Annotated in this window: 49 protein-coding genes and 1 riboswitch (1 of these 50 running past the window's edge); of the genes, 29 read left to right on the plus strand and 20 right to left on the minus strand. The window is 65.3% G+C overall.

Features of this window, described 5'->3' with window-relative positions:
- The 4 genes from RTH46_RS06250 to RTH46_RS06265 form a co-directional block, all read right to left on the minus strand.
- Positions 1-95, minus strand: partial view of a homoserine O-succinyltransferase MetX gene (locus RTH46_RS06250; RefSeq protein ID WP_110996008.1) — the start only. Its footprint begins 1045 nt before the window's first position; the window shows 95 of its 1140 coding nt (coding positions 1-95); it begins with the start codon at positions 93-95; the stop codon falls past the left edge of the window.
- Positions 96-183: 88 nt separating this feature from the next.
- Positions 184-774, minus strand: coding sequence for a YggT family protein (locus RTH46_RS06255; protein ID WP_110996007.1), 591 nt, complete (start codon positions 772-774; stop codon positions 184-186).
- A 13-nt stretch (positions 775-787) separates the two neighbouring features.
- Entirely contained in the window at positions 788-1606 is an 819-nt protein-coding gene (gene proC / locus RTH46_RS06260; protein ID WP_279846381.1) for a pyrroline-5-carboxylate reductase, read from the minus strand.
- A gap of 39 nt (positions 1607-1645) precedes the next feature.
- Positions 1646-2332: a YggS family pyridoxal phosphate-dependent enzyme gene (locus RTH46_RS06265; RefSeq protein WP_316905246.1), complete on the minus strand. Its 687-nt coding sequence runs from the start codon at positions 2330-2332 to the stop codon at positions 1646-1648.
- A gap of 65 nt (positions 2333-2397) precedes the next feature.
- Here RTH46_RS06265 and RTH46_RS06270 point away from each other — a divergent pair, with 65 nt between their 5' ends.
- Positions 2398-3390 (plus strand): type IV pilus twitching motility protein PilT, encoded by a 993-nt coding sequence (locus tag RTH46_RS06270; RefSeq protein WP_153785533.1) that lies wholly within the window; start codon positions 2398-2400, stop codon positions 3388-3390.
- Positions 3391-3485: 95 nt separating this feature from the next.
- Here the strand turns inward: RTH46_RS06270 and RTH46_RS06275 are convergent, their stop codons facing one another.
- On the minus strand, positions 3486-4127 hold the full coding sequence (locus RTH46_RS06275) for a C40 family peptidase (RefSeq protein ID WP_153787925.1): 642 nt from the start codon (positions 4125-4127) through the stop codon (positions 3486-3488).
- Between the two features lie 158 nt (positions 4128-4285).
- On the opposite strand from RTH46_RS06275, the gene RTH46_RS06280 reads away from it, so the two are divergent.
- The gene (locus tag RTH46_RS06280) at positions 4286-4711 is read left to right on the plus strand and encodes a TM2 domain-containing protein (protein WP_279846377.1); all 426 of its coding nucleotides are present in this window, start codon (positions 4286-4288) and stop codon (positions 4709-4711) included.
- 39 nt (positions 4712-4750) lie between these two features.
- Here the strand turns inward: RTH46_RS06280 and RTH46_RS06285 are convergent, their stop codons facing one another.
- The 3 genes from RTH46_RS06285 to putA all read right to left on the minus strand — a co-directional run bounded on the left by RTH46_RS06285 (position 4751) and on the right by putA (position 11294).
- Entirely contained in the window at positions 4751-5446 is a 696-nt protein-coding gene (locus tag RTH46_RS06285) for an SPOR domain-containing protein (protein WP_153787927.1), read from the minus strand.
- 1 nt (position 5447) lies between these two features.
- Positions 5448-7184 carry an arginine--tRNA ligase gene (argS, locus tag RTH46_RS06290; RefSeq protein ID WP_316905247.1) on the minus strand — a complete coding sequence of 579 codons (1737 nt, stop codon included), beginning with the start codon at positions 7182-7184 and terminating at the stop codon, positions 5448-5450.
- Positions 7185-7340: 156 nt separating this feature from the next.
- On the minus strand, positions 7341-11294 hold the full coding sequence (gene putA, locus RTH46_RS06295; RefSeq protein WP_316905248.1) for a trifunctional transcriptional regulator/proline dehydrogenase/L-glutamate gamma-semialdehyde dehydrogenase: 3954 nt from the start codon (positions 11292-11294) through the stop codon (positions 7341-7343).
- Between the two features lie 361 nt (positions 11295-11655).
- Between putA and putP the strand changes: the two genes are divergently transcribed.
- The 8 genes from putP (at position 11656) to RTH46_RS06335 (ending at position 21613) form a co-directional block, all read left to right on the plus strand.
- Positions 11656-13134, plus strand: coding sequence for a sodium/proline symporter PutP (gene putP, locus RTH46_RS06300; RefSeq protein WP_153786132.1), 1479 nt, complete (start codon positions 11656-11658; stop codon positions 13132-13134).
- Between the two features lie 142 nt (positions 13135-13276).
- Positions 13277-14113: a 23S rRNA (adenine(2030)-N(6))-methyltransferase RlmJ gene (locus RTH46_RS06305; RefSeq protein ID WP_316905249.1), complete on the plus strand. Its 837-nt coding sequence runs from the start codon at positions 13277-13279 to the stop codon at positions 14111-14113.
- Between the two features lie 194 nt (positions 14114-14307).
- Entirely contained in the window at positions 14308-16065 is a 1758-nt protein-coding gene (locus RTH46_RS06310; protein ID WP_110995804.1) for a carbamoyltransferase, read from the plus strand.
- Positions 16049-17179 (plus strand): glycosyltransferase, encoded by a 1131-nt coding sequence (locus RTH46_RS06315; RefSeq protein ID WP_279846526.1) that lies wholly within the window; start codon positions 16049-16051, stop codon positions 17177-17179. Before RTH46_RS06310 ends, RTH46_RS06315 begins: the two co-directional genes overlap by 17 nt.
- Positions 17179-18075, plus strand: a complete 897-nt coding sequence (locus RTH46_RS06320; RefSeq protein ID WP_316905250.1) for an antimicrobial resistance protein Mig-14 — start codon at positions 17179-17181, stop codon at positions 18073-18075. The genes RTH46_RS06315 and RTH46_RS06320 overlap by 1 nt, the downstream gene beginning before the upstream one ends.
- Positions 18072-19475: a PIG-L deacetylase family protein gene (locus tag RTH46_RS06325; protein WP_316905251.1), complete on the plus strand. Its 1404-nt coding sequence runs from the start codon at positions 18072-18074 to the stop codon at positions 19473-19475. Before RTH46_RS06320 ends, RTH46_RS06325 begins: the two co-directional genes overlap by 4 nt.
- A gap of 47 nt (positions 19476-19522) precedes the next feature.
- Positions 19523-20476, plus strand: coding sequence for a glycosyltransferase (locus RTH46_RS06330; protein ID WP_316905252.1), 954 nt, complete (start codon positions 19523-19525; stop codon positions 20474-20476).
- Between the two features lie 48 nt (positions 20477-20524).
- On the plus strand, positions 20525-21613 hold the full coding sequence (locus RTH46_RS06335; protein ID WP_316905253.1) for a glycosyltransferase: 1089 nt from the start codon (positions 20525-20527) through the stop codon (positions 21611-21613).
- Between the two features lie 3 nt (positions 21614-21616).
- Here the strand turns inward: RTH46_RS06335 and RTH46_RS06340 are convergent, their stop codons facing one another.
- Positions 21617-22222, minus strand: a complete 606-nt coding sequence (locus RTH46_RS06340; protein WP_153786140.1) for a toluene tolerance protein — start codon at positions 22220-22222, stop codon at positions 21617-21619.
- Positions 22223-22327: 105 nt separating this feature from the next.
- On the opposite strand from RTH46_RS06340, the gene RTH46_RS06345 reads away from it, so the two are divergent.
- From RTH46_RS06345 to hldE, 3 genes are all read left to right on the plus strand, one after another.
- Positions 22328-23503, plus strand: a complete 1176-nt coding sequence (locus RTH46_RS06345; protein WP_316905254.1) for an O-antigen ligase family protein — start codon at positions 22328-22330, stop codon at positions 23501-23503.
- 15 nt (positions 23504-23518) lie between these two features.
- Positions 23519-25327, plus strand: a complete 1809-nt coding sequence (gene msbA, locus RTH46_RS06350) for a lipid A export permease/ATP-binding protein MsbA (protein WP_110995820.1) — start codon at positions 23519-23521, stop codon at positions 25325-25327.
- 129 nt (positions 25328-25456) lie between these two features.
- Positions 25457-26878 (plus strand): bifunctional D-glycero-beta-D-manno-heptose-7-phosphate kinase/D-glycero-beta-D-manno-heptose 1-phosphate adenylyltransferase HldE, encoded by a 1422-nt coding sequence (gene hldE / locus RTH46_RS06355; protein ID WP_110995812.1) that lies wholly within the window; start codon positions 25457-25459, stop codon positions 26876-26878.
- Between the two features lie 86 nt (positions 26879-26964).
- Here the strand turns inward: hldE and RTH46_RS06360 are convergent, their stop codons facing one another.
- The 4 genes from RTH46_RS06360 to RTH46_RS06375 all read right to left on the minus strand — a co-directional run bounded on the left by RTH46_RS06360 (position 26965) and on the right by RTH46_RS06375 (position 30436).
- On the minus strand, positions 26965-27930 hold the full coding sequence (locus RTH46_RS06360; protein ID WP_316905255.1) for a metal ABC transporter ATPase: 966 nt from the start codon (positions 27928-27930) through the stop codon (positions 26965-26967).
- A gap of 37 nt (positions 27931-27967) precedes the next feature.
- Positions 27968-28780, minus strand: a complete 813-nt coding sequence (locus tag RTH46_RS06365; protein ID WP_316905256.1) for an aldo/keto reductase — start codon at positions 28778-28780, stop codon at positions 27968-27970.
- Complete coding sequence (locus RTH46_RS06370) at positions 28777-29952, minus strand: NAD(P)/FAD-dependent oxidoreductase (RefSeq protein WP_279846534.1); 1176 nt, start codon at positions 29950-29952, stop codon at positions 28777-28779. The genes RTH46_RS06365 and RTH46_RS06370 overlap by 4 nt, the downstream gene beginning before the upstream one ends.
- A gap of 151 nt (positions 29953-30103) precedes the next feature.
- Positions 30104-30436: a DMT family transporter gene (locus RTH46_RS06375; RefSeq protein WP_011535981.1), complete on the minus strand. Its 333-nt coding sequence runs from the start codon at positions 30434-30436 to the stop codon at positions 30104-30106.
- Positions 30437-30526: 90 nt separating this feature from the next.
- Here RTH46_RS06375 and RTH46_RS06380 point away from each other — a divergent pair, with 90 nt between their 5' ends.
- Both RTH46_RS06380 and waaA read left to right on the plus strand, forming a co-directional pair.
- Positions 30527-31417 (plus strand): LysR family transcriptional regulator, encoded by an 891-nt coding sequence (locus RTH46_RS06380; protein WP_153786145.1) that lies wholly within the window; start codon positions 30527-30529, stop codon positions 31415-31417.
- A gap of 11 nt (positions 31418-31428) precedes the next feature.
- A complete protein-coding gene (gene waaA, locus RTH46_RS06385; RefSeq protein ID WP_316905257.1) occupies positions 31429-32700 on the plus strand; it encodes a lipid IV(A) 3-deoxy-D-manno-octulosonic acid transferase in 1272 nt (423 codons plus the stop codon).
- 114 nt (positions 32701-32814) lie between these two features.
- On the opposite strand, the gene RTH46_RS06390 is transcribed toward waaA, so the two are convergent.
- Positions 32815-34248, minus strand: coding sequence for a TolC family outer membrane protein (locus tag RTH46_RS06390; protein ID WP_153786147.1), 1434 nt, complete (start codon positions 34246-34248; stop codon positions 32815-32817).
- 161 nt (positions 34249-34409) lie between these two features.
- Positions 34410-34516: riboswitch (TPP riboswitch) on the plus strand.
- A gap of 157 nt (positions 34517-34673) precedes the next feature.
- Between RTH46_RS06390 and thiC the strand changes: the two genes are divergently transcribed.
- A complete protein-coding gene (gene thiC, locus RTH46_RS06395) occupies positions 34674-36554 on the plus strand; it encodes a phosphomethylpyrimidine synthase ThiC (protein WP_153786148.1) in 1881 nt (626 codons plus the stop codon).
- A 128-nt stretch (positions 36555-36682) separates the two neighbouring features.
- Complete coding sequence (cytX, locus tag RTH46_RS06400; protein WP_316905258.1) at positions 36683-37966, plus strand: putative hydroxymethylpyrimidine transporter CytX; 1284 nt, start codon at positions 36683-36685, stop codon at positions 37964-37966.
- Here the strand turns inward: cytX and RTH46_RS06405 are convergent.
- Positions 37935-38681, minus strand: a complete 747-nt coding sequence (locus RTH46_RS06405) for an RsiV family protein (RefSeq protein ID WP_316905259.1) — start codon at positions 38679-38681, stop codon at positions 37935-37937. The genes cytX and RTH46_RS06405 overlap by 32 nt on opposite strands.
- Before the next feature lie 185 nt (positions 38682-38866).
- On the opposite strand from RTH46_RS06405, the gene RTH46_RS06410 reads away from it, so the two are divergent.
- The 9 genes from RTH46_RS06410 (at position 38867) to RTH46_RS06450 (ending at position 48215) form a co-directional block, all read left to right on the plus strand.
- Positions 38867-39487 carry an NUDIX domain-containing protein gene (locus tag RTH46_RS06410; RefSeq protein WP_316905260.1) on the plus strand — a complete coding sequence of 207 codons (621 nt, stop codon included), beginning with the start codon at positions 38867-38869 and terminating at the stop codon, positions 39485-39487.
- Positions 39478-39930, plus strand: a complete 453-nt coding sequence (locus RTH46_RS06415; protein WP_153786152.1) for a DUF1249 domain-containing protein — start codon at positions 39478-39480, stop codon at positions 39928-39930. Before RTH46_RS06410 ends, RTH46_RS06415 begins: the two co-directional genes overlap by 10 nt.
- 85 nt (positions 39931-40015) lie before the next feature.
- Entirely contained in the window at positions 40016-40819 is an 804-nt protein-coding gene (cpdA, locus tag RTH46_RS06420) for a 3',5'-cyclic-AMP phosphodiesterase (protein WP_316905261.1), read from the plus strand.
- A gap of 194 nt (positions 40820-41013) precedes the next feature.
- Positions 41014-41622 carry a YqiA/YcfP family alpha/beta fold hydrolase gene (locus tag RTH46_RS06425; protein ID WP_316905262.1) on the plus strand — a complete coding sequence of 203 codons (609 nt, stop codon included), beginning with the start codon at positions 41014-41016 and terminating at the stop codon, positions 41620-41622.
- Positions 41623-41657: 35 nt separating this feature from the next.
- Positions 41658-43562 carry a DNA topoisomerase IV subunit B gene (gene parE / locus RTH46_RS06430; protein WP_110996466.1) on the plus strand — a complete coding sequence of 635 codons (1905 nt, stop codon included), beginning with the start codon at positions 41658-41660 and terminating at the stop codon, positions 43560-43562.
- A complete protein-coding gene (locus RTH46_RS06435; protein WP_316905263.1) occupies positions 43559-44545 on the plus strand; it encodes an esterase-like activity of phytase family protein in 987 nt (328 codons plus the stop codon). Before parE ends, RTH46_RS06435 begins: the two co-directional genes overlap by 4 nt.
- Positions 44542-45060: a TIGR02281 family clan AA aspartic protease gene (locus tag RTH46_RS06440; RefSeq protein ID WP_316905264.1), complete on the plus strand. Its 519-nt coding sequence runs from the start codon at positions 44542-44544 to the stop codon at positions 45058-45060. The genes RTH46_RS06435 and RTH46_RS06440 overlap by 4 nt, the downstream gene beginning before the upstream one ends.
- Before the next feature lie 10 nt (positions 45061-45070).
- Positions 45071-47329: a DNA topoisomerase IV subunit A gene (gene parC / locus RTH46_RS06445; RefSeq protein ID WP_316905265.1), complete on the plus strand. Its 2259-nt coding sequence runs from the start codon at positions 45071-45073 to the stop codon at positions 47327-47329.
- Positions 47330-47504: 175 nt separating this feature from the next.
- Entirely contained in the window at positions 47505-48215 is a 711-nt protein-coding gene (locus RTH46_RS06450; protein ID WP_153786158.1) for a membrane integrity-associated transporter subunit PqiC, read from the plus strand.
- A gap of 89 nt (positions 48216-48304) precedes the next feature.
- On the opposite strand, the gene serB is transcribed toward RTH46_RS06450, so the two are convergent.
- Entirely contained in the window at positions 48305-49519 is a 1215-nt protein-coding gene (serB, locus tag RTH46_RS06455; RefSeq protein ID WP_316905266.1) for a phosphoserine phosphatase SerB, read from the minus strand.
- Positions 49520-49654: 135 nt separating this feature from the next.
- Here serB and RTH46_RS06460 point away from each other — a divergent pair, with 135 nt between their 5' ends.
- A complete protein-coding gene (locus tag RTH46_RS06460; protein ID WP_153786160.1) occupies positions 49655-51100 on the plus strand; it encodes a histidine kinase in 1446 nt (481 codons plus the stop codon).
- 62 nt (positions 51101-51162) lie between these two features.
- On the opposite strand, the gene asd is transcribed toward RTH46_RS06460, so the two are convergent.
- From asd to RTH46_RS06475, 3 genes are read right to left on the minus strand one after another with little or no spacing between them, the layout of a single operon-like run.
- Positions 51163-52026, minus strand: a complete 864-nt coding sequence (gene asd / locus RTH46_RS06465; protein WP_153786161.1) for an archaetidylserine decarboxylase — start codon at positions 52024-52026, stop codon at positions 51163-51165.
- Between the two features lie 9 nt (positions 52027-52035).
- Complete coding sequence (locus RTH46_RS06470) at positions 52036-52845, minus strand: rhodanese-like domain-containing protein (RefSeq protein WP_279846547.1); 810 nt, start codon at positions 52843-52845, stop codon at positions 52036-52038.
- 44 nt (positions 52846-52889) lie between these two features.
- Complete coding sequence (locus tag RTH46_RS06475; RefSeq protein WP_316905267.1) at positions 52890-54425, minus strand: HDOD domain-containing protein; 1536 nt, start codon at positions 54423-54425, stop codon at positions 52890-52892.
- 130 nt (positions 54426-54555) lie between these two features.
- Here RTH46_RS06475 and motA point away from each other — a divergent pair, with 130 nt between their 5' ends.
- The gene (motA, locus tag RTH46_RS06480; RefSeq protein WP_110996144.1) at positions 54556-55407 is read left to right on the plus strand and encodes a flagellar motor stator protein MotA; all 852 of its coding nucleotides are present in this window, start codon (positions 54556-54558) and stop codon (positions 55405-55407) included.
- A gap of 3 nt (positions 55408-55410) precedes the next feature.
- Positions 55411-56421, plus strand: coding sequence for a flagellar motor protein MotB (motB, locus tag RTH46_RS06485; RefSeq protein WP_153786164.1), 1011 nt, complete (start codon positions 55411-55413; stop codon positions 56419-56421).
- A gap of 215 nt (positions 56422-56636) precedes the next feature.
- On the opposite strand, the gene rsgA is transcribed toward motB, so the two are convergent.
- Positions 56637-57668, minus strand: a complete 1032-nt coding sequence (rsgA, locus tag RTH46_RS06490) for a small ribosomal subunit biogenesis GTPase RsgA (protein ID WP_153786165.1) — start codon at positions 57666-57668, stop codon at positions 56637-56639.
- Positions 57669-57671 lie beyond the last annotated feature (3 nt).

A 57671-nucleotide genomic window follows, 5' to 3' on the forward strand; every position in this document is an offset into this window, starting at 1 on the left:
AGGGCGCGGCCACAGGCCAGGGCCAACGGTTCATCGAACCGGGCGATCTGCGGTGTTACCAGACCGACGGAATCTTCGGGAAAGACAGTGGACATCGACCCTGCTCACGCTTGACGGAGGCGTAAGTCTAAAGAGCGCTACCCCCAGCGGCAAGCAATGGCTTGCCGCAGGAGATATCGTGGGTCAGATCATCCGCCACAGCTCTTGTGGCATGCCGGCGTAGGCCGCCAGTTGAGGCATGAGGAACGACTGGATCACCTGGATGGCGATGAAGGCGAAGATCGGCGAGATGTCCATGCCGCCCAGGTTCGGCACCAGGCGACGGAACGGCGCCAGCACCGGCTCGCTGATCTGGTAGGCCAGCTCGGCGGCAGGGTTGTGGCTGTTGGGCGCGACCCACGAGACGATCACCATGACGATCATCGCCACCCAGAAAATCTTCAGGAACAGCGAGGTGATGCCGATGATCGCCCACATCAGCAGATGCAGGACGTCGCCGAAGGTACCGTAGGTGACCATCAGCACGAAGGCCATCAGCAGCGCCTGGATCAGCACCGACAGCAGCAGTGACGAGGTATCCAGGCCCGCGATGCTCGGAATTACCCGGCGCAGCGGCTTGAGCAGCGGCTGGGTGGCGCGCACGGCGAACTGGCTGAGCGGGTTGTAGAAGTCGGCCTTGACCAGTTGCAGCACGAAGCGCAGCAGAACGATCGCCAGGTACAGGCTGACCAGGGTTTGCACCACGAAGATCGCGGCGCCGGACAGTGCATTCATTGAAAATGGCTCCTTATTTGCCCAGTTGTTCGGCCAGCTCCGCGGAGCGCTTGGCCGCAGCTTCCAGTGCCTGCTCGACGATGGCCTCGAAGCCGTTGGCCTGGAACGACTTGATCGCCGCTTCCGTGGTGCCGGCGGGCGAGGTGACCCGACGGCGCAGCTCGGCGGCATCGACGTCGCTGGCCACGGCCATGCGTGCGGCGCCCAGGGCGGTTTGCAGGGTCAGTTGCGAGGCGGTTTCACGCGGCAGGCCGAGCTTTTCGCCCGCGGCGGTCATGGCTTCGATCAGCAGGAAGAAGTACGCCGGGCCGCTGCCGGAAACGGCGGTGACGGCATCCAGTTGCTGCTCCTGATCCAGCCACAGGGCGGTGCCCACGGCGGACAGCAACTGTTCGGCCTGCTCGCGCTGTGCGGCGGACACTTGCTCGGTGGCGTACAGGCCACTGACGCCCTGGCGCAGCAGTGCCGGGGTGTTGGGCATGCAGCGCACCACCGGGATCGCGCCCAGCCAGGCCTGCAGGCTGGCACAGGTGATGCCGGCGGCGATGGAGACGACCAGTTGGCCAGGCTTGAGGTTAGGCTTCAGGGTTTCGCAGACGGCTTTCATCACCTGCGGCTTGACCGCCAGGACGATCACGTCCACCCCGTCGATGGCCTGGGCGTTGTCGGCGAATGCTTCGATGCCGTGCTCGGCCTGGATGCGCGCGCGGGTGTCGGCACCCGGGTCGCTGGCGCGGATCTGCGAGGCGTCCAGGCCCTGGGCGCGCAGGCCGCCGATCAGGCTGGCGGCCATGTTGCCGGCGCCGATAAAGGCAATACGAGTCTTGCTCATGTCAGGTCCTTGAGAGGGAAAGTGAGTTAAGCATGAATGTCAGGGCTGGCCGTAGTCGCGTGCACCGAACAGGGCGGTGCCGATACGGACCCAGGTCGCACCTTGGGCAATGGCGGCCTCCAGGTCGTGGCTCATACCCATTGAAAGTGTGTCCAGGCCCAGGCCGAGCTGCTCCTGCAACTGGCGCAGGGTGGCAAAGGCAGCTTCCTGTTCGGCGCGATCTTCGGTGGGCTCCGGGATCGCCATCAGCCCGCGCAGGCGCAGGCCGGGGAGGGCGCTGACGGCCTGGGCCAGCGTCGGCAGCTCGGCGGGCGCGCAGCCGGACTTGCTGTCTTCGCCGCTGACGTTCACCTGCAGGCAGATGTTCAGCGGCGGCAGATGGCCCGGGCGTTGCTCGGACAGGCGTTGGGCGATCTTCAGGCGGTCCACGGAATGTACCCAGTCGAAGTGCTCGGCGATGGCTTTGGTCTTGTTCGACTGAATGGGGCCGATGAAGTGCCAGATCAAGGGCAGGTCGGAAAGAGCCTGTTGTTTTGTCAGGGCTTCCTGAAGGTAGTTTTCGCCCACATCGCGCAGCCCGGCCGCAAAGGCCTCGCGCACGGCGCTGGCGGGCTTGGTCTTGCTGACCGCCAGCAACTGGACGCTGGCCGGATCGCGCCCGGCGGCCCTGGCCGCGCTGTCGATGCGGCTGGCAATGACGGAAATGTTGTCTGCTAGGGTGGACATGGATCGTCGCCGGCGGCTGTGAGGTCTGCGGCATTCTACCTGCTTGATGGCCGTTGGGGAGTCTCATGGATGTGACCGAGCTGCTGGCCCGGGCTGTGGCTGCGGGCGCCAGTGACCTGCACCTGGCCGCGGGCGAGCCACCGTTGTTGCGCCTGGATGGCGTGCTGCAGCGCATGGCGCTGCCGGTGCTGACGTGCACGGCGCTGGAACAGGGAATGGCCGGCCTGCTCGATGACGGGCAGCGGCGGCAATGGGTGAGCGGTGATGAACTGGACCTGGCGCTGAGCCTGCCCGGCGTGGGGCGCCTGCGCTTGAACCTGTTCCGTCAGCGCAATGGCTTGGGCGCAAGCGTGCGGCTGATCCCGGCGCAGGTCCCCAGCCTCGACGAACTTGACCTGAACGATGTGTATCAAACCGTTGCGCAATGCCGGGATGGCCTGGTGCTGGTGGGTGGGCCGACGGGCAGCGGCAAGTCCAGCACCCTGGCGGCGCTGCTTGATCGGCTCAATCGCGAACGCGCGCTGCAGGTCATCACCCTGGAAGACCCCATCGAATTTATCCACAGCGGCCAGGGTTGCCTGGTCAATCAGCGGGAGATCGGTGTGCACAGCCGCGACTTCGCCCAGGGGCTGCGCAGTGCCTTGCGCCAGGATCCGGATGTGATCATGGTCGGTGAGTTACGTGATCTGGAGAGCGTCCGCCTGGCATTGCGCGCGGCGGAAACCGGGCATCTGGTGCTGGCAACGGTGCACACCCGCTCGGCGGTGAACAGCATCGACCGGCTGGTGGAGGTGTTCGCGGCCGAGGAGAAACCGCTGGTGCGCATGATGCTGGCCGAATCGCTGCGCCTGGTAGTGGCTCAGGTGCTGGTCAGGCTGAAAGGTGGCGGCAGGGTGGCTGCAAGGGAGGTGCTGGTGGCGACGCCAGCGGTGCGCAGCTTGATTCGCGAGGGGCGCATGGCGCAGGTGACGTCGGTGATGCAGGCGGGGGCGGCGTTGGGTATGCGGACGATGGAGGGGGCGTTGCAGGCGCTCAGGCAGAAAGGGCTGGTTGATTAGCGTTGTTGCCTGTTCGAGCGACATCGCGGGGCAAGCCCGCTCCCACGTCTAACAGCAAAGCTGTCGTGGGAGCGGGCTTGCCCCGCGATGTTGGCTTAGCGCTTGGCCAGGGCCAGCGCCTGCTGGTTCTTGGGCAGGACGCGCTTGGCCACGACGTAATGCTTCTGCCAGTAAGGCTTCTCCAGGCTGTCGATGCTCACCCGTTTGCCGGTGCGCGGCGCGTGGATGAAGCGGTCGTTACCCAGGTAGATGGCCACATGATTGACCCGGCGGCTCTTGATGTTGAAGAAAATCAGGTCGCCTGGCTTGAGGTCGCTCTTGGCCACCTTCACACCTTGGCCCTGGGCCATGGCGTTGGAGGTGCGCGGCAGGTCGACGTCTGCCACGTCGTTGAAGGCGTACTTGACCAGGCCGCTGCAGTCGAAGCCCTTCTTCGGGCTGCTGCCGCCCCAGCGGTACGGGGTGCCGAGCACGTTCACGGCGCGGCTGAGCACTTCGCTGCTCTGCTTGGGCGACATGGCCACGGCCTGCAGCGCCTGGCGCTGGGTGGCGCTGCTCGGGCGGGCACTGAGAGTGGTGGCCTTGCGGTACTGCACAGGTGCGCGTTTCACCGAGCTGTCGGCATTGCTCGTGTAACCGGTGAAACCGTTTGGAAGACGTTGCTCACGATTGGTGGCGTGGGCGGCCAGGGGTAATAAAAGGCAGAGGGTCAGCCATGTCTTGATGAAAGGCGGCATAGTTGATGCTCTTATAGGGTGTTGGCGCGCAACTTTATAACAGCTTTTTGATCAAATTCTGATCCGTTGGTCGATTGGCCACGTACCATATGTCGGGTCAACACGGAAAAGTCACATTTTCCGTTAGAAAATTTTCAGCTAACCCACGAGGGCTTCGAATGAATGGTTATCAACAGGGCGTGCCCGCGCACGACACCCACAGCAAGGTCCTCGGCTACCTGTTGTGGATTTTCGGCTTCACCGGCGCGCACCGTTTCTACTACGGCAAGCCGATCACCGGGACGATCTGGTTCTTCACCCTGGGGCTGCTGGGGATTGGCTGGCTGATCGACCTGTTCCTGATCCCGTCGATGGATCGCGAGGCGGATGTGCGGTTCGAGTCCGGCGGTGTGGACTACAACCTGGCGTGGATCTTCCTGACCTTTCTTGGGGTGTTCGGTGTACACCGCCTGTATCAGGGCAAATGGATCAGTGCACTGATCTACCTGTTTACCGGCGGCCTGTTCCTGCTGGGTGTGCTGTACGACTTCTGGACACTCAACAGCCAGGTTTCCCAGGTAAACGCCGAGCGTCGCCGGGTATGAAAAAAGGCCTTGTCGCGGTGAGCGGCAAGGCCTTTTTCGTTACTGACGGCGTTGCTGCAACAGCAGGTTGCTGAAGCCTGCCCCGGCCAGTTGCTTCTGCGCCACGGTGAGCTGTTCGCGGTTGCTGAACGGGCCGACCATCACGCGGTACCAGGTTTCTTCTTTCACCGTCCCTGATTCCACCTTGACCGCCTGGCCCAGCAGAATGATCTGCGCGCGGACCTTGTCGGCATCCGCCTGCTTGCGGAACGAGCCGGCCTGCAGGAAGAACTGGGTGGTCGGTGCCGGCTTGATCACAGGTGGTGCCGGTGGAGGCGTTTGCCCCATCAGCGCGGCCTGCGCACGGGCGGTGTCGATCTTCGCCGCTTCCGCCGGGGTGACCGGCGTGGTTGGCACGGCCGGCACCGGCGGCGTCTTCTCGGGCACCGCTTCCGGCGGCACGATCACTTCCGACTCCGGCAGCAGGGTGTAGAAGTCGTACTTCGGCTTCACCGGTTGCTGCGGTGTAGGTGCGGTCGTTTTGCTCGCCTCGGCGACCTTCTCCGGCTTCTGCTGTTCGGGTTTGGTGCGCTTGATGTCGCCGCCACCCGGTTCGAGTTTCATCAGGAACACGATGAAGGCGCCGACGGTCAGGCCGACCGCCAGCCACACCCAACCCGGGATCGGCTGCTTGGCGGCGGGCTGGTGGCGGCTGGCGCCGCGCTTGGGCGCGGGCTTTTTCTTTGCAGCAGCCAAGTTACATACGCTCCAGGGTTTCCAGGCCGAGCAGCTCCAGGCCCTGCTTGAGGGTGCGGCCGGTCAGGGCTGCCAGGCGCAGACGGCTCTGTTGCTGCTCCGGGGTCTCGGCGGCGAGGATCGGGCAGTTCTCGTAGAAGCTGGAGAACAGGCCGGCGAGGTCGTACAGGTAGCTGCACAGTACGTGCGGGGTGCCTTTGTCGGCGACGTTGTTGAGAATCTCGCCGAACTGCGCCAGGCGCGCGGCCAGGTCCTGCTCATGGGCGGCCTGCAGCACGATCTTGCCGTCCACCTCGTCGAAGCCCTTGCCGAGCTTGCGGAACACGCCGGCCACACGGGTGTAGGCGTACAGCAGGTAGGGCGCGGTGTTGCCTTCGAAGTTGAGCATCAGCTCGAAGTTGAAGCTGTAGTCGCTGGTGCGGTGCTTGGACAGGTCGGCGTATTTCACGGCGCCGATACCCACCACTTCACCGATCTTGCGCAGCTCGTCCTCGGCCAGGCTCGGGTTTTTCTCCTTGACCAGCGCGTAGGCGCGCTCCTTGGCCTCGTTGAGCAGGTCGATCAGCTTCACGGTGCCGCCGTCACGGGTCTTGAACGGACGGCCGTCGGCGCCGTTCATGGTGCCGAAGCCCATGTGCTCCATCTGCATCGGGTGGCCGACGAAGCCTGCGCGGCGGGCCACTTCGAACACCTGGTTGAAGTGCAGGGCCTGGCGCTGGTCGACGAAGTACAGGGCGCGGTCAGCCTGAAGCTTGTTGCTGCGGTAGCGTACGGCGGCCAGGTCGGTGGTGGCGTACAGGTACCCGCCGTCGGCCTTCTGCACGATCACTGGCAGCGGGTCGCCCTCGGCGTTCTTGAATTCGTCGATGAACACGCACTGGGCGCCCTGGTTCTCCACCAGCAGGCCCTTGGCCTTGAGGTCGGCGACCACATTCGCCAGGTCGTCGTTGTAGGCGCTCTCGCCCATCACGTCGGCCATGGTCAGCTTGACGTTGAGCAGTTCGTAGGTTTTCTGGCAGTGGGACAGCGAGATGTCCTTGAAGCGCGTCCACAGCGCCAGGCACTCGGGGTCGCCGGCCTGCAGCTTGACCACCAGGCCGCGGGCGCGGGTGGCGAACTCCTCGGACTCGTCGAAGTGCTTCTTGGCCGCGCGGTAGAAGTTCTCCAGGTCCGACAGCTCGTCGCTGGTGATCGGGTTTTCCTGCAGGTAGGCCATCAGCATGCCGAACTGGGTGCCCCAGTCGCCGACGTGGTTCTGGCGGATGACGTTGTCGCCGAGGAACTCCAGCACGCGGGCGACGCTGTCGCCGATGATGGTCGAGCGCAGGTGGCCGACGTGCATCTCCTTGGCCAGGTTCGGCGCCGACATGTCGATCACCACTTTCTCCAGCGGGCCGGCCTTGCGCACGCCCAGGTGGTCGTCGGCCAGGGCGGCGTCGAGGCGGTTGGCCAGGGCGTCGGTGTTCTGGAAGAAGTTCAGGAAGCCGGGGCCGGCAATCTCGGCCTTGCTGATGTCGGCGCTGGCCGGCAGGGCTGCAATGATTTTCTCAGCCAGGTCGCGCGGTTTCATGCCGGCCGGTTTGGCCAGCATCATGGCGATGTTGCTGGCGAAGTCGCCGTGGGTCTTGTCCCGGGCGTTTTCCACCTGGATCGCCGGCGTCAGCCCTTCAGGCAGCACACCGTCGGTGACGAGTTGGGTGAGGGCTTGCTGGATCAGCTGGCGAATGGTGTCTTTCATGGGGATCTCTTTTCGACCGCAAGCGCGGTGGGGCGCTTCGATGCGCAGGTGGAAAAACTGGGCATTATCCGTTGCCGGGGGCGGGTTGCCAACCTTTTGGCCGGTATCGTTGGTCAGGCGTGGGAGCGGGCTTGCCCCGCGATGGCGTCAGTTGGTTTAACCGATGGTCATCAGGCTGGCGTTACCCCCCGCCGCAGCGGTGTTAACACTCACCGCCCGCTCGATCACCAGGCGCTCCAGGGCAATCTGATGATCGCCGCTCGACAGCCCATGCACACCAACGATCGCACCGGCACGCTTGGCCACCTGCTCGCAGATACCACGCAGCTGGTCCGAGTCGCCGTGGTGGATCACCGCGTCGAACGCCACCTCATCCTGGTTCCAGTCGGCCACCAGCTTGATCTTGCCTTGCAGCTCCTTCGGCAGACGACCGCGCAAGCCTTTAGCCGGCTCGCCGTCCTGGAACACCGCCGAGCTACCCACCGCCAGCACCGCCGCGAACTGCGCCAGCAGGTCGGCTTCGTTGTCGGCCAGGCACAGCACGTGCTCGCGTGGCAGCACGCTGTAGCTGTTGCGCTCGCCGGTCGGGCCAGGCAATACGCGGGTAATGCCGCTCTGCGACTGTTCGGCGAACTGCTCGCACAGCGCGGCCAGGTCGCTCAGCTGGCTGCCGGCCGCCCAGGTCTTGAGCGTGTTCAGCGGCTTGATCTGCTGGTCGCGCAGGGTGGTATCGGCCGGGCTGCGCGCATCGTCGGCCTGGAAGTGGCGGGCGATGGCGTCGGCCGGGCGGGTCGACAGCAGGCGGTACAGGTACAGCGGGCCGCCGGCTTTCGGGCCGGTGCCGGACAGGCCTTCACCGCCGAATGGCTGCACGCCGACCACGGCACCGACGATGTTGCGGTTGACGTACATGTTGCCGGCATTGACGTTGCCCACTACCTTGGCGATGGTCTCGTCGATGCGAGTGTGCACGCCCAGGGTCAGGCCGTAGCCGGAGGCGTTGATCTGCTCGATCAGCTGGTCCAGGTCCTTGCGGTTGTAGCGCACCACGTGCAGCACCGGGCCGAAGATCTCGCGCTGCAGCTCGTCGAAGCTTTCCAGCTCGATCAGGGTCGGCATCACGAAGGTACCGCGCTTGATCTCTTCACCTTCGGCGATGGCCACCTGGTACACGGCGCGGCCTTTGTCGCGCATGCCCTGGATGTGCTTCTCGATACCGGCCTTGGCTTCGGCGTCGATCACCGGGCCGATGTCCACGGACAGTCGCTCGGGGTTGCCCAGGCGGCTTTCGGCCATGGCGCCCTTGAGCATCTCGATCACGCGGTCGGCGGAGTCTTCCTGCAGGCACAGCACGCGCAGGGCCGAGCAACGCTGGCCGGCGCTGTCGAACGCCGAGGACACCACATCGATCACCACCTGCTCGGTGAGGGCCGAGGAGTCGACGATCATGGCGTTCTGGCCGCCGGTTTCGGCGATCAGCGGGATCGGGCGGCCCTGGTTGTCGAGGCGGCCGGCGATGTTGCGTTGCAGCAGGCGGGCGACTTCGGTGGAGCCGGTGAACATCACGCCCTTGACGCGTTCGTCACCGACCAGGCCGGCACCGACGGTTTCGCCTTGGCCTGGCAGCAGTTGCAGCACGCCTTCGGGGATGCCGGCTTCCAGCAGCAGGCGCACGGCCTGGGCGGCGATCAGCGGGGTCTGTTCGGCGGGCTTGGCCAGTACCGGGTTGCCGGCGGCCAGCGCTGCGGCCACCTGGCCGGAGAAGATCGCCAGCGGGAAGTTCCACGGGCTGATGCACACCACCGGGCCCAGTGGGCGGCAGTTGTCGTTGCGCAGGTCGTTGCGCGCCTGCACCGCGTAGTAGCGCAGGAAGTCCACGGCTTCACGCACTTCGGCGATGGCGTTGGCGAAGGTCTTGCCGGCTTCGCGCACCAGCAGGCCCATCAGCGGCTGGATGTCGGCTTCCATCAGGTCGGCGGCACGTTCCAGGATCGCGGCGCGCTCGGCCGGCGGGGTGGCCTGCCAGATCGGTGCGGCGTTCAGCGCGCACTGGATGGCGTTGTCGACGTCGGCAACGGTGGCTTCCTGCACGTGGCCGACCACATCGCGGTGGTCCGATGGGTTGAGCACCGCAACGGCGGCTTGCTCGCTGGCGGCGCAGGCCAGCAGCGGGGCGGCTTTCCAGTCGTTGTGGGCGGTGGCCAGCAGGGCGCAGGACAGCGACGCCAGGCGGTGTTCGTTGGCCATGTCGATACCGGCCGAGTTGGCCCGCTCGTTGCCGTACAGTTCACGCGGCATCGGGATGCGTGGGTGCGGCAGGCCGATGCTGCCTTCCTGGGTGCCCATGCGCTCGATGCTGGCGACCGGGTCGGCGACCAGTTCCTGGATCGAGATCGAGTGGTCGGCGATGCGGTTGACGAACGAGGTGTTGGCGCCGTTCTCCAGCAGGCGGCGGACCAGGTAGGCCAGCAGGGTTTCGTGGGTGCCGACCGGTGCGTACACGCGGCACGGACGGTTCAGCTTGCCTTCGGAGACCTTGCCTACAACCTGCTCGTACAGTGGCTCGCCCATGCCGTGCAGGCACTGGAACTCGTACTGGCCCGGGTAGTAGTTCTGCCCGGCGATGGTGTAGATGGCCGACAGGGTGTGGGCGTTGTGGGTGGCGAACTGCGGGTAGATGGCTTCCGGCACGGCCAGCAGCTTGCGGGCGCAGGCGACGTAGGACACGTCGGTGTACACCTTGCGGGTGTAGACCGGGTAGCCTTCCAGGCCTTCGACCTGGGCGCGCTTGATCTCGCTGTCCCAGTACGCGCCTTTTACCAGGCGGATCATCAGGCGGTGGCGGCTGCGCTTGGCCAGGTCGATGACGTAGTCGATCACGTACGGGCAGCGCTTCTGGTAGGCCTGGATAACGAAGCCGATGCCGTTCCAGCCGGCCAGCGATGGTTCGAAGCACAGGCGCTCGAGCAGGTCCAGCGACAGCTCCAGGCGGTCGGCCTCTTCGGCGTCGATGTTCAGGCCGATGTCGTACTGCTTGGCCAGCAGGGTCAGCGACAGCAGGCGCGGGTACAGCTCGTTCATCACGCGCTCGTACTGGGCGCGGCTGTAGCGCGGGTGCAGGGCCGACAGCTTGATCGAGATGCCCGGGCCTTCATAGATGCCGCGGCCATGGGAGGCCTTGCCGATCGAGTGGATCGCCTGTTCGTAGGAAGCCAGGTACTTCTGTGCGTCGTGCTCGGTCAGCGCGGCTTCGCCGAGCATGTCGTAGCTGTAGCGGAAGCCCTTGGCTTCGAACTTACTGGCGTTGGCCAGGGCTTCGGCGATGGTTTCGCCGGTGACGAACTGCTCGCCCATCAGGCGCATGGCCATGTCGACGCCCTTGCGGATCATCGGCTCGCCGCTCTTGCCGATGATGCGGGTGAGCGAGGAGGTCAGGCCGGATTCGTTATGGGTGCTGACCAGCTTGCCGGTGAGCAGCAGGCCCCAGGTGGCGGCGTTGACGAACAGCGACGGGCTGTTGCCCAGGTGCGGCTGCCAGTTGCCGGTGCTGATCTTGTCGCGGATCAGGGCGTCACGGGTGCCTTTGTCGGGGATGCGCAGCAGGGCTTCGGCCAGGCACATCAGCGCCACGCCTTCCTGCGACGACAGCGAGAACTCCTGCAGCAGGCCCTGGACGATGCCGGCGCGGCCGCCGGCGCTCTTTTGGTTGCGCAGCTTGTCGGCCAGGCTCGCGGCCAGCTTGTTGGTGGCTTCGGCCTGGGCGGCCGGCAGGCGCGCCTGCTCCAGCAGCATCGGCACCACTTCCTGCTCGGGGCGGCGGTACGCGGCGGTGATCGCCGAGCGCAGCACCGACTGCGGCAGGATGCTTTCGGCGAACTCCAGGAAGCACTGGTGGGCGTGGTCGGCGGCGACTTCACCGGCGTCGTCGCCGAGGCTGGCGACGTGGCCGTTGAGTTCGTTCAGGGTGGCGCCACCCTCGAGCTTCTCGAGATAGTTGAAGATCGCTTGCTTGATCAACCAGTGCGGCGTGCGGTCGATGGACTGCGCAGCTGCTTTGAGTCGCTCACGGGTAGGGTCGTCGAGTTTGACCCCAAGGGTGGTAGTCGCCATTTCTTATCCTCGTTATTGCCACGGGTGTGGCCTAAGCTGAAGGCAAGATTAGCCTGTAGGACAATCCGGGTGCAACCGGGTGCAACCCGAAATTTCCGTGGCGAAGGTGCAACTCGTCTGAAGGGCGTTTCCGTACAGCGGAAAAGGTCTTTCTCGGTATTTTTTGTTATGGAAAACGCTGTGTTTGCTCCGAAATGGAGCAAAAACACGCTTTTATCGGAAAATGCAGGATTGGGTGCAACTTGCAAATGAAAAGTGGTTGCACCTCGTTCACGTTGTTGCATAGGATTCGCCGCCTGGGTGCAACCGCCGTCGTGCACGGCGGGTCGCAAGAGATAAAAACAACGCCAGGGCACAACTCATGGGCAATCCACTAACGATCACCTTCGTGATCTACATCGCGGCAATGGTGCTGATCGGCTTCGCCGCCTATCGCTCCACCAAGAACCTTTCCGACTACATTCTCGGCGGCCGTAGCCTCGGCAGCGTGGTAACCGCGCTTTCCGCCGGCGCATCGGACATGAGCGGCTGGCTGTTGATGGGCCTGCCGGGCGCCATCTACTTCGCCGGCCTTTCCGAGGCCTGGATCGCCATCGGCCTGACCGTCGGTGCCTACCTGAACTGGCTGTTCGTCGCCGGCCGTCTGCGCGTGCAGACCGAGCACAACGGTGACGCCCTGACGCTGCCGGACTACTTCTCCAGCCGCTTCGAAGACCAGACCGGCCTGCTGCGGATCATCTCCGCCATCGTCATCCTGGTGTTCTTCACCATCTATTGCGCCTCCGGCATCGTCGCCGGTGCCCGTCTGTTCGAAAGCACCTTCGGCATGTCCTACGAGACCGCCCTGTGGGCCGGTGCCGCCGCGACCATCGCCTATACCTTCATCGGTGGTTTCCTGGCAGTGAGCTGGACCGACACCGTGCAGGCCTCGCTGATGATCTTCGCGCTGATCCTGACCCCGATCATCGTGCTGATCTCCACCGGTGGCTTCGACACCACCTTCCTCGCCATCGAGGCGGTGAACCCGGCGCACTTCGACATGTTCAAGGGCGCGACCTTCATCGGCATCATCTCGCTGATGGGCTGGGGCCTGGGCTACTTCGGCCAGCCGCACATCCTGGCGCGCTTCATGGCTGCTGACTCGGTGAAGTCGATCGCCAAGGCCCGCCGCATCTCCATGACCTGGATGATCCTGTGCCTGGCCGGTACCTGTGCCGTGGGCTTCTTCGGCATCGCCTACTTCTCGGCGCACCCGGACCTCGCCGGCCCGGTCACCGAGAACCATGAGCGCGTGTTCATCGAGCTGGCCAAGATCCTGTTCAACCCATGGATCGCCGGTGTGCTGCTGTCGGCCATCCTGGCGGCGGTGATGAGCACCCTGAGCTGCCAGCTGTTGGTGTGCTCCAGCGCCCTGACCGAAGACTTCTACAAGAGCTTCCTGCGCAAGAACGCTTCGCAGCAGGAGCTGGTGTGGGTCGGCCGTCTGATGGTCCTGGCCGTTGCGCTGATCGCCATCGCCATGGCCTCCAACCCTGAAAACCGCGTGCTGGGCCTGGTGGCCTACGCCTGGGCTGGCTTCGGTGCCGCCTTCGGTCCGGTGGTGCTGATTTCGGTACTGTGGAAGGGCATGACTCGCAACGGCGCCTTGGCCGGTATCGTGGTCGGTGCGCTGACCGTGATCCTGTGGAAGAACTACGTCGGCCTGGGCCTGTACGAGATCATCCCTGGCTTCCTGTTCGCCAGCATCGCCATCTTCCTGGTGAGCAAGCTGGGCAGCCCGACGAACAGCATGGTTTCGCGTTTTGAAACCGCTGATGCGCAGTATCACGCCGACAAGTAACGCCTGCTGAATCGGCGTTATCCCTATCGCGGGGCAAGCCCGCTCCCACGTGTCTTCGGGCATTTGTGGGAGCGGGCTTGCCCCGCGATGCTTTTTGCCACCCGCAAGGCAGGGTAAACTTGCTGCCTTCGCAGGAGCCGCCATGAACTATCGTCACGCCTTCCACGCCGGCAACCACGCCGACGTCCTCAAACACATCGTGCTCACCCGCCTCATCGCCCTGATGTCGCGCAAGGAGCAGCCGTTCGCCTATATCGACACCCACGCAGGCCTTGGTCTGTACGACCTGCAGGGCGACCAGGCAAGCCGCACCGGTGAATACCTCGAAGGCGTTGCCCGCCTGTGGAATCGCGATGACCTGCCGGCCATCACCGCCGACTATATGGGCGTCATCAAGCGCCTGAACAAGAACGGCGAGCTGCGTTACTACCCGGGCTCGCCCGAGCTGGCCCGGCGCCTGATGCGCGAGCAGGACCGTGCGCAGTTGAACGAAAAGCACCCCGAAGACGGCGTGCTGCTCAAAGAGAACATGAAGAAGGACCCGCGCGTCACCGTGCACCTGGGCGAGGGTTGGCACATTCCGCGGGCCCTGCTGCCGGTACAGGAAAAGCGCGCAATCATGCTGATCGACCCGCCGTTCGAGCAGGCCGACGAGCTCAAGCGCTGCACCGTAGCGATGAAAGAGGCGATCGGCCGCATGCGCCAGACCGTCGCGGCGATCTGGTACCCGATCAAGGACCAGCGCTCGCTGACCCGCTTCTACCAGGACCTGACCAGCACCGGCGCGCCCAAGCTGCTGCGGGTGGAACTGTACGTACATCACCAGGACAGCCCGCAGGGCCTGAACGGTTCGGGCCTGGCCATCGCCAACCCGCCGTGGGGGCTTGAAGATGAACTCAAGGCGCTGCTGCCGTGGCTGGCCAAAGAGCTGGCGCAGACCGCTGGCAGCTACCGCATGGACTGGTTGATTGCCGAATAACCGGCCAATTCGAGCTTCGTGGGAGCGGGCTTGCCCCGCGATGGCGTCGCTGCAGGCACCGTCATCGCGGGGCAAGCCCGCTCCCACGTCCAGCTCATCGCGTTGGCTGCGCTTTGCGTTATAATCCCGCCCTTTAGCCGCCATCCGCCCATCGGGCCGCTGGCGCACTTCTACCGATTTGAGAGGCTAACCCCTTGGCACTGACGATTCTTGGCCTGTCCGGCGCCCTTAGCCATGACCCTTCCGCGGCCCTGTACATCGACGGCAAGCTGATTGCCGCCGCCGAAGAAGAGCGCTTCGTGCGTGACAAGCATGCGAAGAACCGCATGCCCTACGAGTCGGCGAAGTTCTGCCTGGAACAGGCCGGCATCAAGCCGTCGGACGTCGACGTGGTGGCCATTCCCTTCGCCCCGATCAGCCTGTTCGGCAAGGCCCGCTGGCACTACGCCAAGCGCTACTGGTACGCCCCGGACCGCGCCCTCGACGCGCTGCTGATGGGCAACCGCCGCTACAAGCGCTACCGCAAGAAGATCGTCTGGTGCCTGGAGCAGCTGGGCTTCGACCCGAAGAAGATCAAGATCGAGCCGGTCGAGCACCACCTGGCCCACGCTTCCAGTGCCTACCACTGCTCGGGCTTCAAGGAGAAGACCGCGATCCTCGGCATCGACGGCAAGGGCGAGTACGCCACCACCTTCTTCGGCTATGGCGAAAACGGCAAGATCCACAAGATCAAGGAATTCTTCGACCCGGATTCGCTGGGCGGCCTGTATGGCGCGATCACCGAGTTCCTCGGCTTCGAGATGCTCGACGGCGAGTTCAAGGTCATGGGCATGGCGCCGTACGGCGACGCCAGCAAATACGACTTCTCGCGCCTGGCCAGCTTTGAAAACGGCGAACTGGTGATCAACACCGAGTACGCCAACGTCATCGGCCTGCGCCGCTATAAAGAGAAGGGCAAGGGCTTCTACTTCTCGCCCAAGCTGATCGAGTGGCTGGGCCCGAAACGCGAAGGCGACATCGCCGACGAGCCTTACATCCACTACGCGGCGAGCATGCAGGCGCTGTTCGAGAAGCTGGCCCTGCAGATGATCGACCACTACCTGGGCGACACGCTGAAAGAAACCGGCAAGCTGGCCTTCGCCGGCGGCTGCGCGCTGAACGTCAAGCTGAACCAGAAGATCATCGCCCGCCCGGACGTCAAGGAGCTGTTCGTGCAGCCGGCCTCCGGCGACGCCGGTACCGCTGTCGGCGCGGCGGCCTATGTGTCCCACGCCCGTGGCGTGCCGGTCGAGAAGATGGAGCACGTCTACCTCGGCCCTGCGTACTCCAACGAAGACGTGATCGCCGCCTGCGCCCGCCACCCGAGCAAACCGGTATGGCGCAAGCTCGAGAACATGCCCGAGCAGATCGCCAAGATCATGGTCGACGGCAACCCGGTGGCCTGGTTCCAGGGCCGCATGGAGTTCGGCCCGCGTGCCCTGGGTGGTCGTTCGATCATCGGCTGCCCGAGCGTGCCGGGCGTGGCCGACCGCATCAACCACCAGATCAAGTTCCGCGAGCGCTGGAGGCCTTTCTGCCCGTCGATGCTCGACACCGTCGCACCACAGATGATCAAGATCGATCACCCGGCGCCGTTCATGACCTTCACCTTCGAAGTGGCTGAAGAGTGGAAGACCCGCGTGCCGGAAGTGGTCCACGAGGACGGTACCTCCCGTGCCCAGGTGCTCAAGCGCGAGTACAACCCGCGCTACTACGACATGATGAAGGCGCTGGAAAACCTCACCGGCAACGGCGTGTCGCTGAACACCTCGCTCAACCGCCGTGGCGAACCGATGATCTGCTCGCCGACCGATGCCCTGAACATGTTCTTCGGTTCGGACCTGCAGTACCTGATCATGGAAGACATCCTGGTGGTCAAGGACGGCGCGGCGCCTTATGACCAGCCGCTCTGAACCGCGGATCCTGCAGTTCTGCCATGGCTATGACGGGCCGTTCCTCGATTGCGCCCGTCAGTACGCCAGCCTGTTCCAGGGCAGCGGCTACAAGGTCACCACCGTGTTCCTCACCGGGGCAGCCGACGCGAAAGTAGCGGCGGGCTGCGCCTCGGACGAGGTGCTGTTCCTGGAGTTCAGCTCCAAGGCCGTGCGCGGCCTGAAGCTGGGCGCCATCGCTGCGCTGCGCAAGATCGCCGCGCAGCGCAACTTCAGTTTCTGCATTGCCCACCGCTTCAAGCCGATCTACGTAGCGCTGCTGGGCACCGGCTTGCCGGTGATCGGTGTGCACCATGCCTTCGGCGACTACGAGCGCAAGGGCCGGCGGCTGTTCGCCAACCTGTTCCGCCAGCGCCTGAGCCTGCTCGGTGTGTCGGACGCCGTGCGCGATGACATGCGCCGTTGCCTGGCGCAGTGGCCCGCCGAGCGCATCCAGACCCTCTACAACCGCATCGATGTCGAGGCGCTGCAGGCCAGCCTGGTGCCGCGCAGCGAGGCACGCCGGGCCCTGGGGCTCGACGAGCAGGCCTGGGTGGTCGGCAATGTCGGCCGCCTGCATCCGGACAAGGACCAGGCCACCCTGCTGCGCGGCTTTGCCGAAGCACTGCCGGGGCTGCCGGCCGGTGCGCGCCTGGTGATCCTGGGCAAGGGCCGCCTGGAGTCGAAGCTCAAGGCGCTGGCCGCTGAGCTGGGGATTGCCGCGCAGGTCGACTTCCTCGGCCAGGTGCCGGATGCCCGTCGTTATTTCAAGGCGTTCGATGTCTTTGCGTTGAGTTCCGACCACGAGCCGTTCGGCATGGTCCTGCTCGAAGCCATGGTCGCCGGCGTACCGCTGCTGGCCACGGCCTGCGGCGGTGCGCGCGAGGTGGTCGAAGGTGTAGGCGTGTTGTTCCCGCTGGGTGATACCGCGCAGCTGGCCCAGGGCCTGAAGCACTTGGCCGGGCTGGACCCGCAGCAGCAGGCAGCCTGTGCGCAGCACATGCTGCAGCGCCTGGGTGAGCGGTTCAGCGATCGGGCGGTACGCGAAACCTTCTGGCAACTGCCGCAAGTCCGTGCACTGGTTGCGGAGGCCTGATGCTCAACTTTATCCAGGGCTGGCGCGAGCGCGGCTGGCAGGTCATCGATGCGGCTGCCTACAACGAGGCCTGGCAGCGTTTTGGCGGCAGTGTCGCCACCCATCCGCAGGTGATCGAGCAACTGGCCGACCTGGCGCAGATCCCGGTGCGTTACCTCGGTTATCCACAGGCTGGTGAAATCAAGGCCGCCGTGCCGGTGTGGGGGCGCCACCTGGCGCTGTCCAAGGACGTGCTCAAGCGCCATGGCAAGAAGGGCCTGTTCGACCTGGGCAACGCCGAGATCATCCTGCCGGCCGCCGCCGATGCGGCCGCGCCGCTGCGCCATGCCGGGCGCTACCTGTCGCAGCTCAACCAGGGCCGCTTCAGCGGCCTGAAGGCGCAGCCCGAGCAGCTGGCCATGGCCCGTGCCCATGAGGACCTGTCGAAGAAGTTCCGCTACAACCAGCGCCGCGAGCTGCGCCTGCTGGAAGAGGCGGGCGGGCAGGTGCGGCCGATCGGTGACTTCACCTCGGCGCAGATCGCCGCCATGTACTGCGACCTGTTCCAGCGCCGCTGGGGCTTCCCGGCTACCGGTGCGACGCACATGGCCGAGGTGGTCGAGCGCCTGCGCGAGCTGCTGGTCGGTTCGGTGCTGTTCCTCAACGACGCCCCCATCGCCATCCAGCTGGTGTACCGCGTCGAGGCGCCGCAGTGGATCAGCGTGGAGTACGTCAATGGTGGCGTCGACCCCGAGACCAAGGCGTTCAGCCCCGGCAGCGTGCTGAGTTTCCTCAACACCCAGGCCGCCTGGGAGGATGCCAACAGCCGTGGCAAGGCGCTGCGGTTCTCCTTTGGCCGTGCCGACCGTGAATACAAGGACCGTTGGTGCAACCCTGTGCCGGTGTTCCAGTCGTGAGCCGCAAGCAGCAACTGCTCAAGCGCCATCGGCGCAACAAACGCCTGGGATTGCTGGCCGGGCTGGTGCTGCTGGTCGCGCTGGGCCTGTTCAGCTGGTGGTGGCTGCCGCTGTTGCTGCTGCCGCTGCTGTGGGCCGCGCATGAAGCCTGGTTCGCCGACCACCTGTTCTATGCGCCCGATGAAGACTACGCCTACCGTTTCGGCGAGCAGACCCGCGAAGCCGACGCGACGCTGCAAGGTGATCTGCTGCGCACCGATGCTGCCTTGCAGGGCAATGAGACGCTGGTCCTTGAAGTTGGCATCAAGAGTGGCTGGCTGGGGCGCTTCCTCGATCCGCGGGTCGAGCTGCTGGGCGGCACGAAGCGTGACGTGCAGACCTTCGAGCGCGGCGCCAACGGTGTGCGTTATCTCAACCTGACTGGCCTGGCCGAGCCGCTGGCGGCGGGCACCTTGCACCTGCGCGGGCGCCATTGCCGGCTGCAGGGGGCGCCGCGCCTGTGGATAACCCCGGCCATCGAGTTGCGCAAGCGCCGGGTGATGGTGATCGCGCCCCACGCCGACGATGCAGAGCTGGCTGCCTATGGCTTGTACAGCCAGGCCGAGGAAACCTGGGTAGTCACCCTGACCGCTGGCGAGATCGAAGCCGAGCATTACCAGCAGATGGGTATGCAAAAGGCCGAGGCCGCGCGGCTCAAGGGCCGGCTGCGGGCCTGGGACAGTATCGCCGTGCCGCGTTGGGCGGGTGTGCCGGAATCGCGTTGCGTGCAGTTGGGCTATTTCTGCCTGCAATTGCCCGCCATGCAGGCGGCGCCGGATCAGCCACAGGGTTCACGTGAAGCGGACATGGCCGATATCCGCCCGTTCCGCTGCTTCAACCCGTTCCCGCTGCCCGCCGATGCCGACGGTGCGCCTACCTGGCACAACCTGCTGGCCGACCTGCGCGCGCTGCTGGAGCTGGCCAGGCCGCAAGTGCTGGTGATGCCGCACCCGACCCTCGACCCGCACCCCGACCACATCTGCGCCCAGGCCGCCGTGCGCGAAGCGCTGCAAGGCCTGGCCTGGCAGCCGGAAACCCTGCTGTGCTACGCCAACCACCTGCACGACAACGACCGCTGGCCGATGGGCGACAGCGGTGATGGCGTGGCCTTGCCGCCTCAGCTGGAAAGCACCGAAGCCTGGGCGCCCTGCAGCCTGGTGCTGGACACCGCGACCCAGCGTGACAAAGCCATGGCCCTGGGCATGATGCACGACCTGCAGCCCCCGGCCGCTTTCAAGCGCCGCCTGCGCCGCCTGCTGCAACGCTGGCTGGCGGGCCGCCAGCCATCGCCCTATGGCGAGAATGAATTTTTCCGCAAGGCCGTTCGCCGGCACGAGCTGTTCTGGCGCCGCGACCTGTGAGCCTGACCCATGATGACCGCGATAGCGCCGAGCGCCCAAGGAACGCAATGAAAGTCCTATTTCTGGTGCAGAAGGAACAACGGGCGATTCTCGATCGCCTGTATGACGGCGTCGCGGCCCACTGCGACTGCGACCTGCGTTGGCTGAGTGACGAAGACCAGCGCAACCTGCGCCGCTACTTCAAGCGCGAAGTCGACGCCACGCGCTATGACCGCATCGTGTTCTTCCTGCGCTTCAAGCAGGAGATTCGCCAGGTCGCGTTCATTCGTAGCATCCCCAACCTGGTGATTCTCGAGCACGACGCCTACCAGAACTACATCCCCTGCAAGTACACCGGCAAGTTCAGTGCGCATTACCGGCAGCTGCCGTGGGCGCGGGTGATCAGCTCCGGTTACATGGTCAGTGAGCGCTTGCGCCAGGAAGGCTTCGACGCCGTGTTCGTGCCCAAGGGCTACGACGAGCAGCTGTTGACCGACCAGGGGCGTGAGCGCGATATCGAGCTGGCTTTTGTCGGCAGTACCAACAGCGTTGCCTACAGCGGCCGCAAGGCGCTGCTGGACGAGCTGGGGCAGGTGGAAAACCTGGTGGTGACCCGCACCAAGTCCGGTGAGGACTACTGCAATACCCTCAATCGCATCCGCTTTTTCGTCAGTGCCGACGTCGGTATGGGCGAATACATGATCAAGAACTTCGAGGCCATGGCCTGCGGGTGCGTGCTACTGGCCTACGATCAGGGCGAGGAGGAGAATCGTGCGCTGGGCCTGGTCGACATGCATAACGTGGTGCTGTACGACAGCATCCCGGTGCTGCAGGCCAAGTTGCGGCAACTGCGCGACGATCCGGCACTGGCGGCACGCATTGCCGACAACGGGCGCGAACTGGCAACGTCGCGCTTCAGCTTTGCCCAGGTCGGCCGAAGTATTGTCGAACACATGGAGCCCCCTCTGCGGCCGCATCCGCCGCTGACCTTCTGGCAGCGAGTGCTGATGCGCATCGGCTGATCGAAGAGCTGGCTGGCCCATTCGTATGACCGTAGGGGCGCGATACCGTTGAATATCGTCAATGTGATGTGGTCGGGTGGCTCGCCGTTCATGTCCGTACACACTGTCCACCGCCAGCTGCTGGCGCACGCCCCGAAAGGGGCGCAGATCCGCAACTGGCTGTTGCTAGGCGATGGATTGTGCAGCGGTGTCGGCGAGACACGTAGTTGGCATTTACCGTCGCGTGTACTCAAGGGGCGCATGCCCCACCGCCTGGCTTTGTCCTGGGTGCGCTGGCGCATGCTGCGCGCGCTGCGTGAGGCGGCTGCCGATGTGCTGCTGCTGGACGGGGTCGGGGTCGCCCGCCTGTTGCTGCCGCTGCTTCACCGCCTGCCAGGCGTGCAGGTGGCTGTGCTGTTCCATGGCACGACCCGCCTGAATGCCAAGGATGTGGGCCTGTTCCGCCAGTTCCCGGCCGAGCGCCTGCGGGTCGCGGCGGTGTCGGCCACGCTGGCGCGTGCGCTCGAGCAGGATCTTGGGCGGCCGGTGCAGACGGTGCGGATCGCCCTTGACCCGCAGGCGTTTTGCCAGCAGTTGCTGGGGCGTGAACAAGCCCGCCAGGTGTTGGGGCTGCCGGAAGGCGGGCCGGTGCTGGGCGCGGTGGGGCGGCTGGTGGAGAGCAAAGGCTTTGCGATGCTGTTGGAAGCCTTCGCCGAGGCGCACGCACGGATGCCGGGCGCGCAGCTGGCAATCCTGGGGGATGGCGAGTTGCGCACGCACTTGCAGGCCCGTGCCGAGGCGCTGGGGGTGGCCGACAGCGTGCGTTTCTGCGGCCATCGTGACGATCTGGCGCGGCTGTATCCGGCGTTCGACTGGTTGCTGGTGCCCTCGCGCTCGGAAGGCCTCGGGCTGGTGCTGCAGGAGGCGCTGCTGTCCGGGGTGCCGGTGGTCTGCAGCGACCTGCCGGTGTTCCGTGAGCAACTGGGTGACGCGGGCGTTTATCTGCCGGTCGGCGACCAGCCCTCTTGGGCCGAGGCCATCGCCAGCTGCGCCACGCGCGATGGCGCGGCAGTGGCGCGGGAGCAATGGCAGGCGCTGGCGCCCGAGCAGGGCTGGGCGGCGTTCAAGGCCGGCTCGGCAAGCCTGCTGGGGGGCTGAGCATCAGTGGCCGATCAAGGCCGCCTGGAACTGCGCGAGGGGGAACTGCTGGTCCAGTTGCTCGCGCTCGATGTAACGCGCCATGTGCTGCACGTTGCGTCGCACCATCCGCGATGACAAGGGCGCGCGCAGAAAGCGCATGTCGGCCACGTCGATCAACCCCAGCAGCCCTTCGGGAGTCTGCACCACGTTGCCCAGGTGCAGCGAGCGGAAGTAGATACCCGAGCGATGCAGGCGCCGGACCAGCTCGATCAGCTGCGGCAACAGCTCGTCCCAACTGAAGCCGGGTTGGCGGGAGAGGCCCAGCAGGGTGTCGCCCGGCAGCGGGCGATACAGCACGGCGGTGCGGCCAGGCAGTGGCAGCTTGTGATGGCTGATCACTTCCAGGGTTGGCAGGCCCAGTTGCGCCAGGCGCAGGGCGTTGTCGATGAAGCGCTGCGAGTAGGGGCGCAGCAGCGCAGATGAAATCAGCCGCTTGCGACGAAAAACCTTGAGGATATTTCCATCTTCAAGCAGGTAGACTTTGGCACCATGGCTATCTGCCTCTAGCACCTTGGCGCCGAGTATCAGCCGATCGAAGTCGGTCTGGGAGAGCCGGGAGCATTGCATGAGTTCTGGCCTTGTCTTCATGGGCAGGCAAAATGACCGGCAATAATGCCGAAAATTATCTGTTAGCACCATGCCGGTGTATTCGGGTTTCAACGAGGGAAAGGGATGTTGTACGAAAAGCGCTGGGCCAAGGCCTGGCTGGGGCTGGGTTTTGTCTGGTTCCTGGCGGCGATCGCACTGGCGCCGAGCAACAAGGTTTACCAACAGGGCCTGGTCCTGTTCCTGTGGTTGCCCACCCTGGGCCTGGCCTGGTCGGCCCGGCAGGTGTTCATCGAAGCTTGGCGGCGCCAGCCGGCATTGTGGCTCGCGCTGCTGGGCTTGCTGGCCTGGAGTGCCGTGACACTGGCCTGGTCCACCGCCGAGGATGTCTCGCGCGAAGGCAAGCGGCTAATGTACATCGTGCTTTTCCTGATGGCCTTCCCCCTGTTGGCACAGGCGGGTATCGATCGCATCTGGCGCCTGCTGATGCTGGGCGGCGGGTTGCTGGCGCTGGCGGCGCTGATTTCGGTGGTGCGCTTCTACGGTCTGCAGGGCCAGCCACTGGTGACCCGTATCGAGGGTATCGGTGAAATTTCCCACCCGATCCTGGGTGGCTATGTAGTCGCAGCGGCGGCGCTGTGGCTGTTGTACGGCAACCCGCGCCAGCGCGGTCTGCAACTGGCCTGGGCGCTTGCCCTGGCATGCCTGGGGGCCTTCGTGTTGTTCAGCCAGAGCCGTGGTGCGGCCCTGGCGCTGGTGGCGACGGTGATCCTGGCGCCGCTGTGGCATCGCACTCGCAGCAGCGCCCTGTTCGCACTGCTGGCGGCCCTGGCGACCGCCGTGGCCTTCTACCTGATGTACGGGTTGATCACCCAGCGGGGGTCATCGTACCGGCCGGAGATCTTCCAGGCGGCCATGCAGATGATCAGCGAACACCCACTGACCGGCCTTGGCCTGGGTGCCTTCTACCGGGTACAGGCGGCGGGCCAGGAGTTCGACCACACCCACAACATGTTCACCCATATCGCCGTGGAGCTGGGCTTGCCCGGCATGCTGCTGTGGACGGCGGTCTGGCTGTTCGCCCTGGGCGAGATCGTGCGGGCCCGCGCCACGCTGTTCGGCAAGGTCCTGTTCGGCTTCTGGGTGTTCTCCACCCTGGCCATGCAGTTCGACGCCGCCAGCCTGACCGGCACCCCTCGCGCCGAATGGTTCATCAGCTGGCTGCCAGTGGCGCTGGTGATGTTGTTGCCCTGGGCACATGTACGGCAACAACCCTGTGGTAAAATCGCCGGTTCAACCTGAACAGCGAGCTCGATGATGGCCGAAACACCGCTCCCGGCGGAGAACTCCTCCAGCCTGAAGATCTACTTCAGGCTGCTGAGCTACGTGAAACCCTACGTCGGCATTTTCCTGCTGAGCATCGTCGGTTTCGTGATCTTCGCCTCTACCCAGCCGATGCTGGCCGGCATTCTCAAGTACTTCGTCGACGGCCTTAGCAACCCAGAGGCCGTCCTGTTCCCCAACGTACCCTACCTGCGCGACCTGCAGCTGCTGCAGGCCGTGCCGCTGCTGATCATCCTGATCGCGGCCTGGCAGGGCCTGGGCTCGTTCCTGGGCAACTACTTCCTGGCCAAGGTTTCGCTGTGCCTGGTGCACGACCTGCGGGTCGAGTTGTTCAACAAGCTGCTGGTGCTGCCCAACCGCTATTTCGACAACCACAACTCCGGGCACCTGATTTCGCGCATCACCTTCAACGTGACCATGGTCACCGGTGCTGCCACCGATGCGATCAAGGTGGTGATCCGTGAAGGCCTGACCGTGGTCTTCCTGTTCGTCTACCTGCTGTGGATGAACTGGATGCTGACCCTGGTCATGCTCGCCATCCTGCCGGTGATCGCGGTGATGGTGAGTACCGCCAGCAAGAAATTCCGCAAGCAGAGCAAGAAGATCCAGGTGGCCATGGGCGACGTGACCCACGTCGCGTCCGAGACCATCCAGGGCTACCGGGTGGTGCGCAGCTTCGGCGGCGAGGCCTACGAGCAGCAGCGTTTCGACAACGCCAGCCAGAGCAACACCGACAAGCAACTGCGCATGACCAAGACCGGCGCGCTGTACACGCCGATGCTGCAGCTGGTGATCTACACCGCCATGGCCGCGCTGATGTTCCTGGTGCTGTTCCTGCGCGGCGATGCGTCGGCTGGTGACATGGTTGCCTACATCACTGCCGCGGGCCTGCTGCCCAAGCCGATCCGCCAGCTTTCCGAAGTCAGCTCGACCATCCAGAAAGGCCTTGCGGGTGCCGAGAGCATCTTCGAGCAGCTCGACGAAGAACCAGAGGTCGATACCGGCACCGTCGAGAAGGCGCGGGTCGAAGGCCGCCTGGAAGTGCGCAACCTCAGCTTCACCTACCCCGGCACCGAGCGCCAGGTGCTCAGCGATATCAGCTTCACCGCCGAGCCTGGGCAGATGATTGCCCTGGTCGGCCGCTCCGGCAGCGGCAAGTCGACGCTGGCGGCGCTGATCCCGCGCTTCTATCACCACAGCGAAGGGCAGATCCTGCTCGATGGCGTGGAGATCGAGGAGTACCGGTTGCGCAACCTGCGCCGGCACGTGTCGCAGGTCACCCAGCACGTCACCCTGTTCAACGACACCGTGGCCAACAACATCGCCTACGGCGACCTCGCCGGCGCGCCGCGCGCCGACATCGAAGCCGCGGCTGCCGATGCCTATGCCAAGGAGTTTGTCGACCAGTTGCCCAAGGGCTTCGATACCGAGGTCGGCGAGAACGGCGTACTGCTCTCCGGCGGCCAGCGCCAGCGCCTGGCGATTGCCCGGGCACTGCTGAAAAACGCACCGCTGTTGATCCTCGACGAGGCCACCTCGGCCCTGGATACCGAGTCCGAGCGGCATATCCAGGCGGCCCTGGACCATGTGATGCAAGGCCGGACCACCCTGGTGATCGCCCACCGCCTGTCGACCATCGAGAAGGCCGACATGATCCTGGTGATGGACCAGGGGCGGCTGGTGGAGCGTGGGACCCACACCGAGCTTCTGGCGGCCAATGGCTATTATGCCCGCCTGCATGCCATGGGCCTGGATGCGCCGGAAAACGCCGATATCACCTGAAACCTCAAAGATCGGGGCCTGCATGGCCCCGATTGTCACTGCAGTTGTCCACAGTGAAGCTGGCCGTAAAGCCATCCTCGACCCTGTGCTAATATCCTGCCCCTGTTCACTTTTTCATATGGGTTGCCCATGAAGTTGTCCATGCCGCGTTTCGATCAAGCCCCGGTACTGGTGGTCGGCGATGTCATGCTCGACCGCTACTGGCATGGCGGTACTTCACGTATTTCGCCTGAAGCGCCGGTGCCGGTGGTCAAGGTCGATCAGATCGAGGATCGCCCCGGCGGTGCGGCCAACGTCGCGTTGAACATTGCCGCTTTGGGCGCGCCAGCCGCGCTGGTCGGCGTCACCGGCCAGGACGAGGCTGCCGACAGCCTCGCCAACAGCTTGCAGGCCGCCGGTGTGCGCTCGATCTTCCAGCGCATCGCCCACCAGCCGACCATCGTCAAGCTGCGGGTCATGAGCCGTCACCAGCAACTGCTGCGCATCGATTTCGAAGAACCCTTCGCCACCGACGCGCTGTCGCTGGGCGCCGAGGTCGATGGCCTGCTCGAAGGCATCAAGGTGCTGGTGCTCTCCGATTACGGCAAGGGCGCGCTGAAGAACCACCAGGCGCTGATCCAGGCCGCCCGGGCCAAGGGCATTCCGGTGCTGGCCGACCCCAAGGGCAAGGATTTTTCCATCTACCGTGGCGCCAGCCTGATCACGCCCAACCTGAGCGAGTTCGAGGCCATCGTCGGCCGTTGTGCCGACGAAGCCGAACTGGTCGCCAAGGGCCTCACCCTGCTCGACGAGCTCGACCTGGGTGCGCTGCTGGTGACCCGTGGCGAGCACGGCATGACCCTGCTGCGCACCGGCCACCCGGCCTTGCACCTGCCGGCTCGGGCCCGTGAAGTGTTCGATGTCACCGGTGCCGGCGATACCGTGATCTCTACCCTGGCCGCCGCCATTGCTGCCGGTGAAGAGCTGCCCCACGCCGTCGCCCTGGCCAACCTGGCCGCTGGCATCGTGGTCGGCAAGCTCGGTACGGCGGCCATCAGTGCCCCGGAACTGCGCCGGGCCATCCAGCGCGAAGAAGGTTCCGAGCGGGGCGTGCTGGGCCTGGAGCAGTTGCTGCTGGCGATCGACGATGCACGTGCACACAACGAGAAGATCGTCTTCACAAATGGCTGCTTCGACATCCTGCATGCAGGCCACGTGACCTACCTGGAGCAAGCGCGCGCCCAAGGCGACCGGCTGATTGTCGCGATCAACGACGATGCCTCGGTCAGCCGCTTGAAAGGCCCGGGCCGGCCGATCAACAGCGTCGACCGGCGCATGGCCGTGCTGGCCGGGCTGGGTGCGGTGGACTGGGTGATCAGCTTCCCTGAAGACACCCCGGAGAACCTGCTGCGCCAGGTGAAGCCGGATGTGCTGGTCAAGGGCGGCGACTATGGCATTGACCAGGTGGTCGGCGCCGATATCGTCAAGGCCTACGGCGGTACAGTGAAGGTGTTGGGGCTGGTCGAGAACAGCTCGACCACCGCCATCGTCGAGAAGATCCGCAAGCACTGATGCTGTAGCAATCGCGGGGCAAGCCCGCTCCCACGGTCTTTAACGCTCGTGGGAGCGGCGGTGCGCCGGTGCGACTTGCCCCGCGATCATTTGTGCAGAGTGCCCCGCGCCCGCTCAAGCAACTCGCGGGCCTTGTCACTGAAACGCTGCAGGTGCGTTTCCGGCTTGCGCTTCTGGGCCAGCCCCTGCTGCTTCAGCCAATCCCGCCAGCGCACCCGCTCATCGCGCACCACCCAACCCTCCTGGCGCGCAAAGCTTTCTGCCAGCCACACCCCGCGCGTACTCGCTGGCAGCAGCTGGTCCTTCTTCAGGGTGTAGAGCTCAGGCAGCGGCTGGCCATCCTTCAAAGGCATCAGGTACAGGTCCGGGCGCTTGCGGTTCAGCCGCGCCACCAATTGGTCACCCTCCAGCCGTTCATCGACGTGGAACAGGCTCAACGGCTTGGCTTCCCTGGGCACCTGCAGGCGCAGGTCATAGATCAACTGCAGCGAGGCCGTCGGCAGGTGCACGTAGGCCCGTGGCCGCTCCAGCAGCATCAGCTTGGCACAGTGCACCGGGCGGGCGGCGCCGGATTCGGGCGAGAGCACGAAGGGTGGTGCTTCGCGGTAGTGCAGGGCGGCGGCGTAGGGCGCCGGCAGCCAGGTATCGTTGAAGCGCCCGCCCAGCCAGCCCTCGGGTGTTTCCAGCAGGCATTCCTCGGCCACTTCCTGAATGGCGGTGAGTAGCGGCAGGTTCAACTCGTGGGCGGGCACATAGCCGGAAATCAGCTTGAGTACCACATCGCCGCGGTCCTGGCGGCGCTGGCGCACCAGCACCCAGTAGTCGCGGCCCTGCCAGTTCAGCGTGAGGCGCACCGACACGCCGAGGTTGGCCAGCTCGGCCACGAAGTGCTCGGAGTCGGCGACCTGGATGGCCTTGCGCCGCTGCAGGGTCTGGGCGAAGTTCAGCGGCATGCCGATGCTCTGGTATGTCAGGCCATCGGGGGTGGCCTCGACGTGCAGCGGCAGCGTCTTGAAGTTGCTCGGGTTCTTGCGGATCAGCGTACGCGGCACGAGGCTCCTCCTTGCGTTGGGCCCCCGCCCGGGCGGCTCAGGGCCGGGCCAGGATGCGGGCGACGGTGGCCACGTTGTGGGCCAGGTGCAGCGGGTTGATGGTGCCGACGATGGCACTGTTCACACCCGGGTGGGCAAACAGCAGCTCGAAGCTGGCCTGCACCGGGTCGACCCCGGGTGCCAGGCAGACATGTCCGCTGGCCAGGGCTTTCTTCACCAGGATGGCCTTGCCGTGCTCGGCAGCGTAGTCCAGCACCGGGCGCTCCGCCTGCTCGTTGAGGTTGTAGGTGACCATGGCGCAATCGCCCTGTTCCAACGCTTTCAGGCCACCGGCAACGGTTTTGCCTGAGAAACCATAGCCGAGAATCTTGCCCTCCTGCTTGAGGGCGGCAAGGGTTTCATAAACCTCTTCGTGCTCGAGGATCGCCAGGTCGTTGCCGTCAGAGTGCACCAGCACCAGTTCGATGCGGTCGGTTTCCAGGCGCTTGAGGCTGCGCTCCACCGAGCGGCGGGTGTGCGCGGCGCTGAAGTCGAAGCGTGATTGGCCGTCGTCGAATTCTTCACCGACCTTGCTGACGATCACCCATTGGTCGCGCTGGCCACGCAGCAGCGGGCCCAGGCGCTCCTCGCTGCGGCCATAGGCCGGTGCGGTGTCGATCAGGTTGATGCCCAATTCGCGGGCCTGGGCGAGCAGCAGGCGGGCGGCTTGGTCATCGGGGATGGTGAAGCCGTTGGGGTATTTCACGCCCTGGTCGCGGCCGAGCTTGACCGTGCCCAGGCCCAGTGGCGAAACACGCAGGCCGGTGCTGCCCAGTGCGCGGTGATGATCGTGCAGGGTTGGCAGGCTCATGGCAGCAGTTGCTCCCAGGCCGGTACGCCCAGTGGCGGGCGCGGCAGGTCGGTGAGGTCGGGGTGGGCGGCCGGGCGGATGCCGTCGCGCTCGAGGCTGGCCAGCACGCGGTCGGTCAGGTCCGGCGCCAGGGCCAGCTTGGTCGGCCAGCCCACCAGCAGGCGCTGCTGCTCGGCGAGGAAGGCGTTGTCCGGGCGCACCAGGCCTGATTGCCCAGGTTCGGCACGGTCTATGCGCAGCGTGGCCCAGCGGATCAGGCTCTGATCGACCCAGGGCAACAGGCCGGCAACCTCTTTTTGCGCGGCAGCAATCTGCGCGGCCGGTTCGCGGGCGACGCCGTCGGCTTCGGCAAGGTCGCCACCGAGGTACCACACCCACTGGCCGTCGGCCGCCGGGTGGGTGGTGACGGTGATGCGCGGCTTGGGCCCGCCGCCCAGGCAGTGGGCATACAGCGGCTTGAGGTTCGGCCCTTTGGCCAGGACCATGTGCAGGGGACGGCGCTGCATGGTCGGCTGGTTCAGGCCGAGGGCGTGCAGCAGGTCCTCGGTGCCGCCACCGGCACTGAGGACGATGCGCTGGGCGCGGATCTCGCGGCCATCGACGTTCAACCCGACCAGTTCGTCGCCCTCGCGCAACGGTTCGATGCGCTCGCCGGCCAGCAGGCTGTCACCGGCCAGCTGCGCCAGGTTGGCCAGCAGGCTGGGTACGTCGATGACCAGTTCGGCCAGGCGGTACACCTTGCCCTTGAAGGCGCGGTCCTGCAGGGCCGGCGGCAGTTGCTCGCCCTTGACCTGGTCGACCCGGCCACGCACGGCCTTGCTGGCGAAGAAGCTGGTGAGGTTGCCGGCCAGGGTGCCGGGGGACCAGAGGTAGTGGGCATCGGACAACAGGCGGGTGCCGGTCAGGTCCAGCTCGCCCGTGCCGGCGAGGGCTTCGCGCCAGCGCCGCGGCATGTCGGCGATGGCCTCGGAGGCGCCGGTCAGGGCGCCATGCAGGGCGTACTTGGTGCCGCCGTGGATGATGCCTTGCGACTTGATGGTCTGCTCGCCGCCCAGGCTGGCGCGCTCCACCAGCACGGTCGAATAACCCTGCTTGCGCAGGCGGGCATTGAGCCAGAGGCCGGCGACCCCGGCACCGACGATCAGCACGTCGGTGGAAATGGCGGATGGCATGCGGGCACCTCTAAAGCTGGGACAAGGTGCGCAGTATACAGGCTGTGCAAGGGCGCTGGTCGTGGGRGCGGGCTTGCCCCGCGATCAGGTAGGCATCCCGCTATCGTCATCGCGGGGCAAGCCCGCTCCCACGCAAAAAATGCGACCGGTCTCAGTGCCCGGCAGTGTTCGAGAACACCTGGATCACCACCACCCCGCCGACAATCATGGCCATCCCCAACATAGCCGGCACATCCAGCTTCTGCCCATAGATCACCAGCGCTGCGACGCTGATCAGCACGATGCCCAGCCCCGACCAGATTGCATAGGCGATGCCCACCGGGATGCTGCGCACCACCAGGGTGAGCATCCAGAACGCCACGCCATAGCCACAGATCATCAGCAGCAGCGGCAACGGCGTGCTCAAGCCCTTGACCGCTTTCATGGAAGCAGTGGCGATGACTTCGGCGCAGATGGCGATGGCGAGATAGGTATAGGCGTTCATGGTTCGGTTCCTCCGTTGCTGGTCGGGCATTCTAGGGGATGCTGGGATGGGGTAAAGTCATTACCTATCTTTAATGGAGATAGGTTGGCCATGACCGAACACTGGAACCTGGAGCAACTGCGCCTGTTCGTGCGCACCGCTGAACTGCGGTCGTTCTCCGCCGTGGCGCGGGAGCAGCGCAAGGCGCAGTCAGCGGTGAGCACCGCCATCGCCCTGCTTGAGACCGACCTGGGCGTGACCCTGTTCGAGCGCAGCAGTGGCCGCCAGCCGCGGCTGACCGAAAGCGGCGCGGCACTGCTGGAAGACGCCCGCGAACTGCTGCGCCAGTGCGAACGCCTGGACGGCCGGGCGCTGGCCCTGATGCGCGGCCAGGAAGCCTTGCTGCGGGTAGCCCAGGATGAGGCCATGCCCTATCAGCCGGTGATCGACAGCCTCGACGAACTGGCCGCGCACTACCCCTACCTGGAAGTGCAGCTGGCCAGCGGTGCCCAGGGCGATGTGGCGCGCAAGCTGGTGGAGCGACGTGCCGACCTGGGCCTGTTCTTCCACCACGAAAGCATTCCCTCCTCGCTGGAGCGGCGCGCCCTGGGCAGCGTCGAGATGGTCACCGTGTGCGCCATCGGCCACCCCTTGGCAGGGCAGGGCAAGGTCAGCCGTCAGCAGCTGGCGCGTCATCGCCAGTTGTTGATCACCCCACAGCAGAGCGGTTATCCGGGCGGCGAGGCGATCAGCCCGCAGGTCTGGCGTGCCGACAGCTTCTACGCCATGGCCGAGCTGCTGATGCGCGGCCTGGGCTGGGCCTGGTTGCCGCGCCACGTGGTGCAGTACCCCACCTACCAGGCACAGATGGTCGAGCTGGACAGCGAGTGGCGCCCGCCCGCGCTGGTGGCCGAGCTGGCCTGGCGCCGTGACGAGCCGCTGGGGCCGGCGGCGCAATGGTTGGCCGAGCGTTTTGCCGTGCACCTGCGTGCGATCGGGTAAACTCCGCCGCCATGAACAGAACCCTCTACTCCCTGCTGTTTCACCTGGGCCTGCCGCTGGTCGCGCTGCGCCTGTTCCTGCGTGGGCGCAAGGCGCCGGCGTACCGTGCACGTATCAATGAGCGCTTCGCCTGCAAGCTGCCGCCGCTGAAACAGGGCGGGATCTGGGTGCATGCGGTGTCGGTGGGCGAGAGCATCGCTGCCGCGCCCTTGGTTCGCGCGCTGCTCAAGCAGTACCCGGACCTGCCGATCACCCTGACCTGCATGACCCCGACCGGGTCGGAGCGCATCCGCGCCATGTTCGACGGCGAGCCGCGGGTGCAGCACTGCTACCTGCCCTATGACCTGCCCTGGGCGGCCGGGCGCTTCCTCGACCATGTGCGGCCGAAACTGGGCATCATCATGGAAACCGAGCTGTGGCCGAACCATATCCACCAGTGTGCCAAGCGCGGCATCCCGGTGGCGTTGGCCAATGCGCGGTTGTCCGAGCGGTCGGCGCGTGGTTATGCCCGCTTTGCCGGCCTGACTCGGCCAATGCTCGAGGAAATGAGCCTGATCGCCGTGCAGACCGAGACCGAGGCCGAGCGCTTTCGCAGCCTTGGTGCGCGCAGCGAATGCGTGCAGGTGACGGGGTCGATCAAGTTCGACCTGAAAGTCGATGAGCAGCTGCTGCCCCGCGCCCAGGCGTTGCGCGAGCAATGGGGCGCGGCGCAGCGCCCGGTGTGGATCGCCGCCAGCACCCATGACGGCGAGGATGCGTTGATCCTCGACGCGCACCGGCAACTGCTCCAGGTGCACGGCGATGCGCTGCTGATCCTGGTGCCGCGCCACCCCGAGCGCTTCAATGCGGTGCATGCACTTTGCAGCGCCGGATTCGCCACGGTGCGCCGTTCCACGGGGGAGGCGGTTCAGGCCCAGACCCAGGTGCTGCTGGGCGACACCATGGGCGAGTTGCTGTTCCTCTATGCCCTGGCCGACATCGCCTTTGTCGGTGGCAGCCTGGTGGCCACCGGCGGGCACAACCCGCTGGAGCCCGCAGCGCTGGCGTTGCCGGTGCTGATGGGGCCGCATGTGTTCAACTTCCTCGAGATCAGCGCGATGCTGCGTGATGCGGGGGCGTTGCAGCAGGTGGACGATGCCGAGGGGCTGGCCGGCGCGGTGCGCCGCCTGGTCGAGCTGCCGCAGGATGCCCGGCGCATGGGCGAGGCGGGCAGGGCGGTGATGCAGGCTAATCAGGGGGCGTTGCAGCGGTTGCTGGATGGGTTGGGGCAGTTCATTCGCTGACATGCTCACTGGCCTCTTCGCGGGTAAACCCGCTCCCACAGGTACGCCACCGGCCTTGAGCCATGTGATGTACCTGTGGGAGCGGGTTTACCCGCGAAGAGGCCAGCGCCGATATCAAGGCCTGCGTTCGAAATTCTTCGCCGCCGCCGCCGCCAGGTCCGGTGGCAGGAAGTCCTTGTCCGGGTTGTAGTCGGCCTTCAGGTAGCGCCCCAGGTCCTGCAGGTCCTGCGGGCTCAAGGTCCCCGCCGCCTGCTTCAGGCGCAGGTTGTCGAGGATGTAGTCATAGCGGCTGTTGTTGTAGTCGCGCACCGAGGTGTACAGCTGGCGCTGGGCATCCAGCACGTCGACGATGTTGCGGGTACCCACCTGGTAGCCGATCTCGGTGGCTTCCAGCGCGCTCTGGTTGGAGATGATCGACTGCTTGCGCGCCTGCACCTGTTCCACGTCGGTGTTCACCGCGCGGTGCAGGTTGCGGGTGTTCTCCACCACCTGGCGGCGCAGGCTCTCGCGCTGCTGCTCGCTCTGGCTCAGGCGCTGGTAGGCCTCGCGCACCTGCGAGCTGGTCAGCCCGCCGCTGTAGATCGGGATGTTCAACTGCAGGCCGACGCTGGTCTGCTCCACGTCGCCACCGTAACGGATGCCGTTCTGCGAAGGGTTGGTGAAGCCGAGGCTATCGTTGTCGCCCTTCTGGTACTTGGCCACCGCATCGAGGGTCGGCGCGTGGCCGGCCTTGCGCTGGCGCAGGGTCTCTTCGGCGGCATCGACCGCGTGGTTGGTGGCCAGCAGGTTGAGGTTCTGGCGCCCGGCGGTCTCGACCCAGGCCTTGGCGTCGTTGGGGATCGGCACCTGGATCGGCAGGGTGTGGACCACGCCCTGGATCGAGCTGTACTGGCGGTTGGTCAGGGTGATCAAGGCCTCGAAGGCGTCCTGCACCTGGCGCTCGGCGATGATCCGGTTGGCCCGGGCGGTGTCGTAGCTGGCCTGGGATTGCAGCACGTCGGTCTTGTCCGAGAGGCCGACGTCGAAACGCTCGTTGGACTGGTCCAGCTGGCGCTTGAACGCGGCTTCCTCGGCCTTGGTCGAGGCCAGGTTGTCCTGGGCGCGCAGCACGCTGAAGTAGTTCTCGGCGGTTTGCAGGATCAGGTTCTGCTCGGTGGCCGACAGTTCCAGCGCGGCCTGCTCGTTGACGGCCTCGGCGGCCTGCAGCTGGAACCAGCGGTCGGCGCGGAAGATCGGCTGCGCCAGGGTGGCGCTCCAGGAATTGCCGCTGCGGTTGGAGGTGATCGACGGGTCGTCGAGCTTGGTCCGGGTGTTCATCATTTCGGCACCGGCCGACAGGTTGGGCAGCAGGCCGGCGCGGGCCTGTGGCACCACTTCGCGGCGGGCGCCGTAGTCGGCGCGGGCGGCGGCCAGGTCGGCGTTGTTGTCGACCGCTTCCTGGTAGACGCTGACCAGGTCGGTCTTGACCGTGGTGGGCGTATCCACTGCCCACGCCACTCCGTGGGTCGCACAAGACACGGCAATCGCCAGTGAGAGTTTGCGCAGCATAGGGCAATCCTTGATCAAGATTTAATTACTGTACTGTCGGGTATCGAGCGGTGCGCCAGTGTAGTGCCACGCGCAGGCATCAACAATCCACTGTTTGTGCCTTTTGTCATGCCCCCCAAATACCCGCTTGGCTTTGCCGACCACTCCAGCTTAGACTGCGCAGGTTCTTGTCGGGGTGCCTTGATGCAAAGGCTGAGATCGCAAAGTTGCGGATCCCGTTGAACCTGATCAGGTTAGCGCCTGCGTAGGGAACAAGATTGCTCTCACATCCCGGGAGCCTCTTGTGCCAGGTCCGGGATCGTCACAGCTGCATGCAGCTCATGGCACCCCATATCCGGCACTGCACTCGTCACCACGGGTGCGTCCGCGCCTTTCAGGTTCACCCCGACATTCCGCCCGCTAGGAAGCTGTCTGGAGAGCCTGTGATGAGCAAACAAGAAAAAATTATCAGCCTGAGCGAGTCGGCCCAAGTCGACCAACAGTCCGTACAACCCCTGCCCAATTCGCGCAAGGTCTACGTCGAGGGTTCGCGCCCCGACATCCGCGTGCCCATGCGTGAAATCAGCCTGCACGATACCCCCACCGACTTCGGCGGCGAAAAGAACGCCCCGGTGCTGGTGTATGACACTTCCGGCCCGTACACCGACCCCAACGTCGTCATCGACGTGCGCAAGGGCCTGGGCGACGTGCGCTCGGCGTGGATCGACGCCCGTGGCGACACCGAGCGCCTGGAAGGCCTGAGCTCCAACTTCGGCCAGCAGCGCCTGAACGATGCCGAGCTGGCCAAGCTGCGCTTTGCCCATGTGCGCAACCCGCGCCGCGCCAAGCCCGGCGCCAACGTATCGCAGATGCACTACGCCCGCCAGGGCATCATCACCGCCGAGATGGAATACGTTGCCATCCGCGAGAACATGAAACTGCAGGAAGCCCGCGCCGCCGGCCTGCTGGACCAGCAGCATGCCGGCCACAGCTTCGGCGCCAACATCCCGAAAGAGATCACCCCCGAGTTCGTCCGCGAAGAAATCGCCCGTGGCCGCGCGATCATTCCGGCCAACATCAACCACACCGAACTCGAGCCGATGATCATCGGCCGCAACTTCCTGGTGAAGATCAACGGCAACATCGGCAACAGCGCCCTGGGTTCCTCGATCGAGGAAGAAGTGGCCAAGCTGACCTGGGGCATCCGTTGGGGTTCGGACACGGTCATGGACCTGTCCACCGGCAAGCACATTCACGAAACCCGCGAGTGGATCATCCGCAACTCGCCGGTACCGATCGGCACCGTGCCGATCTACCAGGCCCTGGAAAAGGTCAATGGCGTTGCCGAAGACCTGACCTGGGAGCTGTTCCGCGACACTCTGATCGAACAGGCCGAGCAGGGCGTGGACTACTTCACCATCCACGCAGGCGTCTTGCTGCGCTACGTGCCGCTGACCGCCAAGCGGGTCACCGGCATCGTCAGCCGCGGCGGTTCGATCATGGCCAAGTGGTGCCTGGCGCACCACAAAGAGAACTTCCTGTACACGCACTTCGACGAGATCTGCGAAATCATGAAGGCCTACGACGTCAGCTTCTCGCTGGGCGACGGCCTGCGCCCGGGCTCGATCGCCGACGCCAACGACGCCGCCCAGTTCGGTGAACTGGAAACCCTCGGCGAGCTGACCAAGATCGCCTGGAAGCACGATGTGCAGTGCATGATCGAAGGCCCGGGCCACGTGCCGATGCAGCTGATCAAGGAGAACATGGACAAGCAGCTGGAGTGCTGCGACGAGGCGCCGTTCTACACCCTAGGCCCGCTGACCACCGACATCGCCCCGGGTTACGACCACATCACCTCAGGGATAGGTGCGGCGATGATCGGCTGGTTCGGTTGCGCCATGCTTTGCTACGTCACGCCCAAGGAGCACCTGGGCCTGCCGAACAAGGATGACGTCAAGACCGGCATCATCACCTACAAGATCGCCGCCCATGCCGCCGACCTTGCCAAGGGCCACCCGGGCGCGCAGATCCGCGACAACGCGCTGTCCAAGGCACGCTTCGAGTTCCGCTGGGAAGACCAGTTCAACCTCGGCCTGGACCCGGACACCGCGCGCTCGTTCCACGACGAGACGCTGCCCAAGGAGTCGGCCAAGGTCGCGCACTTCTGCTCGATGTGCGGGCCGAAGTTCTGCTCGATGAAGATCACCCAGGAAGTGCGTGAGTATGCCGCGAAGATCGACACCGTCGATGTGACGGCCGAGCAGGGCATGCGCGAGCAGGCCGAGCGGTTCCGCCAGGAAGGCAGCCAGCTGTACCAGAAAGTCTGACGCGTCAGCTGTAACGCAACGTGGGAGCGGGCTTGCCCCGCGATGGCGATGTCGGGTCTGCCGACGCCATCGCGGGGCAAGCCCGCTCCCACGTTTGCCAACTTAGTCCAGTCATCCGGCGAACAATCATGACAACACCCAGCCACTTCTCCCCCGACCACCCGGTCCCTTCCCATCACCGCCAATTCGGCGCCCGCGACCTGTTCTCGCTGTGGTTCTCCCTCGGCATCGGCCTGATGGTCCTGCAGGTCGGCGGGCTGCTGGCCACGGGCCTGGGCCTGGCCGGGTCGATCCTGGCGATCACCCTGGGCACGGCAGTAGGCGTGCTGCTGCTGGCGGCCGCCGGGGTGATCGGCAGCGACACCGGCCTGTCGGCCATGGCCACCCTGCGCCTGTCGCTGGGCCGCCACGGCGCGCGCCTGCCGGCGCTGCTCAACCTACTGCAGCTGGTGGGCTGGGGCTCGTTCGAGATCATCGTCATGCGCGATGCCGCGAGCCTGCTGGGCGCGCGCACCTTCGGCGAGGACAGTGGCTGGAACAGCCCGCTGCTGTGGACCTTGTGCTTCGGTGCCCTGGCCACCTTGCTGGCGGTCAGCGGGCCCTTGGCGTTCGTGCGCAAGGTGCTGCGCAAGTGGGGGATCTGGCTGCTGCTCGGCGCTTGCCTGTGGTTGACCTGGAACCTGTTCGCCAAGGCGGACCTGGCCGAACTGTGGCGGCGCCCAGGCGATGGCTCGCTGTCGCTGGCGCTGGGCTTCGATATCGTCATCGCCATGCCGCTGTCGTGGCTGCCGTTGATCGCCGACTATTCGCGTTTCGGCAAGCGCGCCAGCCGGGTGTTTGGCGGTACCGCGCTGGGCTTCTTCATTGGCAATGCCTGGCTGATGAGCCTGGGCGTGGCCTACACCCTGGCCTTCGCCCCGAGTGGCGAGGTGAATGCACTGCTGCTGGCCCTGGCTGGCGCCGGGCTGGGCATTCCGCTGCTGCTGATTCTGCTCGACGAGTCGGAGAACGCCTTTGCCGACATTCACTCGGCAGCGGTTTCGACCGGCCTGCTGGTGAAAATGAAGGTCGAGCACCTGGCGCTGGCCATCGGTGTGCTGTGCACCCTGATCGCACTGCTGGCGCCCTTGGCCCAGTACCAGAACTTCCTGCTGTTGATCGGCTCGGTGTTCGCGCCGCTGTTCGGCGTGGTGCTGGTGGACCACTTCGTGGTTCGTCGTCGGCGCATGCCGGCGCTGGTCGAAGGGCTGCACTGGCAGGCGCTGCTGGCCTGGGCGGTGGGGGTGGCGGCTTATCACCTGATGGCGAACCAGGCACCGGAGCTGGGGGCGACCCTGCCGGCACTGCTGCTGGCAGGGGTACTGCATGGGGTGCTATCGATCAGCCGCGGCCGGGAAACAGCTCGGGCCTGATCACGCCATTGAGGCGTGGGTAGGGGATCTTCAGCTCGACGTGGCCCATGGAGTAGGGCGCGATGGCATAGACCTCGTACTTCACGATCACCGCGCCGTAGGTCAGGGCGATGTGCGGCGACGGCTTGAACGGCCAGGTCTTGACGAACTCGGGGTCCTTGTCCACGCCGGTGCTGATCTGCCAGGCGCGGTGGGACTCCTCGACGGTCTTCCAGAAGGTCTCTTTCTGGCCGGGCACCAGCATGTCGTCCAGGGTCAGTACCTTGTCCAGCTTGCGCGAGTAGTTGATGAAGCCGCGCCCGGGCATGCCGTGGGCGCCGCCGCTGTCGAGGTAGCTGGACAGCTCGATGATCACCAGCCCGTCATGCTGCTCGCGTACCTTGGCTTGCAGGTAGCTGCTGTTGCGCTTGTCGGCGCGGGCCAGGTACTGCTGCTCATAGGCCTGCAGCGAGGCTGGCGGGGTGCCGCGCTGGTTGTCCTCGGTCAGTTGCAGCAGGCGTTTTTCGACGATGGCGTCGAGCTTGGGCAGCGCCGGGAAGTGCACGGTGTCGATGTTCACCAGCGGGCAGTCGCTCTCGCTGCAGCCGGGTTTTACATGCTCCCAGGCATCGCGCTTGACCTCGAGCGGTGCCCGGTAGTTGGGCGTGAACAGGCTCTGGCAGGCGCTGAGGGCGACTGCCAGCACGGCCACGGAAGTCAGTTTGACTAGCGTCATGATGATCCTTGCACAACGGTGATGATCGGCCTTGGACCGCCTGCGCGGCCTTCAGTTCGCCACTAAGCTAACAGAGAGCGTAGCGCCTGTCCCGAGTGCCCGAACGGTCGCCACAAAGGGATGAAACCGGGCGGCGCGCAGAGTAGGATTGCGCGATGCGGTAAACGAGGTAATGAGGAGTTTGCATGACGGATACGTTGAATTCGGTGCCCCAGAAGGTCGAGATTGCCCGGCGCGAGCAGTTGTTCAAGGGTTTCTACAAACTGGACAAGCTGCACCTGCGTCACGAGCTGTTCGCTGGCGGCATGAGCCGTGAATTCACCCGCGAGCTGTTCGTGCGGCACGACGCCGTCTGTGTGCTGCCCTACGATCCGCAGCGCGACGAAGTGGTATTGATCGAGCAGTTTCGCGTGGGTGCCCTGGACAAGGTCGGCAACCCTTGGCTCATCGAAATGGTGGCTGGGCTGATCGACAAAGTTGGGGAAGACCCTGAAGAAGTTGCCCGTCGCGAAGGTGAAGAAGAAGCGGGCCTGACGTTCAAGGCGCTCTGGCCGATCACCAAGTACTTCCCGTCACCCGGCGGCAGCGACGAATTTGTCCATCTCTACCTTGGGCGTTGCAGTAGCGAAGGTGCGGGCGGCCTGCATGGCCTTGAAGAAGAGAGCGAGGATATCCGGGTGCGCGTCTGGGCATTCGAGGATGCGTTGCAAGCGGTGCGCGATGGCAGGATTCACAACGCTGCCACGATCATCGGCCTGCAATGGCTGGCACTGAACCGTGATGAAGTACGAGGTATGTGGAAGTGAACCTGCTGCGCGAGCGCTATCGAGTCGACCTGGTCGGGCTGCAGACGGCCTGTGAGGCCAACTACGCCCGCCTGATGCGCCTGCTGCCGGAGATGCGCACCACGCAAAGCTCGCGGCGCATCGGCATGACCCAGGGTGACCAGATGCTCGGCGTGCTGGTGCTCGAAGTGCTGTTGGCCTGCCCTTATACCACCACCCTGCGGGTGCGCCAGGAGCACAGCCTGCCGTGGTTGCCGGTGCCCGAGCTTGAGGTGCAGGTGTATCACGACGCGCGCATGGCCGAAGTGGTCAGCGCCGAGCATACCCGCCGCCTGCACAGCATCTACCCGTACCCCAACAGGGCGATGCACCAGCCTGACGAGAAGGCCCAGCTCAACCTGTTCCTCGGCGAATGGCTCAGCCACTGCCTGGCCTGTGGCCACGAACTGGCGACCGTGCGCTGAAATGTGACGCCCGTCGGCTTCGAGTATTTGCTCCACAGCGATCCATCGCCATAATCCGTGCTGAATCCGTTCGAGGAGACGGCCGTTGCCGCACGCACTTTTCGCAGAGCCACCCGTTCATGTGGTGCAACTGACCGATGCCCATCTGTTCGCCGATCCCGTCGGGACGCTGCTGGGGCTCAATACCCGCGACAGCCTTGAGCATGTGGTGGCGCAGGTGCGCCGTGAACAGCCGCGCATAGACCTGCTGCTGTGCACGGGGGATCTGTCCCAGGATGCCAGTGTGGCCTCCTATGAAGCATTCCGCGGGCTGACCGCCGTGTTCGGTGCGCCGGCACGCTGGTTGCCGGGCAATCATGACGAAGCCCAGGTAATGGCCAAGGTGGCGCCGGAGCTGATCACGGCAGTGACCGATATCGGCGCCTGGCGCATCGTGATGCTTGATTCGGCGGTGGTCGGTGCCACGTTCGGGCTGCTGGCAGAAGACCAGCTGGCCACGCTGGACCAGGCGTTGGCCACTGCCGGTGAGCGGCATTGCCTGGTGTGCTGCCACCACCAGCCGGTGGATATCGGTTGTGCGTGGATGGCGCCTATCGGATTGCGCAATGCTGACCAACTGCTGATGCGCGTGAAACGTTATCCACAGGTGAAAGCGCTGCTCTGGGGGCATGTTCACCAGGAATTCGACCAGCTGCGCGAGGGTCTGCGCTTGCTGGCCACGCCCTCGACCTGCATCCAGTTCGCGCCGGGCAGCGAGGACTTCCAGGTGAGTGAAGAGCAGCCGGGGTATCGCTGGTTGCGCCTGCATGCCGACGGGCGGCTGGAGACCGGGGTGGAGCGGGCGCGGGATTTTGTGGTGACGCTGGACTTCAACAGCCCAGGTTACTGATCGGGTCAGTGGTCAGGTGCGTGGGAGCGGGCTTGCCCCGCGATTGCGATGGCGGCTTTGGCTCTGCAATCGCGGGGCAAGCCCGCTCCCACGGTGAATGTAGTCTTCATTGAAGAATGTGTTGCGAAAATCCCCACACTGCGCCAATGCCCTTCGAACAGGCTACACTGCGCGTCTTTGCGTCCGGGGGCAGCATGTCGGGTTCCATCCTTTATATCCATGGCTTCAACAGCTCGCCGCTGTCGAAGAAGGCCCGCCAACTCGAGGCGGTCATGCAGCAGCTCGGCCTGGCTGAGCAACTGCGCGTCCCGGCCCTGCATCACCACCCGCGCCAGGCCATCGCCCAGCTGGAGGCCTCCATCGGCGAGCTCGGCGCGCCCTTGCTGGTCGGCAGCTCGCTGGGCGGCTACTATGCCACCCACTTGGCCGAGCGCCACGGCCTCAAGGCCCTGCTGATCAACCCGGCGGTCGCCCCGCACCGGCTGTTCGATGGTTATCTCGGCACCCAGCGCAACCTGTATACCGACGAAGCCTGGGAGCTGACCCACGACCATGTGCAGGCCCTGGCCGAGCTCGAAGTGCCACCGCCCACGGACGCCGCCCGCTATCAAGTGTGGTTGCAGACCGCCGATGAAACACTGGACTATCGCCAGGCCGAGGGCTATTACCGAGCCTGTGCCCTGCGCATCCAGGCCGGCGGCGACCACAGCTACCAAGGCTTCGCCGAACAGCTCCCGGCGCTGCTGACCTTTGCCGGTATTGCCCGTGGGCAGTATGCGGCGCTGGATTTTTCTGTACTTTGAGCTTTTTGCATTCACCTGACTGACGACGAGACCCCATGGCCAATCCCAGCGCTAGCGCCTATAACGCAGACGCCATCGAAGTCCTCTCGGGCCTTGACCCGGTCCGCAAACGCCCGGGCATGTACACCGACACCAGCCGGCCGAACCACCTGGCCCAGGAAGTCATCGACAACAGTGTCGACGAAGCCCTGGCCGGCCACGCCCGTTCGGTGCAGGTGATCCTGCACGCCGACCACTCGCTGGAAGTGTGCGACGACGGCCGCGGCATGCCGGTGGACATCCACCCCGAAGAGGGCGTGTCCGGTGTCGAACTGATCCTCACCAAGCTGCATGCCGGCGGCAAGTTCTCCAACAAGAACTACCAGTTCTCCGGCGGTTTGCACGGCGTCGGTATTTCGGTGGTCAACGCCCTGTCCACCCAGGTGCGGGTGCGCGTGAAGCGCGATGGCAACGAATACCAGATGACCTTCGCCGATGGCTTCAAGGCCAGCGAGCTGGAAGTGGTCGGCACCGTCGGCAAGCGCAACACCGGCACCAGCGTGTACTTCACGCCTGATCCCAAGTACTTCGACTCGCCCAAGTTCTCCATCAGCCGCCTCAAGCACGTGCTCAAGGCCAAGGCCGTGCTGTGCCCAGGGCTGTCGATCAGCTTCGAAGACAAGGGCACCGGCGAGAAGGTCGAGTGGCACTACGAAGACGGCCTGCGTTCCTACCTGGTCGACTCGGTCAGCGAATACCTGCGCCTGCCCGACGAGCCGTTCTGCGGCAGCCTGGCCGGTAATAAAGAGGCGGTCGACTGGGCCCTGCTGTGGCTGCCCGAGGGCGGCGACAGCATCCAGGAAAGCTACGTCAACCTGATCCCCACCGCGCAAGGCGGCACCCACGTCAACGGCCTGCGCCAGGGCCTGCTGGATGCCATGCGCGAGTTCTGCGAGTTCCGCAACCTGCTGCCGCGTGGGGTCAAGCTGGCCCCGGAGGACGTCTGGGAGCGCATCAGCTTCGTCTTGTCGATGAAGATGCAGGAGCCGCAATTCTCCGGCCAGACCAAGGAGCGCCTGTCGTCCCGCGAGGCGGCGGCGTTCGTCTCGGGTGTGGTCAAGGACGCGTTCAGCCTGTGGCTCAACGCCCACCCCGAGCTGGGCATGCAACTGGCGGAGCTGGCCATCAGCAACGCCGGCCGCCGCCTGAAGGCAAGCAAGAAGGTCGAGCGCAAGCGCGTCACCCAGGGGCCGGCACTGCCGGGCAAGCTGGCCGACTGCGCGGGCCAGGACCCGATGCGCGCTGAGCTGTTCCTGGTAGAGGGCGACTCCGCCGGTGGTTCGGCCAAGCAGGCGCGGGACAAGGAGTTCCAGGCGATCCTGCCGCTGCGCGGCAAGATCCTCAACACCTGGGAGGTCGATGGCGGTGAAGTGCTGGCCAGCCAGGAAGTGCACAACATTGCCGTGGCCATCGGCGTCGATCCGGGTGCCACCGACCTGACCCAACTGCGCTACGGCAAGATCTGCATCCTCGCTGACGCCGACTCCGACGGCCTGCACATCGCCACCTTGCTGTGCGCGCTGTTCGTCCAGCATTTCCGCCCGCTGGTCGAGGCCGGTCACGTCTACGTGGCCATGCCGCCGCTGTACCGCATCGACCTGGGCAAGGAGATCTACTACGCCCTCGACGAAGCCGAGCGTGATGGCATCCTCGATCGCCTGGTTGCCGAGAAGAAGCGCGGCAAGCCGCAGGTCACCCGATTCAAGGGCTTGGGCGAGATGAACCCGCCGCAGCTGCGCGAAACCACCATGGACCCGAACACCCGGCGCCTGGTCCAGCTCACGCTCGACGACCTGGCGGGTACCACCGAGATCATGGACATGCTGCTGGCGAAGAAGCGCGCCGGTGACCGCAAGAACTGGCTGGAGACCAAAGGCAACCTGGCCGAGGTCCTGGTTTGATTCGTCCGCTCCTGGCACTTTGCCTGGCGTTGTCGATGTTGCCGGCCCTGGCGCAGGACTGGCCGGAGCTCAAGCTCACCCGCGAGCATCCGGTCGAAGGCATGCATGGCGGCAACCTGTCCGGCCTGGCGATGTGCCGTGGGGCACTGTGGGCGGTGTCCGACCGCGACGATGACCGCATCTATCGCCTCGACCGGGGCGACAGCACCTGGCGCGCCGAAGCGCTGGTGTTCACTCCGCCTGCGGCGCCGGACACCGGCCTGCCGTGGGGGCTGAAGTCGCGCAACTGGGCCGCATCGTTCATCCGTGGCGGGGCGCTGGATTTCGAAGGGATCGCCTGTGATCAGGCCGGTAACTTCTATGTCGTCAGCGAAGCGCACGCAGCAGTGCTGCAATTGCCAGCCGAAGGTGAACCGAGCTGGTTGAAAATCGATCAGGCGATGGTCCGCCAGGCCCGTGGCAGTGGCATGCTGCTGCACTTCAATGCCTTGTTCGAAGGCCTGGCGATCAACCCGGCGGGCGACCGCCTGTGGCTGGCCGCCGAGCGCGAGCGCCGTGGCCTGCTTTCGGTGCGGCGCCAGCAGTCGGTATGGGACTGCGGGCGCAGTTGCGTGATATTCAGCGAGGCCGGCGTCGAGATGCAGCCAGCTCAATTCCCGGGCGCTCGCGCCCTGTCGCGGGACTTCGCCGACCTGGCGTTGTTCGACGGCAAGCTGTTCACCCTGGAGCGCAATGCCTACCGCATTTGCCGGCGCGATGCCGACAGCGGCGCGGTCGAGCGCTGCTGGTCGTTTGCCGCCGACGCGTTGCTGGCGCCCCGTCAGTACGATCAACCCTACGGCCTGGCCGAAGCGCTGGTGATCGACAAGGACGGCGCCTGGATTGGCCTGGACAACAACAACGGCGTGCGCGCCGATGGTGAAGCGCGGCCGATCGTCTGGCGCTTCGCCGCGCCACAGGGCGGCTGGAGCGGCAAACCATGAGCCAGGTACCGGGCAAACGTGCGGGCAGGGTGCTGATGGTGCTCGCCTGGGTGGCGGCGATGTTCCTCGCCACGCGGTTTTTCGGCCAGTGGGAAGAGCGCCAGGAAAACCCCAACAGCGAAGTGCAGAGCACCCAGGGCGATGGTTTCGTCGAAGTGCGCCTGTTGAGCAACGGCCAGGGGCATTTTGTCGCCGATGGCGCGATCAATGGCCGGGTGGTGCATTTCATGCTCGACACCGGGGCCACCGACGTGGCCATCCCCGAGGCGCTGGCCCGCGACCTGGATCTTGCCCGTGGCGCGCCAGTGACGCTGAGCACCGCCAATGGCCGTACCGAGGGTTACCGCACCCGTATCGACAGCCTGCTGCTGGGCGATATCCACCTGCGCGACGTGCGCGCCCTGGTGGTGCCCGGCCTCGACGGCCAGGCCGTGCTGCTGGGCATGAGCGCCCTCAAACAACTTGAATTTACCCAGCGCGGCGGCACCATGCTGCTGCGCCAGAACCTGAAATGACGAGGCCCGCATGAGCGACTCACTCGAACTCAGCCTGGACGGTGTCGAACGCCGCTCCCTGGCTGAATTCACCGAACAGGCCTACCTCAACTACTCCATGTACGTGATCATGGACCGCGCGCTGCCGCACATCGGCGACGGCCTCAAGCCGGTGCAGCGCCGTATCGTCTATGCCATGAGCGAGTTGGGGCTCGATGCCGATTCCAAGCACAAGAAGTCGGCGCGTACCGTCGGTGACGTGCTCGGCAAGTTCCACCCCCACGGTGATTCGGCCTGCTATGAAGCCATGGTGCTGATGGCCCAGCCGTTCAGCTACCGCTACACCCTGGTCGACGGCCAGGGTAACTGGGGTGCGCCGGACGATCCGAAGTCGTTCGCCGCCATGCGTTATACCGAGGCGCGTCTGTCGCGTTACTCCGAAGTGCTGCTCAGCGAGCTGGGCCAGGGCACGGCCGACTGGGTGCCGAACTTCGACGGCACCCTGCAGGAGCCAGCGGTACTGCCGGCGCGCCTGCCGAATATCCTGCTCAACGGTACCACCGGCATCGCCGTGGGCATGGCCACCGACGTGCCGCCGCACAACCTGCGCGAAGTGGCCAGTGCCTGCGTGCGCCTGCTCGACGAGCCCAAGGCCACGCTTGAGCAGCTGTGCGAACACATCCAGGGGCCGGACTACCCGACCGAGGCCGAGATCGTCACCCCGCGCGCCGACATCCTCAAGATGTACGAGAGCGGCAAGGGCTCGATCCGCATGCGTGCGGTGTACCGCGTCGAAGACGGCGATATCGTCGTCACCGCGCTGCCCCACCAGGTCTCCGGGGCCAAGGTACTGGAGCAGATCGCCGCGCAGATGCAGGCCAAGAAACTGCCGATGGTCGCTGACCTGCGCGACGAGTCGGACCACGAGAACCCCTGCCGCATCGTCATCATCCCGCGCTCCAACCGCGTCGATGCCGCCGAACTGATGCAGCACCTGTTCGCCACCACCGACCTTGAGAGCACCTACCGGGTCAACGTCAACATCATCGGCCTCGACGGTCGTCCGCAGCTCAAGAGCCTGCGTGCATTGTTGCTGGAGTGGCTGGAATTCCGTGTCGCTACCGTTCGTCGCCGCCTGCAGCACCGCCTGGACAAGGTCGAGCGGCGTCTGCACCTGTTGGAAGGCTTGCTCAAGGCGTTCCTCAACCTGGATGAAGTGATCCACATCATCCGCACCGAAGAGCACCCCAAGCAGGCGCTGATCGAGCGTTTCGAGCTGACCGAGATCCAGGCCGACTACATCCTCGAAACGCGTCTGCGTCAGTTGGCGCGCCTGGAAGAGATGAAGATCCGTGGCGAAACCGACGACCTGCTCAAGGAGCAGAAGCGTCTGACCACGCTGCTGGGCAGCGATGCCAAGCTGCGCAAGCTGGTACGCAGCGAACTGATCGAAGATGCCCAAACCTACGGCGACGACCGTCGTTCGCCGATCGTCGAGCGGGCCGAAGCCAAGGCCCTGTCGGAAAACGAGCTGATGCCGACCGAGCCGGTCACCGTGGTGCTGTCGGAGAAGGGCTGGGTGCGCTGCGCCAAGGGCCACGACATCGATGCCACGGGGCTTTCGTACAAGGCCGGCGATGGCTTCAAGGCCGCTGCCGCCGGGCGCTCCAACCAGTTTGCCGTGTTGATCGACTCCACCGGGCGCAGCTACTCGCTGGCTGCCCACAGCCTGCCGTCCGCCCGTGGCCAGGGCGAGCCGTTGACCGGCCGCCTGACGCCACCGCCAGGCGCTACCTTCGAGTGCGTGCTGCTGCCGGACGACGATGCCCTGTACGTGGTGGCGTCCGACGCCGGCTATGGCTTCGTGGTCAAGGGTGAAGACCTGCAGGCCAAGAACAAGGCCGGCAAGGGCCTGCTGAGCCTGCCGAACGGCGCCAAGGTCATGACCCCGCGCCCGGTGGCCGAGCGCGAGCAGGATTGGCTGGCGGCAGTGACCACCGAAGGGCGCCTGCTGGTGTTCAAGGTCGCCGACCTGCCGCAGCTGGGCAAGGGCAAGGGCAACAAGATCATCGGCGTGCCGGGCGACCGGGTGGCCAGCCGTGAAGAATATGTCACCGATCTGGCGGTGGTCAGCGAGGGGGCGACCCTTGTATTGCAGGCTGGCAAGCGTACCCTGTCTCTGAAGCCGGATGACCTCGAGCATTACAAGGGTGAGCGCGGTCGCCGTGGTAGCAAATTGCCACGCGGCTTCCAGCGTGTCGATGCACTGCTGGTGGAGACCCCGGCATAAGCCGGTAGCGCGTCTGCAGCGGCGCTTTCGGCGCCGTTGCAGGCGGAAATGCTGGAGTCGGGCCGCTATTTCGCGGATGATAGTGCTCTTGTGGCGCCGGCGTGGCCGAGTGCCCGGATGAATTTACGTGAGTATCACTGCGGTCAGTCTTGAGGCGACCGCCTGGATGGGATGAATGAAATTTCTGCGCCTTCCATTTGCGCTGTTGATGACTGGGCTGCTGGGCCTGAGCGGGTGCAGCATGCATCAGCCGGTCGCCTTGTATCAGCTCGACAGCGGTGACCCTGGCCAGCCTTCCCAGGCGGCGGGCATGGCGGTGGTGCTTGGCCCTGTTTCGGTGGCCGACTACCTGCAACGCGAAACCTTCCTGCAGCGCCAGACCGATGGCAGCCTGACTGCGGCGACCGACGGTCGCTGGGCCGGTAGCCTTTCGTCGGACATCGATCAGTTGCTGGTGCGCCAGCTGGCCTGGCGCCTGGACAGCCAGCGCGTGGTCCTGGCGCCCGCCAGTGCGGGTTTCACCCCGGACGTGCAGGTGCTGCTGACCATCACTCGCCTGGATTCGGGCAAGAACCAACCGGCGATCCTGGATGCGCAATGGCGTGTACTGGACCGTCGTGGCCAGGTGCGTGATAACCGTATCGTTCACCTCGAGCAACCGCACCAGGGCAGCGAATCGGCCCAGGTGCAGGCCCAGGGCCAGTTGCTGCAGAAGCTCGCCGAGCAGCTCAGCAGTGCGGTCAAGCCGCTGGCCAACCAGCCTGCCATCGCCGAGGAAGCGCCCCGCAAGCAGGCGGCGCCGGTACAGGTGAAGAAGGAGCCGGAGAAGTCGAAGATCCCGATGGCTTCACCGATCCGCACCGATATGGAAGTCTATCGGTTCTGATCCGCCAGACATGAAAAAGCCCGCAGCGATGCGGGCTTTTTCATTGCCTCTGTCTTCGCCGGCACGCCGGCGAAGGGGGCGGTCAATCATCAGCCGCGTGCGTCGCGATCGCGCAGGCCCAGCAAATACAGCACGCCATCCAGCCCCAGCGTTGAGATTGCCTGCTTGGCCGACTGGCGCACCAGCGGCTTGGCGCGGAACGCCACACCCAGGCCGGCCAGCGACAGCATTGGCAGGTCGTTGGCGCCATCGCCCACGGCGATGGTCTGCTCCAGCTGCAGGCCCTCTTCAGCAGCCAGCTTCTGCAGCAGCTCAGCCTTGCGCTGCGCGTCGACAATCGGCTCGACGGCAACACCGGTCACCTTGCCGTCGACCACTTCCAGCTCGTTGGCGAACACATAGTCGATGCCCAGGCGCGCCTGGACCTGCTTGGCGAAATAGGTGAAGCCGCCAGACAGAATGGCGGTCTTGTAACCCAGGCGCTTGAGTTCGGCGAACAGGTGCTCGGCACCTTCGGTCAGGCGCAGCGAGGCACCGATTTCATCCAGCGCGCCAACGTCGAGCCCCTTGAGCAGCGCCATGCGCTCCTTGAAGCTGGCACGGAAATCCAGCTCGCCGCGCATGGCACGCTCAGTGATTTCTGCCACCTGCTCGCCCACGCCGGCTGCCTTGGCCAGCTCGTCGATCACTTCGGCTTCGATCAGCGTGGAGTCCATGTCGAACACGGCCAGGCGGCGGTTGCGGCGGAACAGGTCGTCGCGCTGGAAGGCGATGTCGATGTTCAGTTCTTCGCACAGGGCAAAGAAGTCGGCACGCAGGGCCTGGGCATCGGTCGGTTCGCCACGCGCGGAGATCTCCAGCGCGGCCTTGCCGTTATCGGCATCGGCATTCAGCGCCACACGGGCGGACAGGCGCTCGATGCGCTCGATGGTCAGGCCGTATTGGCTGATGATCGCGCTGACCCGCTGCAACTGCTCCGGGGTGACCCGGCGGCTGAGCAGGGTGACGATATGGCGCGCCTCGCCCTGGCTGTCGGCCCAGTGCTGGTAATCGGCTTCGGAGATCGGCGTGTAGCGCGCCTGCAGGTTCAGATCGTGGGCCTTCGATTGCACGCTCTGCAGCAGCGAGGTGGCGACTTCGTTGTCGGGAATGTCGACCAGGATGCCGAACGACAGCGTGCCGTGCATCACCGCCAAGCCGATGTCGAGGATGTTCACACCGCCCTGGAGCAGGACGCCGGTGATGGCAGCGGTAAGACCTGGACGGTCTTCACCAGTGATGTTGATCAGGACGATTTCGCGCAAGACCGGGCTCCGACTTCGATGAAAAATGCGCATTCTACCGATTTTCCGTGACCATCGGGCGCCAACGATACTTTGCCGACAAAACTCTGCTCGCTATACTGCGCAGCACTTTCTCGCCATTAAGAGCCGCGCTCTGTGAACCGGCCTACGCCCGTCAAAACCGACAACTTCTTCCTGATGATCTACCGAGCCCTCAGCCAGCGCCGAATCCCGCTGGCCCTGCGTATCGCCAGCCATAACATCTTCCTGGTGGCCCTGGCCCTGGTGATCTATGCCTGCGTGATGGGTTTGCAGTTCAAGCAGGCCATGCATGAGCAGGCCGATGCCGTTGGCCAGAGCCTGACCACGCAGACCGCCACCTCCGCCACCGAACTGCTGGTGTCCAACGACATCCTCAGCCTCAACGTGCTGCTCGGCAACCTGGTGAAGAACCCGCTGGTGGCCCACGCCGCCATCTACAGCGTGGACAACCGCATCCTCGCCGAGGCCGGCCAGCGCCCGCGCAACAGCCTGCTGGGCGAGGCAGAGGGGGTGTACCAGACCAAGATCACCTTCCAGGACGTGACCGCCGGCCAGCTGCGCATCAGCCTGGACATGAGCCAGTTCCAGCAGCCGATGCTGATCAGCCTGCAGAGCATGGGCATCCTTGCCGCCATCCTGCTGGCGCTGGCCCTCACCCTGAGCCTGCGCCTGGGCCGCTTCATCTCCACCCCGCTGCTGCAACTGCGGGTCTGGCTGCGTGACCCGCACCCCTACACCCCGGCCATCGACCGCCAGGACGAAATCGGCGACCTGGCCCGCCAGCTGCACGCCCGCCTTGCCCCGCCACCGCCGCCTGAGCCGGAGGTCGAGGAAGAAGACGACTTCGACGATGTCCCGGTAGCGCCCAAGGCCGCCCCGCGCGCCAAGGTCGCGGTGCAGGAAACTGACGACGATGACGAGGCCTTTGCCGGTCTGATGGACGAAGAAACCGCCCCCGCCAAACTGAGCGCTGTCGAGTCGAACGAACCCCAGAGCAGCGCCGTGCTGGCCGTGCAGCTGGGCTCCCAGGAGCAACTGCGCCGCCTGCCGCGCACCCGCCTTGCCGAGTTGCTGGAACGCTACAACGACTGCCTCGACCAGGCTGCCTCGCTGTACGAAGGCGAACTGCACACGCTGAGCGACGGCGGCACCCTGCTGCTGTTCCACAGCCGCGACTGTGGCGAGGACTACCTGACCAACGCCATCTGCTGCGGTGAGCTGCTGCGTGCCCTGGGCCATGCCCTGCAGATCGAGGTGGCCGACAGCGGCATCACCCTGCAGCTGCAGTTGGGCCTGGTGCTGGCCGATGACTTGCAGGGCCTGGACCAGGTCGACCTGCTGATGACCGAGCAGGCCCAGGACGCCCTGGCGCTGTCGCAGCACAGCCGCAACCTGCTGCTGGTGGAGCGGCGAATCAGCGACGATGCCCTGGTGCGCCAGCGTGCGCGCATCCGCCCGATCGCCAGCCCTGAGGGCGCGAGCTGCGTGGAGCGGTTGATGGAACCGTACCCATCGATGCTGGAGCGCCAGCTGGCACGGATGCACGAACGCCGCGCCTGATACGCCATGCACCAAAAGAAAAGGCCCTGCAGATGCAGGGCCTTTTTCATTGCGGCGGCGGATCAGGCCTGGGTTGGCTGCGCCAGCAGTTCACCCATGCGTACGGCAGAGCCTGCGCCGAGGTTTTCAGCCCACTTCACCTGCTCCGGCCCGAACAGCACGATCGCCGTGGAGCCCAACTTGAAGCGGCCCAGCTCGGCGCCTTTCTCCAGGTGGATCGGTGCGCGGCTGGCTTCGTCGTAGCGGAAGGTCTTGAGCTCGCGCTTCGGCGGCGTGACCAGGCCGGCCCAGACGGTCTCGATCGAGGCGACGATCATCGCGCCAACCAGCACTACCGCCATCGGCCCGCGCTCGGTGTCGAACAGGCAGACCACACGCTCGTTGCGGGCGAACAGCTCGGGGACGTTCTCTGCGGTGGTCTGGTTGACCGAGAACAGCCGGCCCGGCACGTAGACCATCTCGCGCAGGGTGCCGGCCAGCGGCATGTGCACGCGGTGGTAGTCCTTGGGCGACAAGTAGATGGTGGCGAATTCGCCGCCCATGAAAGGCGCGGCCAGGGCCGGGTCGCCGCCCAGCAACTCGAGGGCGCTGAAGCTGTGGCCCTTGGCCTGGAAGATGCGGCCATGCTCGATCGGGCCAAGCTGGCTGACCGCGCCGTCGGCCGGGCAGAGGATGGCGCCGGGGGTTTCGTCCAGCGGGCGGGCGCCGGGCTTGAGGGCACGGGTGAAGAAGGCGTTGAAGTGCTCGTAGGCAGTCAAGTCTTCGACCAGCGCTTCGGACATGTTCACCTGGTAGCGCTTGGCGAACCAGGCGGTGAAGGCATTCTTGAACCAGCGCGCGCGGCATTCGGCGACGCAGCCGGCCAGTCGCGACAGCAAGTGGTGCGGCAGCAGGTGCTGGCTGATGATGAACAAACGGGATTTCATTGAGCGTCCTTAAACTTCTACGGGCGTGTCGGGGTGGTTGCCCCATTCGCTCCACGAGCCGGCGTAAGCCTTGATGCGTGGGTAACCGAGGGCCTTGGCCACCAGGTAGGTGAAACCGGAGCGGCGGTGGGTCTGGCAGTGGGTGATCACTTCCTTGTCTGGGGTGATGCCCAGTTGTTCGAGCACTTGCGCGATGTCCTTGCGGATGCGCAGGTGGTCGTTCAGGTCCATGCCGGCGGTCCACTCGAAGTTGATCGCGCCGGGGATGTGCCCGCCCTTGGCGGCCAGGACTTTTTCGCCGCTGAACTCCTGCGGGCCGCGGGCGTCCCAGACCACCAGGTCGTCGGCGCCCAGGCGGCTTTGCAGGTATTCGCGGGTGGCGGTCGGCTCGCTGTGCAACTGCAGGCGCACCGGGGTGCTGGCGGGGGCCGGCGCCTCGGTGGACAGCTTGTCTGCCGGCCAGGCCTGGATGCCGCCGTTGAGGTAGTGGTAGTGCGGGTGGCCGATCACGTCGAGCAGCCAGATGAAGCGCCCGGCCCAGCCGCCCCCTTCATCGTCGTAGACCACATAGACGGCATCGTTGCGGTGGCCGAGCTCGCTGAACAGTTTCTCCAGGTCGCCCAGTGCTGGCAGCAGGCCGGGTGCTGGTGGTTGACCCAGCTGGGTGCGCTTGCCCTCGACGAAGCGGGCCCCTGGGATGTGCCCGCTGACGTAGCGATTGGCACTGCTCAGGTCGACCAGGATCAGCTGTGGCGAAGCCAGGCGCGGTAGCAGGTCCTCGGCTTCGATCACCAGGGGCAAGCCGGAAAAGTCAGTCATCCACGGTCTCCAGGGTGGAAAGAGCAGCGATTGTAGCGCAAGGCTCAGGCATTGCGGTTGGCAAACACGGCCAGGGCGCGCTCGATGCATTGCGCGGTCTTGCCGAAGGCTTGCACGCTGACATCGGCCAGCGGCTTGCCGCCCTGGTCGACCACCGCCAGCATCAGCACCTGCTCACCGACGGCCAGCGAGCGCAGCAGCAGGTGCTCGCTGCGGAAGAACGCCCGCAACGGGGCCGGCAGCAGTGCGGCGAACTGGGCATGGTTGTCGGGCGTCAGGCGCAGTTGCCCGGCTTTGCTCATCAGCTTTTGCAGCAGTTTGTTCTGCGCGATTGCCAGCGCCATGGCGTCGGCTTCCTTGGGCAGGCCGGCGGTCTGCTGCACGCGCAGGTAGTCGCTGGCCTTGTCCAGGCTCAGCAGCATGATGCGCTGCATGCCGCACGCCAGCAGCGCTTCGCGCGCTTGCGTGGCCAGGTGCACGGTGTTGGAGAACGGGCTTGGCTGGGCCAGCAGTTCCTGGCACAGCGTGCGCCAGTGCGCCAGCGCGTCGGCGCTGGGCGGCGGCGGGGTGAGCATGTCCGGGTGCGGGCGGCGCTGGTGCCAGGGCCAGATCAGCGCTTCGGCTGGGTGGAACAGGGCGTGGCGCGCATGGTGGCGGGCGCTGGCCGCGGCCTGTTGGTGGACCTGCTGCTGCACATCTTCCAGCGATGTCTGCAGGTACAGCGCGGTCAGCAGTTGCCAGCGCAGCAGGTGTGGGTTGTCCCAGCCGACCTGGGCCGCCAGCGCCAGGCCATTGGCGAGCAGGACGGTATTGGGCGGCTGGTTGAACCAGCGGCGCAGGGCCGGCTCCTCGTCCAGGCGCTGCTGTTGTGCCAGGGGCTCGGGTTCACGGGCGATGGCCAGAACCTGGGCCAGTTGCTCGCGCTCGTCGATCAGCAGGCGATAGCCCTGGGTGACCCAGCCAGGCAGGCGCCAGTGCTCGGCCACGGCTTGGCACAGCGCCATGATGCGCACGCCGAACAGCTCATGTTCGACCAGGGCTGCGTCCTCGCCCTTGTGGATAACTCGCAGTTCCCAGGTGTCCAGCAGTTTCGGGTAGGCCAGGGCCAGCGGCCACAGCGGCGAGAGAAACAGCAGGCTGCCCCAGTGGATGTCCTGCCACAGCCGCGCCAGGCGGCTGGCGAACAGGCCGTTGGCTTGTTGCGCGGCATGCTGGCTGATCAGCAGGAACTGGCGCAGCACCGGCGGGATGTCGTCGCCGGGCAGGGTGGGCAGGCGCGCCAGCAGCTGGCTGGTGCGTTCAAGGCCCAGGCGATTGAGGGCGACTTCCAGGTTTTCGGCGGGCTCGGCCTGGCTGGGACTGGCCGGGTGGTTGGCCTCGCGCATCACGCACAGCACCAGGGCGGGGCTGTCCTGCAGCAGTTCGGCGATCTCGCGCAGCGAGCGGCGGCTGTCGCCGATGGCCTTGACCACCTGGTCGTGGCTCTCTTTCGGCACCGGCAGGCGCACCCCATCGAGCAGCTTTACCCAGGCCTCTAGCGTCGCTGGAACCTTACTTGGCACCTTGGTTTCAATTGGCATTTTGACATCAGTCCGAACTGGCTTTTCGCGATGAGTGGCTATAGTCTGGCGCAGTTGTGCCGATAAGTAGAAGAAGAGTTTTAAAGCTCCCGTCCCCGACCCTGACCACGACAGCAAGTGCTTTGAACCTATGGCTAAAATTATCGGCATCATCGTCGTATTCGCGAGCGTGCTCGGCGGCTACGTGCTTTCCCACGGCAAGATCGCGGCGCTGATTCAGCCGTTCGAAGTGCTGATCATCGGCGGCGCCGCGTTCGGTGCGTTCCTTCAGGCCAACCCTGGCTACATGACCATGCACGTGGTCAAGAAGTCGCTGAAGATGTTCGGCAGCCGTTTCACCCATACTTTCTACCTGGAAGTACTGGGCCTGGTATACGAGATCCTCAACAAGAGTCGCCGCGAAGGCATGATGGCCATCGAAGGTGACATTGAAGACGCCGCCGCCAGCCCGATCTTCGCCAAGTACCCCGCGGTACTGGGCGATGAACGCATGACCGCCTATATCTGCGACTACCTGCGCATCATGTCCACCGGCAACATGGCTCCCCACGAGCTCGAAGGCCTGTTCGACATGGAACTGCTGAGCATGAAGGAAGAGCTGGAGCACCCGTCCCACGCGGTGAACGGCATCGCCGACGGCATGCCCGGCTTCGGTATCGTCGCGGCGGTACTGGGTATCGTGGTGACCATGGCGTCGCTGGGTGAAGGCGACCAGGCGTCGATCGGCCTGCACGTAGGTGCGGCGCTGGTCGGTACCTTCTTCGGTATTCTGGCGGCCTACGGCTTCTTCGGCCCGTTGGCCAAGTGCCTGGAGCACGATGCCAAGGAAGAGCTCAACCTGTACGAGTCGATCAAGGCTTCGCTGGTCGCGTCCGCCTCGGGCATGCCGCCTTCGCTGGCTGTCGAGTTCGGGCGCAAGGTGCTGTACCCCAAGCACCGTCCAAGCTTCGCCGAGCTGGAACAAGCGGTCCGCGGTCGTTAAGCCATGGAAAACAATCAGCCCATCATCATCAAGCGCGTAAAGCGCTTCGGTGGAGGCCACCATGGCGGCGCCTGGAAGATCGCCTTCGCCGACTTCGCCACGGCGATGATGGCGTTCTTCCTCGTGCTGTGGCTGCTTTCCACCGCCACGCCCGAGCAGAAGATCGCCATTGCCGGCTACTTCAAGGACCCGATCGGCTTCTCCGAAAGCGGCACGCCCTACATCATCGACCTGGGTGGCTCGCCACAGCTGGCCCCCGAGAAGACCATCAACCCCGAGACCAAGTCCGAGCCGACGCCTGATACCAGCATCCAGCTGGACAAGGACAAGGTCGAGACCATGGCCGAGCAGGTCGAGCGCGAGCGCCTGGAGCTGCTGCTGCAGGAGCTGCAGAACAAGGTCGAGGAAAACCCGCAGCTGCAGAAGTTCAAGGACCAGATCCTGTTCGAGATCACCCAGGACGGCCTGCGCATCCAGATCATGGACGCCGAGAACCGGCCGATGTTCGACATTGGCAGTGCGCGGTTGCAGCCGTACTTCGAAGATATCCTGCTGGCCATGGCCGACACCATCAAGGCGGTGCCGAACAAGATCAGCGTCAGTGGCCACACCGATGCCAAGCCGTACTCCGGCACCGGCGACTACGGTAACTGGGAACTGTCGGCCAACCGTGCCAACGCCGCGCGTCGTGCGCTGGTCGCCGGTGGTTACCCCGATGACCAGGTGGCGCGGGTGGTGGGGTATGCGTCGTCGTCGCTGTTCGACCGCAAGAACCCGTTCAACCCGGTCAACCGCCGTATCGACATCATCGTCCTGACCAAGAAGGCCCAGCGCACCATCGAGGGTGAGCAGGGTGCACCCGAGGCCCAGCCGCAAGCGACGCCGCCAGCCCCGGCTGCGCCAGGTGCCGCGGCTCCGGCGCCGCAGGAGCCGATGCAGCCCCGTGAACTGCGTCAGAAGCTGAACATCTTCGAGGATGGTGTGTTGAAGATGGATGAGCAGAAGAACCAGTAAGCCGGGTGCTGCCTGGCAAAACGCCCGTAATTGCATATGCAGTCACGGGCGTTTTGCTTTGTGGTAGCCAGGCGCCTTTTGGCTGATTCAGCGCGGACCTGTGGGAGCGGGTTTACCCGCGAACACCGGCAAAGCCGGTGCCATGCACCGCGTCGTCTGCTTCGCGGGTGAACCCGCTCCCACAGGGCTTGCGAGCCCAGTAATCTGCCGCAGCTTCAGTAGCTGTCTTGCGGCAGGCTGGCGATGATCGAGCGGTAGCTGTTCATCCGCTGCTGCGTCACGCTGCCCTCGTCCAGTGCCTTGAGCAACGCACAGCCCGGTTCGCGGTCGTGTTTGCAGTCGCGGAAGCGGCAATGGCCGAACAGCTCGCGGAATTCGATGAAGCCATCTTCCACGTCGTCACGGCTGACATGGCCCAGGCCGAATTCACGGATACCCGGGGAGTCGATCAGGTCGCCGCCGTTGGGGAAGTGATAGAGCCGCGCGGTGGTGGTGGTGTGGGTGCCCTGGCCAGACCATTCGGACAGGTCGCCGACGCGGGTGCCGGCGTCAGGCAGCAGGCTGTTGACCAGCGACGACTTGCCCACGCCCGACTGGCCGACGAACACACTGATATGGCCATCCAGCGTCTGCTGCAGGCGCTGCATGCCATCGCCCTGGTGGGCCGACACTTCCAGCAACGGGTAGCCGAGCCCGCGATACACCTCGAGCATGGCGTTGAGCGTCGGGGCGTTCTCGTCGTTGATCAGGTCGGCCTTGTTGAGCAGCAGCAGTGGGCGGATACCAGCATGCTCGGCAGCCACCAGGTAGCGATCGATCAGGTTGGGGTGCGGTTCCGGTGCTGGCGCGAAGACGATGACGATCAGGTCGACGTTGGCCGCCACCGGCTTGAGCTGGCCATGATTGTTCGGCCGGCACAGCTCGGTGCTGCGCGGCATCTGGGCGACGATCACGCCGATGCCCTGGTTGCCGGCGCGCCATACCACGCGATCGCCGGTGACCAGCGCCGGCAGGTTGGCCCGCAGGTGGCAGCGGAATACCTGGCCGGCGGCGTCGCCGTCCTGGGCCTCGACCTCGACCTGCACACCGAAGTGGGCGATCACCAGGCCCAACTGCTCCGGCCCCAGGTCGCCACCTTCGAGCTCTTGCAGTACATGCTGCTCGCGTTTGGCGGCGCGGGCGGCGCGTTCACCCTGGATCTTTTCGATGCGCCAGTTCTGGCGGCGGTTGAGCTGGCGTTTGGCCATGAA

It is taken from the genome of Pseudomonas sp. zfem004 (assembly GCF_032621715.1).
Classification (GTDB): Bacteria; Pseudomonadota; Gammaproteobacteria; order Pseudomonadales; family Pseudomonadaceae; genus Aquipseudomonas; species Aquipseudomonas sichuanensis.

What these genes read in the sequence shown, in the direction of transcription:
- RTH46_RS06255 (WP_110996007.1), bottom strand. Translation starts at nt 774, where the DNA reads ATGAATGCACTGTCCGGCGCCGCGATCTTCGTGGTGCAAACCCTGGTC.
- proC (WP_279846381.1), bottom strand. Translation starts at nt 1,606, where the DNA reads ATGAGCAAGACTCGTATTGCCTTTATCGGCGCCGGCAACATGGCCGCC.
- RTH46_RS06265 (WP_316905246.1), bottom strand. Translation starts at nt 2,332, where the DNA reads ATGTCCACCCTAGCAGACAACATTTCCGTCATTGCCAGCCGCATCGAC.
- RTH46_RS06270 (WP_153785533.1), top strand. Translation starts at nt 2,398, where the DNA reads ATGGATGTGACCGAGCTGCTGGCCCGGGCTGTGGCTGCGGGCGCCAGT.
- RTH46_RS06275 (WP_153787925.1), bottom strand. Translation starts at nt 4,127, where the DNA reads ATGCCGCCTTTCATCAAGACATGGCTGACCCTCTGCCTTTTATTACCC.
- RTH46_RS06280 (WP_279846377.1), top strand. Translation starts at nt 4,286, where the DNA reads ATGAATGGTTATCAACAGGGCGTGCCCGCGCACGACACCCACAGCAAG.
- argS (WP_316905247.1), bottom strand. Translation starts at nt 7,184, where the DNA reads ATGAAAGACACCATTCGCCAGCTGATCCAGCAAGCCCTCACCCAACTC.
- putA (WP_316905248.1), bottom strand. Translation starts at nt 11,294, where the DNA reads ATGGCGACTACCACCCTTGGGGTCAAACTCGACGACCCTACCCGTGAG.
- putP (WP_153786132.1), top strand. Translation starts at nt 11,656, where the DNA reads ATGGGCAATCCACTAACGATCACCTTCGTGATCTACATCGCGGCAATG.
- RTH46_RS06305 (WP_316905249.1), top strand. Translation starts at nt 13,277, where the DNA reads ATGAACTATCGTCACGCCTTCCACGCCGGCAACCACGCCGACGTCCTC.
- RTH46_RS06315 (WP_279846526.1), top strand. Translation starts at nt 16,049, where the DNA reads ATGACCAGCCGCTCTGAACCGCGGATCCTGCAGTTCTGCCATGGCTAT.
- RTH46_RS06320 (WP_316905250.1), top strand. Translation starts at nt 17,179, where the DNA reads ATGCTCAACTTTATCCAGGGCTGGCGCGAGCGCGGCTGGCAGGTCATC.
- RTH46_RS06330 (WP_316905252.1), top strand. Translation starts at nt 19,523, where the DNA reads ATGAAAGTCCTATTTCTGGTGCAGAAGGAACAACGGGCGATTCTCGAT.
- RTH46_RS06340 (WP_153786140.1), bottom strand. Translation starts at nt 22,222, where the DNA reads ATGCAATGCTCCCGGCTCTCCCAGACCGACTTCGATCGGCTGATACTC.
- RTH46_RS06345 (WP_316905254.1), top strand. Translation starts at nt 22,328, where the DNA reads ATGTTGTACGAAAAGCGCTGGGCCAAGGCCTGGCTGGGGCTGGGTTTT.
- msbA (WP_110995820.1), top strand. Translation starts at nt 23,519, where the DNA reads ATGGCCGAAACACCGCTCCCGGCGGAGAACTCCTCCAGCCTGAAGATC.
- hldE (WP_110995812.1), top strand. Translation starts at nt 25,457, where the DNA reads ATGAAGTTGTCCATGCCGCGTTTCGATCAAGCCCCGGTACTGGTGGTC.
- RTH46_RS06365 (WP_316905256.1), bottom strand. Translation starts at nt 28,780, where the DNA reads ATGAGCCTGCCAACCCTGCACGATCATCACCGCGCACTGGGCAGCACC.
- RTH46_RS06370 (WP_279846534.1), bottom strand. Translation starts at nt 29,952, where the DNA reads ATGCCATCCGCCATTTCCACCGACGTGCTGATCGTCGGTGCCGGGGTC.
- RTH46_RS06375 (WP_011535981.1), bottom strand. Translation starts at nt 30,436, where the DNA reads ATGAACGCCTATACCTATCTCGCCATCGCCATCTGCGCCGAAGTCATC.
- RTH46_RS06380 (WP_153786145.1), top strand. Translation starts at nt 30,527, where the DNA reads ATGACCGAACACTGGAACCTGGAGCAACTGCGCCTGTTCGTGCGCACC.
- waaA (WP_316905257.1), top strand. Translation starts at nt 31,429, where the DNA reads ATGAACAGAACCCTCTACTCCCTGCTGTTTCACCTGGGCCTGCCGCTG.
- RTH46_RS06390 (WP_153786147.1), bottom strand. Translation starts at nt 34,248, where the DNA reads ATGCTGCGCAAACTCTCACTGGCGATTGCCGTGTCTTGTGCGACCCAC.
- thiC (WP_153786148.1), top strand. Translation starts at nt 34,674, where the DNA reads ATGAGCAAACAAGAAAAAATTATCAGCCTGAGCGAGTCGGCCCAAGTC.
- cytX (WP_316905258.1), top strand. Translation starts at nt 36,683, where the DNA reads ATGACAACACCCAGCCACTTCTCCCCCGACCACCCGGTCCCTTCCCAT.
- RTH46_RS06405 (WP_316905259.1), bottom strand. Translation starts at nt 38,681, where the DNA reads ATGACGCTAGTCAAACTGACTTCCGTGGCCGTGCTGGCAGTCGCCCTC.
- RTH46_RS06410 (WP_316905260.1), top strand. Translation starts at nt 38,867, where the DNA reads ATGACGGATACGTTGAATTCGGTGCCCCAGAAGGTCGAGATTGCCCGG.
- RTH46_RS06425 (WP_316905262.1), top strand. Translation starts at nt 41,014, where the DNA reads ATGTCGGGTTCCATCCTTTATATCCATGGCTTCAACAGCTCGCCGCTG.
- parE (WP_110996466.1), top strand. Translation starts at nt 41,658, where the DNA reads ATGGCCAATCCCAGCGCTAGCGCCTATAACGCAGACGCCATCGAAGTC.
- RTH46_RS06440 (WP_316905264.1), top strand. Translation starts at nt 44,542, where the DNA reads ATGAGCCAGGTACCGGGCAAACGTGCGGGCAGGGTGCTGATGGTGCTC.
- parC (WP_316905265.1), top strand. Translation starts at nt 45,071, where the DNA reads ATGAGCGACTCACTCGAACTCAGCCTGGACGGTGTCGAACGCCGCTCC.
- RTH46_RS06450 (WP_153786158.1), top strand. Translation starts at nt 47,505, where the DNA reads ATGAAATTTCTGCGCCTTCCATTTGCGCTGTTGATGACTGGGCTGCTG.
- asd (WP_153786161.1), bottom strand. Translation starts at nt 52,026, where the DNA reads ATGAAATCCCGTTTGTTCATCATCAGCCAGCACCTGCTGCCGCACCAC.
- RTH46_RS06470 (WP_279846547.1), bottom strand. Translation starts at nt 52,845, where the DNA reads ATGACTGACTTTTCCGGCTTGCCCCTGGTGATCGAAGCCGAGGACCTG.
- RTH46_RS06475 (WP_316905267.1), bottom strand. Translation starts at nt 54,425, where the DNA reads ATGCCAATTGAAACCAAGGTGCCAAGTAAGGTTCCAGCGACGCTAGAG.
- motA (WP_110996144.1), top strand. Translation starts at nt 54,556, where the DNA reads ATGGCTAAAATTATCGGCATCATCGTCGTATTCGCGAGCGTGCTCGGC.
- motB (WP_153786164.1), top strand. Translation starts at nt 55,411, where the DNA reads ATGGAAAACAATCAGCCCATCATCATCAAGCGCGTAAAGCGCTTCGGT.
- rsgA (WP_153786165.1), bottom strand. Translation starts at nt 57,668, where the DNA reads ATGGCCAAACGCCAGCTCAACCGCCGCCAGAACTGGCGCATCGAAAAG.